This is a genomic window from Streptomyces sp. CB01373 (assembly GCF_002803075.1).
Taxonomy (GTDB): Bacteria; Actinomycetota; Actinomycetes; order Streptomycetales; family Streptomycetaceae; genus Streptomyces.
The window spans coordinates 56109-113779 of sequence record NZ_NNBK01000022.1 but is presented as its reverse complement, the minus strand read 5'-3'; the positions used below and the strand labels follow the sequence as shown (position 1 = coordinate 113779).

Annotated in this window: 46 protein-coding genes and 1 pseudogene (2 of these 47 cut by a window edge); 20 read left to right on the top strand and 27 right to left on the bottom strand. The window is 69.1% G+C overall.

All coding sequences use genetic code 11. The features are described from left to right. Nucleotides 1–2445: the 5' portion of a SpoIIE family protein phosphatase gene (locus tag CG719_RS30730; RefSeq protein WP_100571998.1), read on the bottom strand. The gene continues 315 nt to the left of window position 1, outside the view; the window shows 2445 of its 2760 coding nt (coding positions 1–2445); its start codon is at nucleotides 2443–2445; its stop codon lies off the left edge, out of view. 633 nt (nucleotides 2446–3078) lie between these two features. Here CG719_RS30730 and CG719_RS30725 point away from each other — a divergent pair. Continuing rightward, nucleotides 3079–6009 carry an AfsR/SARP family transcriptional regulator gene (locus CG719_RS30725; RefSeq protein WP_324839094.1) on the top strand — a complete coding sequence of 977 codons (2931 nt, stop codon included), beginning with the start codon at nucleotides 3079–3081 and terminating at the stop codon, nucleotides 6007–6009. Nucleotides 6010–6318: 309 nt separating this feature from the next. Then, entirely contained in the window at nucleotides 6319–6864 is a 546-nt protein-coding gene (locus CG719_RS30720) for a sigma-70 family RNA polymerase sigma factor (protein WP_199836846.1), read from the top strand. A 116-nt stretch (nucleotides 6865–6980) separates the two neighbouring features. Here the strand turns inward: CG719_RS30720 and CG719_RS30715 are convergent, their stop codons facing one another. Next, nucleotides 6981–8432, bottom strand: coding sequence for a hypothetical protein (locus CG719_RS30715; RefSeq protein ID WP_100571996.1), 1452 nt, complete (start codon nucleotides 8430–8432; stop codon nucleotides 6981–6983). 199 nt (nucleotides 8433–8631) lie between these two features. On the opposite strand from CG719_RS30715, the gene CG719_RS30710 reads away from it, so the two are divergent. The 3 genes from CG719_RS30710 (at nucleotide 8632) to CG719_RS30700 (ending at nucleotide 15433) form a co-directional block, all read left to right on the top strand. After that, entirely contained in the window at nucleotides 8632–10539 is a 1908-nt protein-coding gene (locus tag CG719_RS30710) for a hypothetical protein (RefSeq protein WP_159024989.1), read from the top strand. Nucleotides 10540–10667: 128 nt separating this feature from the next. Next, nucleotides 10668–10961: a WXG100 family type VII secretion target gene (locus CG719_RS30705; RefSeq protein WP_100571994.1), complete on the top strand. Its 294-nt coding sequence runs from the start codon at nucleotides 10668–10670 to the stop codon at nucleotides 10959–10961. A gap of 74 nt (nucleotides 10962–11035) precedes the next feature. Next, on the top strand, nucleotides 11036–15433 hold the full coding sequence (locus tag CG719_RS30700; RefSeq protein WP_100571993.1) for an FtsK/SpoIIIE domain-containing protein: 4398 nt from the start codon (nucleotides 11036–11038) through the stop codon (nucleotides 15431–15433). 143 nt (nucleotides 15434–15576) lie between these two features. On the opposite strand, the gene CG719_RS30695 is transcribed toward CG719_RS30700, so the two are convergent. Next, a complete protein-coding gene (locus CG719_RS30695; RefSeq protein WP_100571992.1) occupies nucleotides 15577–16221 on the bottom strand; it encodes a hypothetical protein in 645 nt (214 codons plus the stop codon). 80 nt (nucleotides 16222–16301) lie between these two features. Continuing rightward, nucleotides 16302–16598: a hypothetical protein gene (locus CG719_RS30690; protein WP_100571991.1), complete on the bottom strand. Its 297-nt coding sequence runs from the start codon at nucleotides 16596–16598 to the stop codon at nucleotides 16302–16304. 143 nt (nucleotides 16599–16741) lie between these two features. Here CG719_RS30690 and CG719_RS30685 point away from each other — a divergent pair, with 143 nt between their 5' ends. Continuing rightward, on the top strand, nucleotides 16742–17428 hold the full coding sequence (locus CG719_RS30685) for a hypothetical protein (protein ID WP_100571990.1): 687 nt from the start codon (nucleotides 16742–16744) through the stop codon (nucleotides 17426–17428). A gap of 31 nt (nucleotides 17429–17459) precedes the next feature. Here the strand turns inward: CG719_RS30685 and CG719_RS30680 are convergent. Next, nucleotides 17460–17758: pseudogene (locus tag CG719_RS30680) on the bottom strand (type II toxin-antitoxin system Phd/YefM family antitoxin). A 41-nt stretch (nucleotides 17759–17799) separates the two neighbouring features. Between CG719_RS30680 and CG719_RS30675 the strand changes: the two are divergent. The 3 genes from CG719_RS30675 (at nucleotide 17800) to CG719_RS30665 (ending at nucleotide 23197) form a co-directional block, all read left to right on the top strand. Then, entirely contained in the window at nucleotides 17800–19548 is a 1749-nt protein-coding gene (locus CG719_RS30675) for a PEP-utilizing enzyme (protein WP_100571989.1), read from the top strand. Beyond that, nucleotides 19538–20608 carry a PEP/pyruvate-binding domain-containing protein gene (locus CG719_RS30670; protein ID WP_199836845.1) on the top strand — a complete coding sequence of 357 codons (1071 nt, stop codon included), beginning with the start codon at nucleotides 19538–19540 and terminating at the stop codon, nucleotides 20606–20608. Before CG719_RS30675 ends, CG719_RS30670 begins: the two co-directional genes overlap by 11 nt. A gap of 492 nt (nucleotides 20609–21100) precedes the next feature. Continuing rightward, nucleotides 21101–23197 (top strand): SpoIIE family protein phosphatase, encoded by a 2097-nt coding sequence (locus tag CG719_RS30665; protein ID WP_100571988.1) that lies wholly within the window; start codon nucleotides 21101–21103, stop codon nucleotides 23195–23197. 634 nt (nucleotides 23198–23831) lie between these two features. Here the strand turns inward: CG719_RS30665 and CG719_RS30660 are convergent. From CG719_RS30660 to CG719_RS30630, 6 genes are all read right to left on the bottom strand, one after another. Then, nucleotides 23832–24245: a PIN domain-containing protein gene (locus tag CG719_RS30660; RefSeq protein ID WP_100571987.1), complete on the bottom strand. Its 414-nt coding sequence runs from the start codon at nucleotides 24243–24245 to the stop codon at nucleotides 23832–23834. Next, entirely contained in the window at nucleotides 24227–24511 is a 285-nt protein-coding gene (locus CG719_RS30655) for a hypothetical protein (RefSeq protein WP_100571986.1), read from the bottom strand. The genes CG719_RS30660 and CG719_RS30655 overlap by 19 nt, the downstream gene beginning before the upstream one ends. A gap of 739 nt (nucleotides 24512–25250) precedes the next feature. Beyond that, complete coding sequence (locus CG719_RS30645; RefSeq protein ID WP_100571984.1) at nucleotides 25251–27353, bottom strand: SpoIIE family protein phosphatase; 2103 nt, start codon at nucleotides 27351–27353, stop codon at nucleotides 25251–25253. Nucleotide 27354: 1 nt separating this feature from the next. Next, complete coding sequence (locus CG719_RS30640; RefSeq protein WP_100571983.1) at nucleotides 27355–28506, bottom strand: acyl-CoA dehydrogenase family protein; 1152 nt, start codon at nucleotides 28504–28506, stop codon at nucleotides 27355–27357. A gap of 651 nt (nucleotides 28507–29157) precedes the next feature. Beyond that, nucleotides 29158–30342 carry a tyrosine-type recombinase/integrase gene (locus CG719_RS30635; RefSeq protein ID WP_100571982.1) on the bottom strand — a complete coding sequence of 395 codons (1185 nt, stop codon included), beginning with the start codon at nucleotides 30340–30342 and terminating at the stop codon, nucleotides 29158–29160. Further along, nucleotides 30317–30883, bottom strand: coding sequence for a hypothetical protein (locus CG719_RS30630; RefSeq protein ID WP_159024988.1), 567 nt, complete (start codon nucleotides 30881–30883; stop codon nucleotides 30317–30319). The genes CG719_RS30635 and CG719_RS30630 overlap by 26 nt, the downstream gene beginning before the upstream one ends. A 139-nt stretch (nucleotides 30884–31022) precedes the next feature. On the opposite strand from CG719_RS30630, the gene CG719_RS35565 reads away from it, so the two are divergent. The 3 genes from CG719_RS35565 (at nucleotide 31023) to CG719_RS35560 (ending at nucleotide 32626) form a co-directional block, all read left to right on the top strand. Then, nucleotides 31023–31187 (top strand): helix-turn-helix domain-containing protein, encoded by a 165-nt coding sequence (locus CG719_RS35565; protein WP_159024987.1) that lies wholly within the window; start codon nucleotides 31023–31025, stop codon nucleotides 31185–31187. Nucleotides 31188–31303: 116 nt separating this feature from the next. Further along, nucleotides 31304–32263, top strand: a complete 960-nt coding sequence (locus CG719_RS30620; protein WP_100571979.1) for an AAA family ATPase — start codon at nucleotides 31304–31306, stop codon at nucleotides 32261–32263. A gap of 222 nt (nucleotides 32264–32485) precedes the next feature. Further along, nucleotides 32486–32626 carry a hypothetical protein gene (locus CG719_RS35560; protein WP_159024986.1) on the top strand — a complete coding sequence of 47 codons (141 nt, stop codon included), beginning with the start codon at nucleotides 32486–32488 and terminating at the stop codon, nucleotides 32624–32626. Between the two features lie 169 nt (nucleotides 32627–32795). Here the strand turns inward: CG719_RS35560 and CG719_RS30615 are convergent, their stop codons facing one another. The 5 genes from CG719_RS30615 to CG719_RS30595 form a co-directional block, all read right to left on the bottom strand. Then, nucleotides 32796–34856 carry an ATP-binding protein gene (locus CG719_RS30615; protein ID WP_234375836.1) on the bottom strand — a complete coding sequence of 687 codons (2061 nt, stop codon included), beginning with the start codon at nucleotides 34854–34856 and terminating at the stop codon, nucleotides 32796–32798. A gap of 141 nt (nucleotides 34857–34997) precedes the next feature. Further along, nucleotides 34998–35678 carry a M48 family metallopeptidase gene (locus CG719_RS30610; protein ID WP_234375835.1) on the bottom strand — a complete coding sequence of 227 codons (681 nt, stop codon included), beginning with the start codon at nucleotides 35676–35678 and terminating at the stop codon, nucleotides 34998–35000. 34 nt (nucleotides 35679–35712) lie between these two features. Then, the gene (locus tag CG719_RS30605; RefSeq protein WP_100571976.1) at nucleotides 35713–38805 is read right to left on the bottom strand and encodes a type I restriction endonuclease subunit R; all 3093 of its coding nucleotides are present in this window, start codon (nucleotides 38803–38805) and stop codon (nucleotides 35713–35715) included. After that, a complete protein-coding gene (locus tag CG719_RS30600; RefSeq protein WP_100571975.1) occupies nucleotides 38802–39947 on the bottom strand; it encodes a restriction endonuclease subunit S in 1146 nt (381 codons plus the stop codon). The genes CG719_RS30605 and CG719_RS30600 overlap by 4 nt, the downstream gene beginning before the upstream one ends. A 2-nt stretch (nucleotides 39948–39949) precedes the next feature. Further along, nucleotides 39950–42493 (bottom strand): type I restriction-modification system subunit M, encoded by a 2544-nt coding sequence (locus CG719_RS30595; RefSeq protein WP_234375834.1) that lies wholly within the window; start codon nucleotides 42491–42493, stop codon nucleotides 39950–39952. A 258-nt stretch (nucleotides 42494–42751) separates the two neighbouring features. On the opposite strand from CG719_RS30595, the gene CG719_RS30590 reads away from it, so the two are divergent. Further along, nucleotides 42752–43126, top strand: a complete 375-nt coding sequence (locus CG719_RS30590; protein WP_159024985.1) for a hypothetical protein — start codon at nucleotides 42752–42754, stop codon at nucleotides 43124–43126. A gap of 244 nt (nucleotides 43127–43370) precedes the next feature. Beyond that, nucleotides 43371–43643: a hypothetical protein gene (locus CG719_RS30585; protein ID WP_100571972.1), complete on the top strand. Its 273-nt coding sequence runs from the start codon at nucleotides 43371–43373 to the stop codon at nucleotides 43641–43643. A 19-nt stretch (nucleotides 43644–43662) separates the two neighbouring features. Here the strand turns inward: CG719_RS30585 and CG719_RS30580 are convergent, their stop codons facing one another. The 6 genes from CG719_RS30580 to ychF form a co-directional block, all read right to left on the bottom strand. Continuing rightward, nucleotides 43663–43926, bottom strand: coding sequence for a hypothetical protein (locus CG719_RS30580; protein ID WP_100571971.1), 264 nt, complete (start codon nucleotides 43924–43926; stop codon nucleotides 43663–43665). Nucleotides 43927–44043: 117 nt separating this feature from the next. Beyond that, nucleotides 44044–44265 (bottom strand): DUF7848 domain-containing protein, encoded by a 222-nt coding sequence (locus CG719_RS37610; protein ID WP_100571970.1) that lies wholly within the window; start codon nucleotides 44263–44265, stop codon nucleotides 44044–44046. A 264-nt stretch (nucleotides 44266–44529) separates the two neighbouring features. After that, complete coding sequence (locus CG719_RS30565; protein WP_100571969.1) at nucleotides 44530–45360, bottom strand: helix-turn-helix domain-containing protein; 831 nt, start codon at nucleotides 45358–45360, stop codon at nucleotides 44530–44532. Continuing rightward, nucleotides 45357–45902: a DUF6879 family protein gene (locus CG719_RS30560; RefSeq protein WP_100571968.1), complete on the bottom strand. Its 546-nt coding sequence runs from the start codon at nucleotides 45900–45902 to the stop codon at nucleotides 45357–45359. Before CG719_RS30560 ends, CG719_RS30565 begins: the two co-directional genes overlap by 4 nt. Continuing rightward, nucleotides 45886–46077 (bottom strand): hypothetical protein, encoded by a 192-nt coding sequence (locus CG719_RS30555; protein ID WP_100571967.1) that lies wholly within the window; start codon nucleotides 46075–46077, stop codon nucleotides 45886–45888. The genes CG719_RS30560 and CG719_RS30555 overlap by 17 nt, the downstream gene beginning before the upstream one ends. Before the next feature lie 328 nt (nucleotides 46078–46405). Beyond that, nucleotides 46406–47494, bottom strand: a complete 1089-nt coding sequence (ychF, locus tag CG719_RS30550) for a redox-regulated ATPase YchF (protein ID WP_100571966.1) — start codon at nucleotides 47492–47494, stop codon at nucleotides 46406–46408. Nucleotides 47495–47716: 222 nt separating this feature from the next. Here ychF and CG719_RS30545 point away from each other — a divergent pair, with 222 nt between their 5' ends. Beyond that, nucleotides 47717–48187, top strand: a complete 471-nt coding sequence (locus CG719_RS30545) for a DUF6542 domain-containing protein (protein WP_100571965.1) — start codon at nucleotides 47717–47719, stop codon at nucleotides 48185–48187. Nucleotides 48188–48405: 218 nt separating this feature from the next. Here CG719_RS30545 and ppgK read toward each other — a convergent pair whose 3' ends face one another. Continuing rightward, nucleotides 48406–49152, bottom strand: a complete 747-nt coding sequence (gene ppgK / locus CG719_RS30540; RefSeq protein ID WP_100571964.1) for a polyphosphate--glucose phosphotransferase — start codon at nucleotides 49150–49152, stop codon at nucleotides 48406–48408. A gap of 29 nt (nucleotides 49153–49181) precedes the next feature. Beyond that, complete coding sequence (locus CG719_RS30535; protein WP_100571963.1) at nucleotides 49182–50198, bottom strand: 4-hydroxy-3-methylbut-2-enyl diphosphate reductase; 1017 nt, start codon at nucleotides 50196–50198, stop codon at nucleotides 49182–49184. 90 nt (nucleotides 50199–50288) lie between these two features. On the opposite strand from CG719_RS30535, the gene xseA reads away from it, so the two are divergent. Both xseA and CG719_RS30525 read left to right on the top strand, forming a co-directional pair. Next, on the top strand, nucleotides 50289–51497 hold the full coding sequence (gene xseA, locus CG719_RS30530) for an exodeoxyribonuclease VII large subunit (RefSeq protein WP_100571962.1): 1209 nt from the start codon (nucleotides 50289–50291) through the stop codon (nucleotides 51495–51497). Nucleotides 51498–51506: 9 nt separating this feature from the next. Continuing rightward, nucleotides 51507–51746: an exodeoxyribonuclease VII small subunit gene (locus CG719_RS30525; protein ID WP_100571961.1), complete on the top strand. Its 240-nt coding sequence runs from the start codon at nucleotides 51507–51509 to the stop codon at nucleotides 51744–51746. Nucleotides 51747–51915: 169 nt separating this feature from the next. Here the strand turns inward: CG719_RS30525 and CG719_RS30520 are convergent, their stop codons facing one another. Next, complete coding sequence (locus CG719_RS30520; protein ID WP_100571960.1) at nucleotides 51916–52440, bottom strand: DUF4245 domain-containing protein; 525 nt, start codon at nucleotides 52438–52440, stop codon at nucleotides 51916–51918. A 127-nt stretch (nucleotides 52441–52567) separates the two neighbouring features. Between CG719_RS30520 and glpX the strand changes: the two genes are divergently transcribed. Next, nucleotides 52568–53602 (top strand): class II fructose-bisphosphatase, encoded by a 1035-nt coding sequence (gene glpX / locus CG719_RS30515; protein WP_100571959.1) that lies wholly within the window; start codon nucleotides 52568–52570, stop codon nucleotides 53600–53602. Nucleotides 53603–53732: 130 nt separating this feature from the next. Here glpX and CG719_RS30510 read toward each other — a convergent pair whose 3' ends face one another. Beyond that, nucleotides 53733–54110 carry a WhiB family transcriptional regulator gene (locus CG719_RS30510; RefSeq protein WP_100571958.1) on the bottom strand — a complete coding sequence of 126 codons (378 nt, stop codon included), beginning with the start codon at nucleotides 54108–54110 and terminating at the stop codon, nucleotides 53733–53735. Nucleotides 54111–54250: 140 nt separating this feature from the next. After that, nucleotides 54251–54946 (bottom strand): DUF1707 SHOCT-like domain-containing protein, encoded by a 696-nt coding sequence (locus CG719_RS30505; protein WP_100571957.1) that lies wholly within the window; start codon nucleotides 54944–54946, stop codon nucleotides 54251–54253. 181 nt (nucleotides 54947–55127) lie between these two features. Here CG719_RS30505 and CG719_RS30500 point away from each other — a divergent pair, with 181 nt between their 5' ends. Together CG719_RS30500 and CG719_RS30495 are read left to right on the top strand one after the other, a co-directional pair. Beyond that, nucleotides 55128–56822: a fumarate hydratase gene (locus CG719_RS30500; RefSeq protein ID WP_100571956.1), complete on the top strand. Its 1695-nt coding sequence runs from the start codon at nucleotides 55128–55130 to the stop codon at nucleotides 56820–56822. A gap of 102 nt (nucleotides 56823–56924) precedes the next feature. After that, on the top strand, nucleotides 56925–57671 hold the 5' portion of the coding sequence (locus CG719_RS30495; RefSeq protein WP_100571955.1) for a class II fumarate hydratase. 639 nt of this gene lie beyond the right edge of the window; 747 of the gene's 1386 nt are visible here — the first part of the coding sequence; the start codon lies at nucleotides 56925–56927; its stop codon lies off the right edge, out of view.

Sequence of the window (57671 nt, the reverse complement as noted above, 5' to 3'; positions counted from 1 at the left end):
CAGGTGGGACACGGCGGCCGGGTCGTCGGCGAGATCCCAGCGCGCGATGTGCCGGGCGTCCAGGGCGCGGGTGCGTGCGACGAGCAGGGCGACGTCGTCGCCGCGTCGGGCGGGAAGCAGACCGTCGACCAGCACTCGGCAGGTTTCGCCGGGCGAGCCGCGGGCACCGCGGAGCAGTCGCCGCATGTGCTCGATTCCCGTGCCGATGTCGCGATCCCGGTGCTCGACGAGGCCGTCGGTGTACAGGATCAGCTGGCTTCCCTCGGGCAGTTCCAGGTCCAGGGTCTCGAACGGCAGACCGCCGAGGCCCAGCGGCGGCCCGGCAGGCCCGTCGAGGAAGTCGACCGTACCGTCGGGCAGGACCAGGGCCGGTGCCGGGTGGCCCGCGCGGGCCAGGGTGCAGCGCCTCGATGAGGGGTCGTAGACCGCGTAGAGGCAGCTCGCGCCGACGACCTCACTCGGCTCGACCCCTTCGGGCTCCGGGTCGAGGTCGAGGCGGACCACCAGGTCGTCCAGTCGGGTGAGCACCTCGTCCACCGGCAGATCGAAATCCGAGAAGTTGCGGACGGCCGTGCGCAGGCGGCCCATCGTGGCGGACGCCTGCAGGCCGTGGCCGACCACGTCACCGACGACGAGTGCCACCCGGGCGCCCGACAGCGGGATGACATCGAACCAGTCACCGCCCACGGCCGACTGAGCGGGCAGGTAGTGGCATGCGACATCCACGGCGTTCTGCTCGGGAAGAGTGTGCGGGAGCAGGCGCCGCTGCAGGGCCAGAGCGGTGGTGTGTTCGCGGGTGTAGCGGCGGGCGTTGTCGATGCACACCGCTGCCCGGCTCGCGAGTTCCTCGGCAAGGGAGAGGTCGTCCTCCTCGAAGGGACCGGGCCGCTCGGAGCGGTAGAAGGTCACCACGCCCAGGACGACCCCCCGGGCGCACAGAGGGGCGGCGATGAGCGAGTGCAGTCCCGCCTCACGGATCTGCTCAGCGCGTGCCGGGTCGTGAACCGTCCACGAGTAGGCCGTCTCCAGATCCGGTTCGAGGACCGACTGCCCGGTCGTCAGGCAGTTCCGCAGCACGGGCGGGGTGTATTCGATCCGCGTTCCGGCCGGGTAGAGGTGTGAACCCGGGCGGACGGCACCGAGGGCGATCCTGCGCATCTCCGCACCCGGGTTCGTCGGCTCGTCGCCGGTGAGCACGGACTCGGCGAGGTCGACCGAGACGAAGTCGGCGAAGACCGGGACCGCTGCCTCGGTCAGTTCCTCGGCCGTACGGGTCACGTCCAGGGTCGTGCCTATGCGCTCCGCCGCCCTGCACAGCAGTTCGAGGCGCTGTCGCGCCCGCACGGCCAGGCGCCCGATGCCAGGCTCGCCCACGGCGACGAGCCCGCCCTCCACGGCGCCCCGCCGCTCACCGACGGACGGCGAGGCGTGCGCCGGGGCGGGCCTCGCCGACACGGATACCGGCCTGGGCGTTGTCTCCGCGACCCGAGGGCTCATGGGCTCCAGGCGCATGGGCTCCAGGCACTGGAGCGCGCCATCGGCGCGCAGGGCCTCGACGACGAAACCGGTGAGGGCATCGATGGCGCCTTCCACGGGCCGGCTGCGCAGCGCGGCGGTGCGACCTCCGGCAAGGGGTACCTCGACGACCGCCGCCTGTCCGGCGGAGATGAGTTCCGCCGCCGCCTTCCGCAGGACCTCAAGATCGTAGCGGTGCAGCGGTTCCCCGGCCGTGCTGATGACGTCGCGCGCGAGAAGGTGTGCCGTGGCGCCGCCGGCCGTCCTGCGCTGGGCTCGCAAAAACGCGCGGAGCAGGGATCGCTCGTGTTCCTCTATGTCGTCGAGAAGCAGACGTTCGATGGTGTTGGCCGACTCCTGGACCAGGGTGAGCATCCACGGGTCGCCAAGATCGTTGATACTTGAAATATTGATCACGCCGCGGACTCGCCCGCTGAGCGGATCACGTATGGGCGCTGCCGCGCAGGCGAAATTCCGGTTGATGTCGGCGAAGTGCTCACTTCCACGGATGAAGGCCGGGCGCCGGTCCGCGAGTGCCGTACCAATGCCGTTGGTCCCGACGGCTCCTTCCAGCCAGCCGAATCCTGGTTCGACTCGCAGGGCCTCCAGCGAGCGGCTCAACGCGGGGATGCCCACCCGGCGTTCCAGCACCTGCGCCATGGGGTTGCAGAGGGCTGTGACGACGTCCATCCCCGACAGCCGGGACTGCAGCCGGTCCAGGGCCGGCCCGGCGATGGACAGCACGCTGTCCTCCTGGTTCACACTGTCGAAGTAGGGGATGCTGACGTGGTCCGCCGCGATGCCCCGAAAGCGACAACGCTGCCAGGAGAAGAGCACGGCGCTGCGCACCGCGAGATCCACGGACTCGCCGCTGAGGAATTTGAGACGCGCTTCTTCGAGGCGTCGCGCGTCGTCCCAGTTCACCCTCATATTGCCTCCTCGCCCGTAAGCGAGTCACCCTCGTCAAATATAACGCCCGCCGGGATCCCCGCAATACAGAGTGAAGGACTTTCCATTCGAAGATTCACTCCGCTCCACAGAAAAGGGAAGCGGGGCCGAGCGGGCACCGGAAATGCAGGGAATCAGCTCTCTTGAAGATCGGCCAGGAACTTCATCTTGTGTCCGGCGTCAGCCTTTTGAAGCGCGGGACCGGAAGGACGGCGCGGCACACTTCACCGAGCTGACACGCCGTCAGCTGGATCCGGCACCGGCCCAGCGGTGGGCACGGCGCGCTCCTCGCGGTGCGCCTTCGAGTCGATCTTCCGGCGAATGCGGATCCCTCGCTCCGGAGGCGCCCGACATGGAATCTCGTCGCCGTGGTCCGCGCGACTTTCGGGGGGCGTTCTGCACATCCCCGGCCGGGTCCTCCTGAAACCGCATTTCTTGCCTGCCCGGTCTGTCACGGGTCGACGACAAGTAGTCGCGATATCCGTCACGGGTCGGCGGCGCAGTCGCGATACCGGCGCTGCCGGCCGAAAAGGAACGTACGCTCATTCCTTATCGCCTGGTCCGGACGTCCAGGCGGGTTGTTCATGAGTTACGCATGCCACCATGGGGGGTGTTGTGCCGACGCGTTTCACTGTGCTGGGACCTGTTCGTGCCTGGAACGGGGATTCCGAGCTGGAGCTGGGGCCGCCGAAGCAGCGCGGTCTGCTGGCCCTGCTGCTCATCCAGGCGGGCCATCCGGTGGCCGTCCACGACATCGTCGACGCGCTGTGGGGACAGGCCCCGCCGGACAGCGCCGTCAATGTGGTGCAGCGGCACATCGGGGCACTCCGCCGCCTGCTCGAACCCGAGCTGCCGGCCCGGAGCCCCTCGCGATGGCTGGTGCGGGGTGCGGGCGGCTACCGCCTGGAGGTGGAGCCCGGCTCGCTGGACCTGCTGCGCTTCCGTGCCCTGCGTCAGGAGGCGGCCCGGTCGGCGGGCGCGGACAACCCCGCGCGGGCCACCGAGCTGCTGATCGAGGCCCTGAGGCTGTGGCGGGCGCCGGTGGCCTCGGACATCGCGCCCGAGGTGCGATCCCACCCGGCCTTCACCGCCGTGGACCGCGAGTATCTGTCCGCCGTCAAGGAGGCCGCCGACCTCGCGCTGGAGGCCGGGCCGGAACTCGGCACCGGAGTGCTGGTGGCGCTGCGGCAGGCCGCGGCCCAGCACCCCTTGGACGAGGCGCTGCACGCCAGGCTGATCGTGGTGCTCGCCTCGACCGGGCACCAGGCGGAGGCGCTGGACCTGTTCCGGACCCTGCGCGCCCGGCTCGTGGACGATCTGGGTCTTGAGCCGGGCCCCGAGCTGCGATCCGCCCATCAGCGGGTACTGCGCCAGGCCGTTCCGTCGCACGCGGCGCCGCCCGCCGCGCCCGAGGAGAGCGAAGGTGACCCGGAGGAGGAGCCGGGAGGGACGACCGCCGCGGCGAAGGCGCCGCCGTGGACGGCCGCCACCGTGCCTCCCGCCCAGCTTCCCGCGGATCTGGCCGTCTTCACGGGCAGACGCAGCGAGCTCGCCCAGGTGAAGGCGCTGCTGCCCGCCCCGGAGAAACCCCCCTCCATGGTGGTGATCAGCGCGATCGGCGGGATGGCGGGCATCGGCAAGACCACACTGGCCGTGCACTGGGCGCACCAGGCCGCCGACCGCTTCCCCGACGGGCAGCTCTACGTCGATCTCCGGGGGTTCCACCCGACCGGCTCGATCATGAGCCCCGGCGAGGCGATACGCACCTTCATCGACGCCTTCGGTGTGCCCGCGCACCGGATTCCCGCAGGACAGGACGCGCAGACCGCGCTGTACCGCAGCCTGCTCGCCGACCGGCGGGTGCTGATCGTCCTGGACAACGCGCGGGACACCGAGCACGTCCGGCCCCTGCTGCCCGGGGCGCCCGGCTGCCTGGTCATCGTCACCAGCCGCAACCAGCTCCACGGCCTGGTTGCGGCGGAGGGCGCCCACAGCATGACGCTGGACGTGCTGAGCGAGGCGGACGCGCTGGAGTTCCTGTCGCGCCGGCTGGGTGCCGGACGGATCGCGGACGAGCCCCGCGCCGCCACGGAGATCATCACCCTGTGCGGGCATCTGCCCCTGGCGCTGGCCATAGTCGCCGCCCGCGCCGCGGTGAATCCCTCCTTCTCGCTCGCCGCCGTCGCGGCCGAGCTGCGCGAGAGCCAGGGCAGCCTCGACGCCTTCACCGCCGAGGCCCCGGTGGCGGACGCGCGCTGTGCCTTCTCCTGGTCCTACAACCTGCTCACCCCGGCGGCCGCACGTATGTTCAGGCTGCTCGCCCTGCACCCGGGCCGGGAGTGCTCGCTCGCCGCCGCCGCGAGTCTGGCGGGGCTGCGGCCCGGCCAGGTCCGGCCGGCGCTCGCGGAACTGGTCCGGGCACATCTGATCTCCGAGCCCGCACCCGGCCACTTCAGCTGCCATGAACTGCTGCGCTCCTACGGAGTGGAACTCGGCGAGGACAAGGACACGGCGGAGGAGCTGCACACGGCCCGGCGCCGGATGCTGGACCACTATCTGCACAGCGCACATGCGGCGGACACCGTCCTCGCGCCCAGCCGGGACCGTATCGAGCTGGGCCCCCAGGAGGCCGGTGTGACCACGGTGTCCTTCGCCGACCAGACAGGTGCCGCCGACTGGCTGGACGGCAATCTGTCCGCCATGCTCGCCGCCGTCGAGCAGGACGCCCGACACGGAAGCGGCCGGCACAGCTGGCAGCTGGCCGTGACCCTGGAGCGCTATCTGGACCGCAACGGCCGCTGGCAGGAACAGCTCGCCGCGCAGACGACGGCCGCGGCCACGACCCGGCGCCTGGGCGACATACGCGGTCAGGCCCACGCACACCGGGCGCTCGGCTTTGTCGCCGGGCGGCTGGAGCGCTGGGACGAGTCGGCCGAGAACCTGTCGCGCTCCCTGGAGTTGTTCGGGGACTTCGGTGACGCGGTGGGGCAGGCCCGGGTGCACCGTTACTTCGCCTTCCTGGCCAACCGCCGGCAGGACCAGGAGAAGGCGCTCGACCACTACAGGTCGGCACATGCCCTGTACCGCTCGGCCGGGCACCGCAGCGGGGAGGCCAGCGTCTTCAACGAGATCGGCTGGACGTACATCCTGCTCGGTCAATACGGTGAGGCCCTGGACGAGTGCGGACGGTCCCTCGAAGCCCACCGGGCGATCGGCGACCTCAACGGCGAGGCCGCGGCGTGGGACAGCCTCGGCTATGCCCATCACCATCTGCACGACCACGACCGGGCGCTGGAGTGCTACGAGCACGCGCTGACGCTGTACCGCACCATCCGGGACGCCTTTCTGGAAGCCGACACCCTGGCCCACATCGGCGATGCCCACCATGCGGCCGGGCGTCCCGTGGAAGCGGCGCTCGCCCTGGGCCAGGCGCTGGAGATCCTCGACCGGATCGGACATCCGGACGCCGCACTCGTCCGTGGCAAGCTGACGGACCTCGCCCCGCCCTCCTCGTCCCCCGAGGACGGGGAAGGCCAGGGCGCCTGACGCCGGCCCCGATCGCCGCCCCCCTTTCCCGCGGCCGGACGTCAGTAAACCGTCAGTGTTGCGGAAGTGGCGGCTGCCTACGCTCGCCGTGCGCCGATTCACCGGGGGCCGCGGCGCGTTCGGCACACCTCGGTGTGCCGGCGGTGCGGCGACCTCCGGTTCCGTGGGGACCGGCTTCGTCCTGAGCATTCCTGCCGTGTCGGTGGTTCCTTCCCGGCGATCGTCGCGTATGCCCTCCCGCGTACGAACGAACAGTCCTGATGGGTGAGTACGGCGCACGCAAGGCCCTCCCCCTACAGGAACTGGACCATGAACACGACCTTCGCGGACGCCGCGACCCCCGAACACCAGACGCACCTTCTGCAGAGACTGGTCACCGACCACACCAAGGTGCTGCTCGCCTACGCCGAGAAACTGCTGAACGACCGCCACACGGCGGAGGACGTCGTGCAGGAGACCTTCATCCGGGCCTGGCCCTACGCGGAACGGCTGTACAGCACCCAGGGTTCGGTGCGGGGCTGGCTGCTCACCGTCACACGCAATCTGGTGGTCGACCGGATGCGCAGCGCGGCCTCCCGGCACGAGACGGTGGGCGCGGAAGACCATGACGCGTTCCAGCCCGATCACGCCGACGGGGTACTGACCTCGGTCGAGACGATCACCCTGCTGCGCCGGCTGTCCCATGAGCACCGGGAGGTGCTTCTGCACACCTACCTGTGCGGCAGGACCGTCAAGGAGACAGCGCGCATCCTCGGCATACCGGCGGGCACCGTGAAGTCCCGCCAGCACTACGCCCTCAGCAGTCTGCGCAACAAGGCCGCTGCTGTGCCCCGGGACGGGGCGCTGCCGGCGTGAGCCCGTCCTCACGGCCGGGCCCCCGCCGGCCGTGAACGTGACGCGCCGGGTGCCGGTCACCGGCAGGCGCGCGGCGGGTACCGGCCGCCCGTCGACAGGGGTCATGGGGTTCCTCTTCACGCCGGAACGGTGAGCCGCACGTCCAGCACCGGAATGTCCACATGGCCGTCGGCGTCCGTGTTCCAACGCCAGTGCGCGCCGTCCACCTCGCCGGAGACGAGTCCCGTCCAGCCCGCACCGCCCGGTCCGCACAGCGCGGTCAGCTCCGCGGTCTCCCGCTCCGTGGGGGTGCCCGCCAGGACCACCAGCCCCTTGACCGGGTGCCGTGAGGCGGCGGCACGGGTGGTGCCGCCACCGGTCGCGGGAGCCGCCGCCGGTGCTTCGACCCGGGGGAGCCGTTGCAGAGCTCCCGGCAGGGCGAGCGCGTCGGCGCCGTCCCTGCCGCCGAGGACGGTCACCGGGGTGTCCGGCCTGCTGCGGGCGATCTCCGCCAGCAGGTTCTGCACCACGTCGCGGGCCACGGCCTGATCGCCCGTCACACTGAGGACACCGTCCAGACGGCTGAGGTCCACGAACACCGGTTCGCCGTCGGTGTCGGTCCCCACCCGCACCAGACACGCGGCGGTGACGGCCGCCCATGAGGTCGTGGCTCCGTCGCCGCCGGCGGGGGTCATCCAGCCGACAGCGGCGGCGGTACGGCGCCACCGGGTGCCGTCGATGTTCTGCCAGGGGGCGTCGACCGCGGAGGAGGACGGCAGCCACACCGTGACACCGCCGTCGTCGACGCGCAGCCCGTGCACCGGCGCCTCCGGCCGCCCCCCGCCGGCGGAGAGTTCTCCGAGGGCGCCGTAGGCACGTCGTACGGAGTCGGCGTCTGCCGCGAACCGCCGGCCCGTCGCGCGTCGCAGCATCAGCCGGCGCCGCCGCCTGGCAGGCGCCCCCAGCTTTCGCACCACGCGCATCCCCGCGGCGTACACGGCGCGCGCCTTCTTCCTGCTCACGATGATCGCGGTCACCAGGGCCAGCAGGAGGGCCACGACCGCGGCCACCGCCGCGGCCAGGGGAATGGCGAACACGGTGGATCCGCCGGTGGCCGCTCCGGCGTCGCCCGCCGCGCCGTTCGGGTCCGTGGACGTGTCGTTCGCGTTCCCGGTCTCCCTCGCCAGCTGCACGCCGGGCCCCGAGGCATCCGGTGGCAGCCGCAGGATCCAGCCGGGATGCAGCTGCTCCTCGGGAGCGTTCAGCGCCCCGCCGTCCTTCTGCCGCAGACCGCGGTTGAGGTTAAGGATCTCCCCCGCACGCGAGGCGTCGCCCAGCGTGCCGGCGGCGATCGACTCCAGGGTGGCGAGCTGCCCGCCGGACTGCGCGGGGTCCTGGACCACGAACACCTTGATCAGATCGTCGCCTTCCGCGGCGGCCGCGGACGAGGCCGCGCCCAGTGCGGCCAGGCAGGCCATCACCACGGCCGCGAGGAAGCGCAGCACGGTGTGCGGCGTGCGGTGGGGCGCGGTGGCTCTCGGCCGGTGCCGAGGCACGGCGCCGGTGTCGTCGGTCATGGGGTCCGCCATGTCGTCTGCTACTCCTCCGGGCTGCTGGGAGCGTTCCGCGGGCCGTGCGGGGAAGGCCCTGCCGCTGTCCGCCGACGCGCTCCACCGTCTACACGGAGCCGGGCGGTGAAAGCGTTCGAAGAAGATGTGAACCCTTGGGAAGCCCGAGCCCGTGTATCTGGCGACTGCACCTGAGGGGCACCGCGCACGGGGGATGAACATGGCACGTCGGCACGCGAGTTCCGAGGACTTCCAGATCGTCGGGATGAACGGGGATCCGACGCCTGGCGACCCGGACCTGATCCAGGCCGTCATGCAGCGGTACCGGGACGTCGGAGACGCCGCGGAGAAGGCGCTGAACGTGCTGAAGAGGGACGGCACGATCGCGCAGGGCCGGGGTTCGGCCATGGACAAGCTGAAGGAGAAGATCGGCGACGATCTCCCGAACAAGCTGACCAAGACGATGACCTCCTATCACGACGCGGCCCAGGCCTACAGCGACTACATCCCGCGTCTGCAGGAGGCCCAGGACACCTTCGACCGGGCGGTCGACCAGGCGCGGGCCGCCGCACCGCAGGCGAACCAGGCGCCCAGGGAACTGGGTGCCGAACCCACGGACGAGGAGAAGGCCGAGGCCCGCCGTGTCCAGGACTCCATCGACTCCGGCAAAGGCGAGATGAGCGCGGCCAGGAGCCTGGCCGAGCAGGCCAAGGCGATGCGGCAGAGCGCCCAGCGGGAGTGCGCCGACGTGCTGGACCGGGCGGCGAGGGAGGCGATTCCGGAGCGGAACATCTTCCAGAAGATCGCCGACTTCTTCAGGGACTTCCCCTTCGTCCAGATCCTGCTCGCCGCTCTGATCGCCGTCGTGGCGGTGTTCTTCCCGGTGGTGGGCGCGTTGCTCGGCGGGGCACTCTTCGTCTTCAACCAAGTCGTCGCAAGTCAGACCGGCGGTATCAAAGCGGGTGACTTCGTCGTCGGCCTGCTCGGCATCGTCCCCGGCGGATCCCTGCTGAAGCTGGGGGGCAGGGCGGTGGAAGCCATCGCCCCCGCCGCGGTGGCCGCGATCAAGGGATCCAGCGTGATCACCAAGACCACCGGAACCATCACCAAGGTCACCGAGTCGCTCGCCAACAACAAGGCCATCAGCGGGATCCTCGACACGTCGGTGGGCAAGGCGGCCGCGGAGGCCGGCGGCGGCTTCCTGAAGAGCTCCGCCCTGGAAACAGCCGCCAAGGCGGCGAACCACGACGAGATCACCGCGGCCGGGGTCTTCGCCGGAGCCGCGGCGGGGGCCGTGGCGGGAGCCGTCTTCAAGGGGGGCATCGGCAAAATCGGCTCGGCCAGGGGGAACCCGCCGGTCAAGGACGGCGCCGGCGGCCGTTTCGGGGACACCACCGCTCCGGCACTGGGCGACAGCGTCGGAAAGCGGGCCTCCGACCAGGTCGGCAACTTCGTCGAGGAAGGCGCCACGCTCGGCGCCAAGATCGGTGTCGGGATCGCCCAGGGCGGCGATCCCAACGAGGTCGCGGCCGGTGAGATCGCCAACTCGGCCCCCACGCTGGGCGTGGGACCGGTCGGCAAGGCGGGCCTGGGCCGCGTGGTCGACGGCGTGACGGCCAAGATCCCGATCAAGGGCAACGTCCGGCCCGGCACCACGCCGCCCATCGCCCCGGCGGGCGTGCCGCTGCCCGCGCCACCCACGACGCCGCGACCCTCCGGCGTGAACCCGGCGGACGTGCCACTGCCCACGTCACCCACCAGCGGCGTGACCCCGGCGGACGTGCCACTGCCCGCATCCCCCACGACGCAGCGACCCACGGGCGTGAACCCGGCGGATGTCCCACTGCCCGCCTCACCCACCACCGGCGTGAACCCCGCGGATGTCCCACTGCCCGCATCCCCCACCATCCCACGACCCACCGGCGTAAACCCGGCAGACGTGCCACTGCCCCCATCACCCACCACGCCGGACGGCGGCCAAACGGGCGGGCGTCCCCCGCTCCCGCCGCTCACCATCCCCGACACCCCACCGGCCCGCGGCGCCGATACCTCGTCCTCACCGGACAGCAGCGGGTTCGTCACGGCACCGACCAGTCCCGACCAGCCGACCGGCAACGGCGGCCAGTAGCACCGGGCCGGGCCGCCCTCGGACCGGCCCGACCCGATGCGCCCTCGGCCCTCGGCCCTCGGCCCTCTGCCCTCACAGAACTCCATCCATGAACGGATGGACAAAACCGACCAGCAAGGAGTACTTCCATGCCTTCCTACAACGTCAACTCCGACGAGACCGCCTCGACTTCGCAGGCCCTCCTCAACGACTTCGCGCAGCTGCAGGACAAGCTCGCCGAGGTCAAGGGGAAGATCTCCAACCTGCTGGCCAACGGCTACAGCACGCCCGCCGCCCAGCAGAAGTTCTCCCCGTTCTTCGACGAGTTCGCCAAGGGGTTCGACCAGGTCAACCAGGGCCTGCAGGGGATCGGCCAGTACGTGAAGGCCGTCGGCGACGCGTTCTCGCAGACCGACGACCAGCTCGGCTCCAACCTCGGCTGACCCCGCGGCCCGCTCGGTGTCGAGGCGCAGTGAAGACACCCACCTCCCCACGAGAAGGACGATGAGCAGTGCGATTGACCGTCAGTGTTCGTGACCCTCGGATCGAGGGGGTGTCCACCACCGTCGTCGTCGACACCGAGCCTTCCGCGCAGGCGGGCAGGTTCGCGGCCGAGCTGGCCCGTGCCGTCGGCCATGCGGAGGCCGACGGGGCGGGGGCGCCGGAGCCTGCTCTCTACATCGGCTCCACGCCCGTCGACCCGCAGGCCACCCTCCAGACGGCCGGTGTGCGGGACGGCATGGACCTCGGACTCGGAACCCCCGTTCCCCAGGAGCCCGAGGCCGAGGGCCACAGCGAGGTCCGGGTGGTCTCGGGTCCGGGGGCGGGGACCGTCTTCCGTCTGGTGCCCGGCGACTACGACATCGGCAGCGGTCCGTCCTGCCGGATCAGACTGGCCGGAACGGCACCCACGCTCGCGGCCCGGGTACGGGTCCGGCTCGACGGAAGCGCCGAGCTGCTCAGGGCCGACATGGCACTCGTCGACGGCAGGAGCGCGACGGCCCCCTCCCCGTGGCAGGAGGGCAGCCAGCTCACCGTCGGTGACATCCTGCTGGAGCTGACATCACGTCAGGACTCCCGGGCGCCGCTGACGCCGGCCCAGGACGGGCTGGGCCTGGAGTTCAACCGGCCGCCGCGCTTCCTGCCGCCGGCGGCAGGCGCGAAGTTCCGGCTGCCCGCACCCCCGGCGAAGCCGGACAAGCGGCCCATCCCGTTGCTGCCGATCCTTCTGCTCCCGGCGGGCAGCGCCATGATCGCCATCTTCGTCACCCAGCGCTGGTCCTTCGTCTTCATCGCCCTGCTCTCGCCGATCGCCGCGCTGATCACCCAGTTCGGCGGCCGCAAGCAGGCGATGCTCAAGTACCTGGAGAAAAAAGAGGAGTACGAGCAGACTCTGGTGCGGGTGCGCGCGGACGTCGACCAGGCCGTCATCGAGGAACAGCACAACCTGCGCCTGTCCCTGCCGGACCCCGCGGCCCTGCTGCAGATGGCCGCCCAGCCCTCGGAACGACTGTGGGAACGGCGCTGGCAGGACCCCGACTTCCTGTCCGTACGGGTCGGCACGGCCGATCTTCCCTCCTCGTCGAGCGTCGACGATCCCACGCAGGACGAGCACCGGCGCACCACCGTGCCGCAGCTGAACCAGGTGCCCGTCGCCACATCGCTGCGCCGCGTCGGCGTGGCCGGGATCGCCGGCACGGGAGCGGCCCGGCTGGCCGGGTGGATGACGGCCCAGGCCGCCGCCCTGCACAGCCCCGCCGATCTGCGGATCGTGGTCCTCGCGGGACCGGACGGCGAGCGGGACTGGTCGTGGACGCGCTGGCTGCCGCACACCCAGGCACAGGGGGAGGACGCCTACGCCCTGCTGGGCAGCACCGCCGACTCCCTGGCCCGCCGCATCGGCGAGCTCGGGCAGATCGTCGCCTCCCGTATCGGGGCCGGACCCGATCTGACCCGGGGCGGCGCGAACGGCTACCCGGACATCCTGGTCGTCCTGGAACAGGCCCGCCGCGCACGTTCACTTCCCGGTGTCATCGCCCTGCTGCGCGACGGACCGTCGGTGGGCGTCCACACCCTCTGCATCGACCGCGAGGAACGGCTGCTGCCCGAGGAGTGCGGCGCGGTCGTGGTCACTGAGGCGGGCGCCACCACGGCCTCCAAGGTCCGCACCGGTGCGGGCGCGGCGCTGGAGGGGGTGCGCACCGACTCGCCGGAGGCCGGCTGGTACGAGCACTTCGGGCGCGCCCTGGCTCCGCTGCGCGGCGTCGGCGACAGCGACGAGAGCACCCTGCCCGGCTCGGTACGTCTCCTGGACCTGCTGGACATCGAGCCGCCGACGGCCGAGGCGGTGGTGGCCGGCTGGTCGCTCGGCGGCCGCAGCACCAAGGCCGTCCTGGGCACCGGATACGACGGGCCGTTCGCCGTCGACCTCGTGCGGGACGGCCCGCACGCACTGATCGCGGGGACGACCGGTTCCGGCAAGTCGGAACTGCTGCAGACCCTGGTCGCCACACTGGCGGTGGTCAACCGTCCCGACGAGATGACCTTCGTCCTGGTCGACTACAAGGGCGGCAGCGCCTTCGCCGAGTGCGCCGATCTGCCCCACACCGTCGGCCTGGTCACCGACCTCGACACCCACCTGGTGGAGCGGGCCCTGGTGTCCCTCGGGGCCGAGCTGCGGCGCCGGGAGACACAGCTGGCCCAGGCGGGCGCCAAGGACATCGAGGACTACCTCGACAAGCGGTCCCGCGGCGGCGACGTACTGCCGCCCCTGCCGCGGCTGATGCTGGTCATCGACGAGTTCGCCTCCATGGTGCGGGAACTGCCCGACTTCATCTCGGGCCTGGTCAACATCGCGCAGCGCGGCCGGTCCCTGGGGATCCACCTGGTGCTGGCGACGCAGCGGCCCGGCGGCGCCGTCACTCCGGACATCCGCGCCAACACCAACCTGCGGATCGCCCTGCGCACCACCGACACCACCGAGAGCCGGGACATCATCGACGCGCCCGACTCCGGGGAGATCTCTCCGGCCAACCCGGGCCGCGCCTACGCCCGGCTCGGACCGTCGGCCCTGCTGCCGTTCCAGTCCGGCCGGGTCGGCGGGCGCCGGCCCGGCGGCCACACCGCCGACGGCACACGGACCGTCATCCGGGCGGAGGCGGTGTCCTGGCAGGAGATCGGCGGTCCGCTGCCGCGCGACGGAGCCCGCGGCGGTGCACGTCCCGCACAGACCGAGGCCGTCACCGACCTGGCGGTCCTGACGGGCGCCGTCGCCCAGGCGGCCCGGCTCGCCGGAGTTCCCCAACAGGCCAGTCCGTGGCTGCCGCCGCTGCCCGGCCTCCTCACCCGGACCCCGGAAACCGCGCCCGCGCCCGCCGCCGAGCGCGCTCCGGCGCTGCCGGCCGTGGAGTACGGCATGGTCGACCTGCCGGCGCAGCAGACCCGTGCGCCTCTGGTGTTCGACCTCGACCGCTCCGGCCATCTGCACATCATCGGATCACCCCGCAGCGGGCGCTCCCAGACGCTGCGCACCCTGGCCGCGGCACTCGCCGAGGCGCACGGCGCCGACGACGTGCACCTGTACGGCATCGACTGCGGCAACGGCGCGCTCAACGCGCTGACCGCGCTGCCGCACTGCGGCGCCGTCGTCGACCGCAACCAGACCGAGCGGCTCGGACGGCTCCTTGAGCGGCTCAACTCCGAACTCACCGCCCGGCAGAGCATCCTGGGGACGCGCGGCACCGCCGACCTGACCGAGCTGCGCAAGGCGCAGAACCCCGGCGAGCGACTGCCCCACATCGTGCTGATGGTCGACCGGTTCGAGGTCTTCGAGCGCGAGTTCGCGTCCTACGACAACGGCAGCTACATGGAGCGTCTGGTCCGCCTGCTGCGCGACGGCGCGGGTGTCGGCGTGCATGTCGTCCTGGCCGGCGACCGGGTGCTCGGCGGCAGCCGGTTCTCCGGCACCACCGAGGACAAGATCGTCCTGCGGCTCAACGACCGCCAGGACTACTCCACCGTCGGCATCCCGACCAGGTCCGCCCCCGCCGACCTGCCGCCGGGGCGCGGTATCCGTCCGCAGGACCTCAGCGAGGTGCAGATCGCGGTGCTGAGCGAGGACCTGGCCGGCACCGCGCAGGCCGAGGTCCTCACCGACCTCGGCCGGCGGCTGAGCGAGCGGGAGTCCGCGCTGCCCGCGGAGCGGCTTCCGCTGCGCCTGGACGTCCTCCCCGACCGCATCGGCTACGCCGACGCCCTGGCCCTGCACTCCCACGGCGGGCCGACGCGGCCCCTGGTGGCGGTCGGCGGTGACACCCTCACCTCCCTCAGCCCCGATCTGGCGGACGTGCCGACCTTCGTCATCGCCGGGCCGCCGCGCACCGGCCGCAGCTCCGCGCTGCTGACCGCCGCGCATTCGCTGCTGGCGGCGGGCGCCGGACTGATCGTTCTCGCTCCGCGCCGCTCGCCCCTGCGCCTGCTCCAGGGCCGCCCCGGTGTGGCCGCCGTCATCACCGACGCGGAGGTGCCGGTCAACGAGTTCCGTCAGGCGCTCGGCAATGTGCCGGAGGAGAACGGGGTGATCGTCGTGGACGACGCCGAACTGTTCATGGGCGCCGAGATCGACGCCGATCTGGCCCTGCTCGCCCGGGGCGGGGCCGGGACCGGGTGGGGCGTTCTGGCGGCCGGCAACGCCGAGTCGCTGTCGCTGAGCCTGGCCGGCTGGATGGGGCAGGTCAAACGCAACCGCACCGGCATGCTGCTGTCCCCGCAGGGGCTCAGCGACGGAGAGGTCATCGGGGTGAAGCTGACCCGGGGCGTCGTCGGCCAGGCGCCGCAGCCGGGCCGCGGGCTCCTGCATCTGGGCGACGGAACACTGCGGACGGTGCAGGTGCCGCTCCCGGAAACGGATCTGTGAAGCCGGAGGTGCGCCTTTGACTCCCCCTCGCCGGGTGCACCTCCTTCCCCCGCGGGCACGGAAGAGTGGTCCTGCCCGCGGGACGCGAAGGGCGGCCGGGTGAAGCACCCGGCCGCCCTTCCTTGTTCCGTCGTGGGCGCCGGTCAGGCGGCGACCCCTCCGTCGCCGTCCACCGTGACCTGGACACCGTCGTCCGTCACAAAGCGGAAGGTGCTGGTGATCGCGTCGAACAGGTCGTACGCCTCGCTCTTCAACGGCAGATTGGGGCTGGCGAAGGTGACCACGAGGAAGTCCTCGGTGGTGCCCGGCACCGGCATCATGGTGTGCATCGTGAGCAGCTTGACGTCGATGTCCCCGGTCAGCCGCGTCACTTCGGTACCGGTGACCCGGGCCACCGTGCCCACGTGGGGCACCTTCGCGGAGGCGATGACCCGGTCCTTCGGCGCGGCCCCGGTCGCCGAGGAGACGCCGAGCCGCGCGGACAGCACCGGCAGCGTCAGCTCCTCACCCTGAGGAGTGGTGACGGCGAACACCATCCCGTACGCCATGAAGAGGCCGTCGGGGTACATCGTCGTCGTCCCCACCGCCAGCAGCGCTCCATGGCGGCGTGCGGCCCGGCTCACCTCCCGCCCCTGACGGAACATGTCGTTGATCCGGGCCTTCTCCCGGGGATCCCGGGTCGAGGCCAGCGCCCGCGCACGCACCTGGGCCAAGTCCTCACCGGAGAGGTCCAGTTGGTTCCACAGATCCGGAATGTCAAGCACGAAGCGCTGTGCAGCAGTACTCATCGGTCACCGATCGTCTCGTCCACCATCGAACACACTCCTCACCGCCGCCTTCCCGCCGCGCACACCGAGCCGCCGACGGCTCAGGCTCCTTCGCTTCCGATCTCCAGGTTGGACACGGCGTCGAGGTCGGTCCTCTCGAACGAGTCCAGGATGCTGCCGATCGCGTCCCGGATGCCCTGCACCTGCTTCTGCAACTGGTGCTTGCCGTCCTCCCACTTGTTCTCGAAGTTCTGGGCGGAACCCCGGGACAGCTCCCGGCCGAAGGCCGCATCGAAGTCGAACGTGTGGTGCCCGATGTCGATGAAGTCGTGCACGAAGCCCAGCATCTCCTGGGCCTCCCGGAGTTCACTCCCGGGTATGTTGATGTCCGAAGCCATCTTTGAGTCCCCGTTCCGGTGCGATGAGGATTCACCTGTGTGTACAACACGGGTGCGGGGGGCCGGATCGTTCAACTCCGGCGGTTTTCGGGGCGGTCGCCGGGCGCGTTGAACCTTCTCCGCTTCTGTCTCGTGTTGCAGGCATGACCTCGCTCCTCACCGGCCTGCCGTTCCGCAGCACCACCGCGCGCCGGACCGCCGCCAGTCTCGCCTTCGTCCTGTGCGGCGTCACGGGCATGTCCGCCTGCGGCAAGACCATCCAGATCGGCGACAGCGCCCCGCAGACTGCCTCGGCCCCCGCACCGGCGTCCTCCCCGGCCGCGACGGACGGCCGGAGCGCGGACAACAGCACACTGCAGGTCGTCGACTCCACCGCCCAGGAAGCGGGCCTGAGCGGCAACGGCGGCACCGTCGTCGGGGCCGTCCTCCAGGAGGAGCCCCCGAAGTGGGTCCAGTTGTCGGCGGTGACCTCGGCGCCCCTGTTCTCACCCCACCTGATCAACATCAACCAGGCAGCGCTGTACCGCTTCGACAACGACTCGGCCCAGCCGTCGCGGTCCAACTGCAACGACGACTGCGCCGTGCGGTGGCCCCCCGTGACCATCAAGGAGGGCGGCAACGTCTACCTGGCGGGCGTGGACCAGAAGGACGTCGGCGCGATCCGCCGCCAGGACGGCCAGGTCCAGCTCACCGTCGGCGGCTGGCCGGTCTACCGCTTCGCCGGCGACAGCAGGCCGGGCGATCTGAACGGGCAGGGCGTGGGCGGCACATGGTTCGCGGCGGGCCCCACGGGAGAGAAGGCCGAACAGCGGGCAAACGCCCCGCAGTGAATTCAGTAGTGGTAGCGGGCCGCGACGAGCCTCACTCAGCACCCTCACGGGCCACGTCCGGCAAGCCGGGATCGATCAGCTCTCGCTCCGACACGTTGACGTTGGCCAAGGCGTTCTCGACGCCTTGAGCAGTCGGCGAGCGTTCGCCGGAGAGCGCAGCAAGTACGAGTCCTCGCGCAGGGCTGCGTAGTCCTCGGCCGAGACGAGTACGGCGTTGCCGTGCCTGGAGACGATCTCAATGGCCTCGTGGTTCTCGTTGACCTTCTTGATCAGCGGAAAGAGTGCCTTGCGGGCTTCGCTCGCAGTCTTAGTGGCGCCGAGCCGCCGCACAGCGGAGGCTTGACCCGTGAGGGTCTTCCCGAGGAGGTCCGATGAACCTGGTCGTCCCGGTCGACGAGTACGTCACCGACGAGTGGTATCCGGGGTTCACGCCCGCCTTCGGGCACACGCCGTTCGTCATCGAGCCGTTCCGGACCTTCTCCAAGCAGGACGAGAAGCGCTTCTGGTTCCTCGACTTCCACTGCCCCCGCGGGCTCACCCCACTGGCGACGACCTGGCTGGAGGACGGCTACTCGTGGGGTACGCAACTCGCCGCCGAGCAGATGCCGCTGCCCCGCAGCCGCGGTCTCACGACACGGATCGCCGGCACCCACTTCTACGCCGCGGCGATTCCGGTCGAGAGCCGGTACGAGGCCGAGACGCGGACCGAACGGATGCGGAGCCACCTGCCCGGATTCCTGCGGGACTTCGACGATCTCTGGAACCGGCGCGTGGCCGAGATCAACGCGGGCTGGCGGCACTTCCAGCGGATCGACGTCGAGCGGTCCTCACTGAGGGAGCTGGGCGTGATGCTCGCCGAGGCACGTCGCTACGCCCAGCGGGCATTCGAGATCCACTTCGAGATGATGTACCCGCTGCTCGCCAACCACCTCGGCTTCGCCGGGATGTGCGCGGAGCTCGGGATGGACCCCCGCCAGGTCGGCACGTTCCTGCAGGGCTACGACACCAAGATCATGGAGACCGACCGTGAGCTCGGCAGGCTCACCGCGGCGGCCCGTGACGCGGGGCTGGAGCCGGTCTTCGCCGCCACCGAGCCGAAGCGGCTGGCGGCCACGCTGGCCGCTGCCGGCGGTGCGGCGACGACCTGGACGAGTCGGCTCCGCGACTTCCTCGACGTGTACGGCCACCGCATCGAGGGCACCTGCGACGTCGCGCTGCCGAGCTGGATCGAGGATCCCGCACCCGTACTGGCGATGATCAGGACCCTGCTGCGGAAGGGCGACGGCCATGACTTCGAGGCCGCGCTGCGCCAGACGCAGGCCGACCGGGAGACCGCGATCGACGCGGCGCGCTCGCGGCTGACCAGGCGGGAGCAGGAGATCTTCGACGCCGGCCTCGCCTCGGTCCAGGCCGCCAATTTCCCCTGGTGGCAGGACGACCACAACCACTACATCGACCTGCGGGTCTCGCTGCCGATGCGCCGGGCGGCACTGGGCATCGCGGAGAAGATCGGCGCCGACCGTCCCGACGACACGCTCTTCCTGTTCTGTACGGAGCTGAGCGCCGTGGCCTCGGGCGAGCGTGCGTACGACGAGTTCCGCTCGCTCGTAGAGGTACGCCGCCAGTACTTCGACCACTGGCGCGAGCGCCGCAGGAGCATGCCCAAGGTGCTCGGTACCATCCCCGAGGCCCTCGAGGACCCGATCCTGGCCGAGCTCTTCGGCCTCGACCAGCGCTTCCTGCGCGTGGTCACGCACGCCGGTCAGGGGGCCGAGAGGACCGTGCTCACCGGCATCCCCGCGGCGAAGGGGCAGGCGAAGGGCGTCGCCCGCGTACTCGCCGACACCGACGCCCTGCACCGCCTGCAGCCCGGCGAGGTGCTGGTGTGCGAGTCGACCTCGCCCAACTGGACGCCGGTGTTCGCCGCGATCACGGCCTGCGTCTGCGACAGCGGCGGCATGCTGTCACACGCCGCGATCGTCGGCCGCGAGTACGGCGTACCGACGGTCACCGCCTGCGGTATGGCGACCACGCTGGTCGAGGACGGCGACGAGGTCGAGGTGGACGGCGAACGGGGCGTCGTCACCGTCGTCCGAGCGGGAGCGGCAGTTGAGGACTGACCTGGTCACCTGGCTGGACACGGCCGATCCCGGCGCCGTCACGTCGGCCGCCGGGCCGAAAATGGGGTCCCTGGCCGAACTCGGCCGCGCCGGGTTCAGCGTGCCGCGTGCCTTCGCCGTCACCACGGCCGCCTACGCCTTGCACGTCGGTACGACCGGCCTGGACGTGCTGGCGGACCAGGTGCTGGCCGGCGTCCGCGATCCGCACCGGCGGCCGGAGCTGGAAACCGCCTCGGCCCGGATCCGAAAGGCCTTCGAAGAGGCCGACGTCGTCGAACCGGTCGCCACGCCGGTCGCCGAGTGCTACGCCGAACTGTGCCACCGGTCGTCGCGCCCGCGGGTGCTGGTCGCGGTCCGCTCGTCGGCGACCGGTGAGGACTCCGCGACGATGAGCTTCGCCGGCGTCTTCGACAGCTACCTCGGCGTGTCGGGCGCCGGGCCGGTGGTCGAAGCGGTGCGTTCGTGCTGGGCGAGCCTGTTCACCGAGCGGGCGATCTCCTACCGGCTGGAGCACGGCCTCAGCCATCGCGAGACCCCGATGGGCGTGGGCGTCGTCGAGTTGGTGGACGCGCGCTCGTCCGGCGTCGCCTTCTCGGCACACCCGCTCACCGGCAAGCGCGACCGGATGGTGATCGAAGCCAACTGGGGCTGGGGCGAAGCCGTCGTCCAGGGTCTGGTCACCCCCGACTGTGTCGAGGTGGACAAGGACGACCGCCGTGTCCTGCGCCACGAGGTCGCGACCAAGGAGTTCGTCTCGGCCTTCGACGATCGAGCGGGTCGCGTCGTCGGGATGCCGATGCCCGAGCGGCTGCGGAGTCGGTCCGTGCTCGACGGGGAGCAGATCGGCGGTGTCGTGGACGCCGTACTCGAGATCGAACGGCACTACGGCCACCCCGTCGATGTCGAATGGGTGATCGATAGGGACCGGCGCCCCGGCGGACGGGTCACCATCGTCCAGGCCCGGCCGATCACCTTCCGACCGCAGAGCGGGACCGTCGCCGCCTGGGATCCGGTCGCCTATGCGGCCAAGTACGCCTTCGGCGGAGGGGCCGACCGCTGACCCCGCGGTTGTCGCGGTCCGGGCCGTTCGACCCGGCTGCCGATCCCCGCCGGCGCGGTCCCGGCCCGCGGGACGGCGGACCGCGGGAGCCGGCGGCTGCGCGCGGAGCAGGCCGCGCCGTACACCGTCGGGGCGGATACCCTGACGTTGATGAGCACGGTGCACGGCGTGCCAGGAGCAGACGGCGATCCGCCCGAGGCGGACCGGATCCTCGCCGAGGTCAAGGGCACACGACCTGGACGCGCTCGACTCGGTCAAGTGGACCGAGGCCAACGGTTTCGTCACCTCGGGCGACGCACCGTGCATCGACGCCTCGGTGACAGGCGTCCGCAAGTCCCGGCAGCGCGCCCACCAGGACGTCTTCGACGCGGTCGGCACCTTGCCGAGCGGGCCGTGTCCATCGACGACATGTCCCACGACGTCTGCGGCGCCCGCCCGGTGGTACCCCCGCCATGAGCAGGGAGAATCCCCTCAAGAGCGAGATGAGCCGAGATGACGCGACACCGCTCCGACGAGGACACCGAGCTGGCGGAACTGGCGTTCGCCCAGTCTCCCTGCACCGTGGCGGTCTTCGACACCGACCTGCGGGCGGTGAGCGCCAACGCCGAGATGCAGCGCGCGGTCTCCCTCCCGGAGGACCGGATACCCGGGCTGCGGCTCACCGACATGCTGCACGCCGCCGGCGAGCGGACCGAGCAGGCCATGCGCGAGGTCCTGGAAACCGGGGAACGGCGGCACGTGGAAAACCGCGTGCGGGTCCCGGGCGACCCCCGTGAACACGCCTGGTCGGTCAGTCTCGCCCCGCTGAGAGACCGGACCGGCCGGGTGCGCGGGGTCGTCCTCTCCGCACACGACACCACCGAGCACCACCAGGCCCGGGAACGGCTCCTCCTGGTCAACGAGGCCGGCAGCCGTATCGGCAGCACCCTGGACATCGCACGTACCGCACAGGAACTGGTCGACACGGCCGTCCCCCGGTTCGCCGACTACGCGGCCGTCGATCTGCTCACCTTCATCGACCACGGCGACGAACCGCCCCCCGGCCTGCTGACCGGCCCGGTCACCATGCGGCGAACCGCGTCGGGATCCGCCCCCGGCACACTCTGGGAGGGCATGCTCCAACCCGGTGACCTGGCCGACTATCCGGCGTTCTCACCGGCGGCCCAGCCCATGGCGACCGGCCTGACCGGCGTGTACGAGACGAACGAGTCCGCCATCGACCGGTGGGCGGTCCACGACCCCGCCAGGGCGGCCCGGATCCGCCTGTCGGGAGCCCACTCCGTGATGGTGGTACCGCTGCGCGCCCGGGGCGTCACCCTCGGCGTCGCCCGCTTCGCCCGCAGCCACCGCCCGGAGCGCTTCGAACAGGACGATGTCCTCCTGGCCGAGGAGATCACCGCCCGGGCGGCCGTCTGCGTCGACAACGCACGCCGCTACACCCGCGAGAGGGTCACCGCGGTGACGCTGCAACGCACCCTGCTGCCGGTGAGACTGCCCGACCAGACCGCGCTCGACGTCGCCTCGCGCTACCTGCCCGCCGCCGGTAGCGTCGGCGTGGGCGGCGACTGGTTCGACGTGATCCCGCTCTCCGGCGCCCGGGTGGCCATGGTCGTCGGCGACGTCGTGGGCCACGGCGTACAGGCCGCGGCGACCATGGGCCGACTGCGCACGGCGATACGCGCCCTGGCCGACATCGACCTGCCGCCCGACGAACTGCTCACCCACCTCGACGACCTCGTCATCCGTACCGCCGCCGAAGCCGACAGCGCCGCGAGCACCGACGCCGCCACGGGTGCCGCCGCCGAGGCCGCCGGAGGCCTCGGCACCACCTGTCTGTACGCGGTCTACGACCCCGTCACCCTCCGCTGCTGCCTCGCCCGGGCCGGCCATCCGCCGCCCGCGTTGGTGGGGCCGGACGGCACCGCCGACCTCCTCGACCTCCCGGCCGGCCTCCCCCTGGGCCTGGGCGGCCTGCCCTTCGAGGCCGCGGAGATCGAACTTCCCGAGGGCAGCCTTCTCGCCCTCTACACCAAGGGCCTCATCGAAGCCCGCGGCCGCGACCCCGACGAAGGGCTCACGAGCCTGCGCCGGGCACTCAGCCGGCCCGCCCGGGCCCTGGACGCCGTCTGCGACGCCGTGCTCACAGCGACCCGCCCCGACCGGACCGAGGCCGACATCGCCCTGCTCGTGGCCCGTACCCGCGCCATCGGGGAGTCCGACGTCGCCACCTGGACCTTTCCCTCCGACCCCGAGGTCGTCGGCCAGGCCCGCGCCCACACCACCGACCAGCTGACGGACTGGGGACTGGACGAGGCCGTCTTCACCTCGGAGCTGGTCGTCAGCGAACTCGTCACCAACGCCATACGCTACGGCCGGCCCCCCGTCCAACTGCGCCTCATCCACGACCGCAACCTCATCTGCGAGGTCTCCGACGCCGGCAGCTCCTCCCCACACCTGCGCCGCGCCCGTGACTACGACGAGGGCGGCCGCGGACTGATGCTCGTAGCCCAACTAACCCAGGACTGGGGGACCCGCCAGACCCCCCAGGGCAAGACCATCTGGGCCGACATATCCCTTGAGCCGACCTGACGACCCGACGACCGGGGCGTCAAAGCGACGAGCCCCCTCCTCGGAGTCCTTTACCGTCTTCGAGTTGATGTCCAATTGCTCTTGATAGTCGCAGCGGCAAACCGCGCCTTCTCGGCACTACTTAGGAACAGGTCAGTCTTCCATACCTTCTTGATCCGTTCCCGAAGCTGAGGCTCGGCGGCAGCACCGCGAGCAGCGATCCCGGTGGAGGCGAGCGAGTTTGGCGAGCTGCCGAAACGTGACGTCAATCCGATCGCAATTGAGGTCTTCGAGGTCCGCTTGCGACAACTCATCGAAATGAGCCCTCAGAATTGATCGCAACACGGTGTAAAGAGCCCGACCGTACTCATCGACCGGTTCAGCCTGACTCGGAAAGGTGACATCAGCCACTCAGACCGAGAACTCGGCTACACGTTGAAGCGGAACGCCTGCGGTCCGAACCTGACCTGCGGCGGAGCCCAGCCCAGGGCGCCGACCAGCGCTTTCACCGTTTGGTTACGTTGGCCACCGACGGGCGTTTACGAGCATCCTGCGGACTGTTTGCGGACTCGCGGGTCCTCCCCCGCTCGGGAAACGCATGGCACCGGGACCGGCTCGTCGATGAGACTGCGCAGGTGAGCCGGACAAAGGGAAATCACACCGCCACGAGCCGGACGCGATCGCCGCATAGCTTGACCATGTCGTCGATATCGGAGGTCAACATGACCACGGGGCGGTGCTGCCGCAACGCAGCCTCGGCGACCGCAGCATCAATCGCATACTTGTGACCGTGCAAACCGGCATCCATCAGCAGCTTCGAGGCTGCCCTCGCCTCCTCGTCGCCCACCGGGACTACGCGCAGTCCGGAGAGCACCCAGTTCAGGCGGGACTTGTTCGTACGGACATGGACGACCTCGATAATGGTGAGCGCACTGATCACGACCTCCATGCCTCGCGAGCGTGCCTCAGCAACCAGAGCCACCACCTGCTCGTCGTCGGCGAGGAGCTTCGAGAGCCCCTCACTGTCGAGGACCAGCGTCCCCTCGTGACTCAGCCTGCGGCGGGCCACTCGGCCTCCTCGGCGAACACCTCGTCGAAGACCTGCCGCGCCCGCTGACGAGCCTGCTCGGAGACCGGCCCCTTGCGGTTCTCGTAGTCCGCCAGATACTCGTCCAGCACCTGGCCGCGCAACTCACGCTCGACCGCCGCGGCGATGAACGCAGAGAACTCCCGCTTGCCCACCCGCGCACGGATCGCCTCCGCGGTCCCCTCCGGAAGCGACAGGCTCACCCGCGTCGCCGGCCCTTCTCCGATGCTGTACGTCGTCTCAGCCATAACCCAAGTGTGTCAAACGAGTAGGAAAAGCGCTACGGTCCGCCCCGCCGAGCGCAATGTCCGGCATCCCGCGGGCGCCCCCGAACCAGCCGTCGCATGACCAGCTCGGCTTGACGAAAGACATAGAGGCACCACCCGGGAGCCACCCGGGAAAGGCCGGGGAAGAATCGCCCACCGCCACCGGCGGGCCGGCAGAGCCGCCACCTGATGCCCGGCACCCTGCCGCCCGGCAGTGAAGGCCTCTCGAAGCTCTGCCGCAAAGAACGTGCCGTCGTGGCCTTGGTCCAAGCGGCAGCAGAAGAAGGCGTTCGCGTGGCCACAAGCGCCCTGACCACCCTTGAGGCCGACTACGAGCGCATTCCTGAGGACCTGACACTCCTGTGCGGCCCTTCCGCAGAGGTCGTCAAGGCCTGAAACACCAGACACAGACGCACCAGCCTGACCCGCAGCCAACGCCGCAGCGCCTCGCGGGGCTGAAACTCCGCACGGACAGACACCTCGGACCCGACCCGCCCAACAGGCGGGCCGAGCCTGCCTTGACGAGTCGCTACACGTTGCAGCGGAACATGGAAGACAGAGCTGCGAACTGCGGAAACGCCGGTTTCGAGGGCCCGTCCCAGCACGGGAGCCGCATCCCAGTACGGCGGAGCGGATCGCCGTCGGCACGACGGGGTGCTCGTTTCGGCCCAGGCGGCGGGAGCGGAAGCGGGCAGTACGGGCAGTACGGGCAGTACGGAGGCTACGGTGGCGGCTCCGTCTCAGCGGTGGAGGAGTTGTCTGCGGTCCCGGCGCCGGTGCGGGGTCGGACGGTGAGAGCGAGGACGGCCAGGTCGTCGCGGAGCCGGTCCTTCCAGCGGATGCAGGCGTCCTTCAGAAGTTCCTCGGCAAGGCGGTCGGCGGGGCGGTCACCGAGCCCCGGGGGGAGGCCGTCGAGCAGGGCGGCGAGGTCCTCCGGATCGCGGGCGCGGTAGGAGCCGGAACCCTCGGTAAACCCATCGGTGTACAGGATCATGCTGTCGCCGGGGCCCAGGTCTATGTCCTCCACGGGGTGGTCAAGGGTGTCGAGCACCCCGAGCACGGGTCCTGCCGCCCCCATCGGACAGGTGGTCCCGTCGCCCCGTCGCAGCAGGGGGGCGGGGTGTCCAGCGCGGACGACGCGCAAACGCGCAGGCAAGGGGCCGGGGTCGAGGACGGTGTACACCAGAGTGCAGAAGGGAGTGTCGGCGCGCTTGAGCGCATGGTGGAGCAGAGCCAGGACGTGGCCGGGGTGGGGGTCCTGCCAGGCGGCGGCCCACAGGGTGTGGCGAACAAGGCCGGTGACCGCGGCAGCGGCGGGCCCCTTGCCACAGACGTCGCCCAGGGTGAGGACCCAGCGCCCGCCGGATACGGGGAAGACATCGTAGAAGTCGCCGCCGATCTGCAGGCTGTCATTGTGGGGGCGGTAGCGGGCGGCGATGTCGAAGCCGGGTATCCGCGGCAGCCGTGGGGGCAGCAGGGGACGCTGGAGGTCTTCGGCAGTGGCGTGCAGGCGCCGCAGGAGGAGATCCTGGCGGATGCCGGCGGAGATCCGGTCGGCGATACCGACGAGGGCGTCCAGGGTGGCCCCGGGCAGCGGGTGGCGAGCGAACAGGGCCATGACACCCATCAGTTCGCCGTCGGCGACCAAGGGGTAGCCGGCGAAGGCGGCCATGCCTTCGCGGCGCGTCCACTCCCGGTCGCTGACCTGCAGGTCGCCGGTCTTGGCGAGGTGGGGGCGGCACTCGGCCGCGATCATGCCGATCTCGTGTTCGCCGACGCGGACACGGGAGAGGTCGTCGTTCGGGCAGGGGCACGGGCCCGCACCCGCCTCCAGGCGGAGGACATCGCGAGGGGGATCGAGGGTCCAAATGTGGGCGGAGGCGGCGTCGAGCCGGTCGACGACGGCCTGGGTCACGCGCTGGAGCCGCTCAGCCAGGGGGCAGCCGGCGGTCATGGCGGCGGCGACGTCGCTGCTGAGCAGGGCGTGGCTGGTGTGCATTGCCAGCTCACTGCGGGCGGCGGTCTCCGCAGAGACGTCCTCCAGCAGCAGCAGGGTCTGCCTGTGGCCCTCGTGGTTGGTTACCTGCTGCGGGCTCAGGCGCAGGACCTGGCGGTGGTCGCCGTCGGCGCGTTCGAACAGCTCGGACGGGCCGATGCCGTGGGCAGCGGCTGCCAGGTGGCGGGACAGGCGCCGCCGGGCGATGGCGGGGAAGTAGTCCACCAGAAAGACGTGAAGCGCGTCGTCGGAGGTGAGGGCGAGCAGGTCGGCGGCCTTGCGGTTCCAGGCCGTGATGCGCCCGTCCCCGTCCAGGGCGAGAGCGCCGATCAGCGCCTGGTGGAGCAGGGGGCCGAACAGGTGCTCGCCGGGCTGGCGGCTGACCTCGTGCGTGGAGGCCAGCTGGCGCTGGGCGGCGGCCTGAGCTGCCCGGTAGTGGTGTTGACGGGTGAGCTGCTCCAGCATGCCGCGGACGGTCTCGGGCAGCCGGTGCGCGTCGCCGAGCGGCACCCGGCGGACCTGGTAGGGCGAGTACAGGAGGGGCAACGGGGCCATGTCGTCGTGGTCGGTCAGGACGATGACGGCCCAGTCGGCCGCGCGGGCCTCGAGGGCGGTGGTGAGGCCGACGGGGTCGGTCACCCGGGGCCCGACCACCAAGAGGGTCGGTCGCGGAACGTCGGCCTCCTGTGCCTGGTGGAGTGCGGCCCTGGCGCAGGAGGTGTCCGCCAGCGAGATCACCTCCGCCTGGTCGGCGAAACTCCGGCGCACAGTAGCGTCGGAGGTCTCGTCGGTCCCGACCAGCACGATCCGGCATGGTACGGCGGACATCTCAGCCCTCCAGGAGAGGTTGCTCCAGCAGAGCCCTGCCGGTCCACACGCGCAGGACGTCGGTGAGCGGCGCCATGACGTGGGCGGCGCGGGCGTCGCGCAGGTGGCGGTGCAGGGCCCCTTCGTCGGCGTAGCCGATACCGCCCACCAGTGTGAGGGCGTCGTTGACGACCGCCTGCGCCGTCTCGGCGACCTCCGCCTTGGCCGAGAAGAGCCCGAGCAGGGCCCCGGGGCCGCCGACGTCCGCTTCGGCAGCCGCGTGGTAGATCAGGCGCCGGGTGCTCTCCACACGGGCCCACATGGCTCCCAGCCGGTGCTGCACCAAGGACTGGGAGGACAGGGTGAGGCCGCTGTGCGCGTGGCGGCGGCGCAGCAGGTGGCTTCTGGCTTCCTGCAGGGCGGCGGCCGCCACGCCGAGGTAGGTGCCGGCCATGGCGATCAGGAAGTAGGGCGCGATGACACTGAAGACGTACCAGATCTCGTCTCCCTCCTCACCGAGGAGGTCGGCGCGCGGGACTCGTAGGTCCTGCAGTTGGACGGATCGTGAGGAGTTGCCGCGCATGCCCAGACCGTGCCAGTCCGGTCCCCAGGTCAGGCCGGGGGTGGCGCCGTCCAGGACGACGCAGGAGAACCGGCCGGAGGGCGCGGCGGGGTCGGCGGCGACGGTGGAGACCACATAGGAGTCGGCCTGTCCGCCGTTGGTCACAAAGCTTTTGGTGCCGGTGATTCGCAGATGCCCGGGGCCTTGGCCCTCCATGCGGGTCTGCGGCAGCCAGAACTCTCCACCGGTGCCGGGCTCGGACAGGGCCAGGGTAGTCAGGTGCTCGCCGGCCGCGATGGGTTCCAGGTAGGCGCGGGCGTGGTGCGGAGTGGCCTTTGCGGCGATGACGGCCGAGGCCACCAGATGCATGCCGAAGCAGATCGAGGTAGAGGCACAGGCCCGCCCAGTGGCCTCGCCGACCTGGGCGACCGCGAGCAGTGCCTGGCCCATCCCGCCGAAACGCTCGGGGATCACCAGGCCGCCCATCCGTCGTTGCAGGGCGGCGACGCCTTCCGCGGGCCAGCGCCCCTCGGCGTCCACGGCGGCCGCCTGCCCGGCCAGGGTCTCGTCGGCCACCCGGCGCGCGACTGCCACCGCCTCGCCCAGTTCCATGCGTGCCACTCTGCACCTGCCTTCGGCATCCGCCCTGCCGCCGTCCCTGTGGCCCCTGCAGGCCCGGCGAGCTTCCGGATTGATCGACTTCTCGCAGAGAACATCACTGCCATGGCGCGAGAGGGCATCTCCTACTCAAAGCCCCGCATCTCCCAGTCATGATCTGCGCACCACAGCGGGCATTTGCGGAGCGACAACCCTGCCGCGGCCCGCGCCCCTCCACAACGATGGTGCTGGCGGCGCGGCAGCCGGGGCCGCGTCGTCGTGCCGGACGGCGGTGGTGCAGTTGTCAACGAGGTGACTCGCTGCACGGCGCATATTTTCAGGGTACCGGCGGCGGGCAGGGCGCAGCGGCCCCGCGGGACCTCGACTTCGATGAGCCCGGCCGCGGTGATTAAACGCCGACTACCGAAGCGGCGTAGCACGTTACCTCAGCGATGACCGAAGTCTGCACGCTGCAGACTCCGTTCGAAATCGCAAGGGCCGCCCGACCCACTCCGCCGCAGGTCAGACGGCACTCCGCAAGATCGACTAGACGTTGAAGCGGAACGTTCATGGGATTCCCTCCTGCCCAGTGTTCCCAAGGGTTTCCGCCCCTCGAAGAGGCACAGGGTCAGCACCAAGTCAGCACCGTGTCGCCGAGTCAGCACGTCATGCCGCCACGGCAACGGCGCGTACCGGCGACGGCCGAAGCGCCTGCTGCATCACGTCCCGGCACCGGTCCCACGCCTCCGGCACCAGGTGCCCGTACGTGTCGACGGTCGTCTTGATGTTCCGGTGACCGAGCCAGCGGCTCACTTCGTGGATCGGAACGCCGTTCGCGAGCGCCGTCGAGGCGAAGAAGTGGCGCAGCGAGTGAGGGGTGTACTTCGGCTTCTTGTCCGGGGTGACCACGCCCGCCGCCGCGCACGCCTTCCGCCAGTGGTAGCCGTACGTCGACGCCGTGGGCATCTTCCCCTTGCCCCGCTCACGCGGTGCGAACAGCGCCTCTACGCCGTCGACCTCGACCGTGCCCCAGCGCTTCAGGTGGTTGCCGATCTCCTGGTCAAGGAACGTCGGCGTGGGCACGTCCCGGTACTCGTCCGCCGTACGGTGCTTGAGCGGCACGAAGCGGGTCACGCAGTCACCCTGATTCGCCTTGGCGCTGATCTGCCGGCGCAGCCGCAGGAAGCCCTCTCGCTGGCAGTCGGAGGTCAGCCCGAGAGCCTCGCTGATACGCAGCCCAGCACCCGCCTGGAGCCACACCGTGAGCCGGTACTGATCGGACATGGCGGCGGCGATGGCGTACACCTCCGCGAGCGTCGGTATCTCGTCCGGGTCGACGGCGGCGCCTGCCGTCTTGATCGGCGGCACCCCGTCGCACGGGCTCTCGTATATGCGCCGTTCCTTGACGGCCGTCGCCATCATGGCGCGCAGGATGTTCATGCGGTCGTTGACTGTCGATGCCGCCAATCCGCCGTTCACCATGGCCGTCTGAAGCTTCTTCACATCCGGGATGGTGACGCCGGCGAGGGTGCGGGCACCGAGCGCGGGAACCAGGTGGTTCGAGATGAAGCCCTGGTAGTTCCGTCGGGTCGACTCGTTCACCTGGTGCTGCGCGAGCCACTCTTCCGCCCACTTGCGCATGGAGATCTGCCCGAGCTGGTGGTCGATGTAGACCCCGGCCCGCTTGTCGTTCTCCGCCTTGACGCCGAAGCTCTCGGCCTCCCGCTTCGTGGGGAACGACTTCTCCCGCTGACGCCCCGTCCGCCCACCGGGCTCGCGGTACCGGACTGTCCACAGGTGCGCGCACCGGGTCTTGTTCCGGCAGTCACACTTCTTCAGTACCTGCGCCACTCTTCATCCCCCTGAGCACCTCGTCGGCCTTCTCCGTCAGCTGTCCGCCCGCCTTGCCCTCGACCTTGGTCAGGAAGCCGCGCTTCCGTGCAGCGCGCAGGTGCCCCTTGAGCGTGGCCTGCTTGATGTTCGTAATCTCCTCAAGCGCCTGGATCGGGGCCCGCTCGCCGATCTCGACGACCCGCACATAGACCGCCGAGAGCATGGCCAGGTACCTATCGGTGACCCCTCTGGGCCCGTCGGCGAGCCACCCACGCAGGAGTCCTGCTTCCTCCTCCACGGCCTGGTCAATACCGGCCGGAGCTGCGTCGAGCATCTCCACGAACGGTCTGGTGTCGATCTGCCGGAGCACCGTGCTGGACAGGCCGCGGGCGATCTCCTGCGGGTCGCCGTCTTCGTGAGGCTCGATCCGAATCTCCTGCGGCCCACCGCCCACGGAGTCGGCTGGCCGCCACATCGTCACCTTCCATGAGCCGATACGCCGGTGAATCTCGATGCCCGCACGCGACGGCGGACCGTCAGGGCTACGTGTGATCTCCATGCGAGGAACGTACGAGCCCATTCAGCCCCAGTCAAGTCTAGATGTGACGCATCCGGCTTTGACAGAACCAGACGCATTGCTCAGGATGATGCCGGTACGACGAACCGAAGGAGATCCGCCTTTGCACCACAACCGCCTGATGACCGTTGACGAACTGGCTGAGTACCTGGGCAAGAAGCCCGCCTGGATCTACAACAACCACCGGATACTCGGCCTCCCGTCCCGGAAGGTCGGCGGCAGCCTGCGCTTCCGCATGTCCGAGGTCGACCGCTGGCTCGACCGGGAGTGCCCGGCCTCGGCCTGACCTGCGGTCCTCTCACCCGTACCCGACCGAATGGAGGTCACATGATCCCGCCACCCGGCGGGAGACAGCGGCGCACACCTGTGCCGCTCCGCTCAAAGGAAGGACGGCCACGCACGGTGGGAGCCATCAAGGACAAGGGGCGGCAGCTCCACGAGATCGAGCGGGTCCCGTACGAGGACGCGTTCCTGATCGGCGACCTCCTCACCACCCGGACAACATTGCTGGCGGGCGAGCCCAAGGCGGGCAAGACACTGCTCAGCGCGGGCATGGGCATAGCCCTGCTCAACGGCGAGCCGACGTTCCTCGGCCTGCCGGTACATCGAAGCATCGACCACATCGTCTACGGCCTGACCGACGACGGCGCGGCGGAGGAATTGAAGGAGCGGCTGGACGGTGCCGTACCGGACGACTCTGTGACCATCTTCCCCGTCCGGGACGCGGGGGACTCCGGCTACTGGAAGGGCATCTACGAAGACCTCGCGGACATCAGGCCGGGCCTGTTCGTCCTGGACAACATGCTCGGCGCGCTCGCACCGGGTGAGGACATCTCATCCCCGGTGACAGCGCAACGGTTCGGGCACAGCTTGCGTCCGATCACGGACATGGGCATCCCCGTTCTGGTGGTGACGCACACCCCGAAGGGAACGGCGGAGGGAATGAGCGTCGCATCCTCGCCCATCGGCGGACGGGCGATCGCGGCCGGCGCTCGCGGCATCATCACCTTGAGGAACTCCGGCAAGCGCGGGCGGCGCATCGAAGTCAAGATGAATCGCGCCCGGGAAGACCTCAACCTCGACGTCACCGTGCACCGGGCCAGCGCGACCAGCGAGGTCCCCGTCTGGGAGCGGGCGAGGCCCCAGATCAAGGCCGTCGACATGCCGAAGGCGAAGCCCTGGGACGAAGTGCTCGCAGCGCGGATCATCGAGGAGCAGCCGGAGGAGACGAACTACAGGCCGCTCGCCCAGCGGTACGCCCCGACGGTCGGCAAGAGCGTGGAGACCATTCGCCCCAAGCTCAGGGATGCCCTGGAGTACGTCGACGGGCGCTGGACCCGGAGGCGCTCCGAGCCCGCCTGATCCGTGGTGGTGGTGATGCAGCCCCCTTACAGGAAGTGTCACCACCACCAGCTACCTCGCTCCGCTCGGCAAGCCTCGCTCCTCCTTCTACTTACATAAGTACGTCAGGATCTCTGGACACTGGCGGCCTGTGGCCGACCAGCACGCAGGCCACTGGGGGACTACGAAAGCCCGAGGCCTCGAAGCCCGCCAGGCAAAGGCAGCGGCTCCCCGAAGGAGCTGTTGAACGAGCAAAACGACTTACGCAAGTACGCGATTGCGTCCAGCGGCGAAGCCGTAAGCCTGTGCAGCGGCGAAGAGCAAGTACGTGAAGCCGTGAAGAAGCCCAACCAGGAAGCGGCCTATCGGCCGTTCTTCACGTAGACGACTTACGAGGCTCGACTTGCGTACTTGCTCTCACCGCTGCCTTCCTCGGGGCCGCGGATGCGGCCCACTCGTCAGGAGTCGGTGAGGCTCACGTCCAGTTTCTGACGCCGTTGCTCCCTACCCATGCCGTTCCGCCGTTGCCCTTCACCGCCGTAGGGATGGGGCCTCACGAGGTGGCGGCAGCTCCGATCGTTCCGCTGTCCCCCGCCCTGGCCGCGGGCACCGTACCGTCGCCCACCAGATCCATGACCGCGTCAGTGTGTTCCCTGATCAGATAGTCCATGGCGTGCTCGGTCGACGACTGATACTCAAGCTGCTCGCTGTAGAAGCGAAGCCGCTCCTGCGCGTCCTCGATGATCTCGCCCCAGGTGCGTACCCAGATCCGGTACGTGGGCTGGTTGACAGCACATCCAGGCATCCGGTCCTGCTGGTGGGCAAGTTGGCGAAGACCGTCGTCCATGGCATTGCCGACGAGCCAGAAGTCCCAGGTCACCTTGGGGTCCCGGAACCGGTCGTCGTTCATAACCGCTTGCGCATAGCTGTTGATCTGCGTGAACTCGGACATGCCGAGGGTGACACTCGACCTCTTGAGTTCGATCACGAGGTGGTGACGCTCCCCTTTCCGCTGCCGGGCAGCACGGGACAGCATCAGGTCGACGATCCCCCGACTCCCGTCCTCCCTCAGAACGGGGGCCGGTGCAGGTGTGTCCCGATCGAGAAGACGACAGTGCTGTCTCAGTACCTCGTTCAGACTGCGGTCGCTGACGTGCAGTCCGTACTCCTCGCCGAAGATCCAGCACTCGTTCTCCAGGATCCGGTGCAGCTCCGTGCGTTCCTTGACCCGCCCCTTGGCCACGGGGTCGAAGACGAGGTGCTCCAGGGCAGACAGGAAATCGAGGCGTCCGGTTGTCGCGGTCGACGCCTTGATCAGGGCGGACAGTGGCGTACGATCCAGCAGCCGACTGAGTTCCGTCTGCTCCTGCTTGGAAAGCGCGAATAGCTCCTCGGCGATGCGCAGCACTTCGCCCGGTTCGTGGGTCAAGACGGAGCGCAGAAGCGCGAAGGACACCTTCTGGGCCCTCTTGCTCGCCGGCAAGTGCCGGACGACCGCGGTCGCCACGGCGTCAAAGGTCTCGCGCTCCGCGCGCTCCTGGTCGTTGGCGGGCTCGCCTGCATACGGGTAGAAGCCTTCCGCACGCCACGAGTCGACGAGCTCACGACGGCGCTCATCGGCTCGGGAACGGAAGTGCTCACGCATACGCTCTCGGGCTTCGGCCAGCACCTCGGCAGCGGGCCCCTCCGGTGTCCAATCGGCGAAGGCGAGGTCGCCGACCGAATCATCCTCGAACCCCGACCAGGACAGGTACGCCGTGAAGTGGAAGCCCGGAGCCTGGATCTCCGGCTTCAGCTGCGCCAAGGACATACCTCGGCCGTCGCAGAGGAACAAAGCCCGGGAGTACGGACGCGACCATTCGATGATCTTCAACTGGGCCGACGGGTGAGAACTGTCCGGCGGAGCCGCCACCTCGTACGTCTCGACGTGAACCTGCTCAGACGCCGGGTCCAGCCGCGTCCCGTCGTAGGTGATGCAGATGTCCGGGTACGCCTCCAAATGGAGCGCGAAGGCGGCAGTCAGCGCCGTACGGGCGGCGTCCTCGGTCAGCTTCTGGAGGTCTTCCCCACCGAACGCCTCGAAGATCGTCCCCGTCACGTCGGCCGTCGGCTCGGGATCGCTGACGTCGAACTCGTCCATGGAGCCGCGATCGGACTCGATGACCACACGACGGCGGATCCCCTGCATTCCGCTCACGCTGGTCCAGCGCACCTCGCTGCCGAGCGCGAAGGCCCGGACTCGGCCTCGCCCGTTCTTCCCGTGCAGCACGCGCTTCTTGACCTCGCTGACCTGCGTGCGCTTCTTCCAGGACGTACCGATCTGCTCGAAGTAGTCGCCGCACTTCTCCGCCGCGATACCAGTGCCGTCGTCGATCACGGCGACCCGGTCGACTCCACCGAAGTCGTTGCGCTCAAGCACGACGGTGACAGTCTCGGCGTCCGCGTCGAGAGAGTTCCAGATCAGCTCCTCGACGGCTCCGACGGGATGGCGCAGGCGTGCCAGCTCCTCGACGTGCCCCCGCCCTACGGTCAACCGAAGCTTCGCCATGGGGTCAGCACCTTCCGCGTCATCGTCATCTGATGGGACTGAGGGGAAGCTGGACGCCTCCCCCATTTTTAACTCGCATAGCTGATAAACGTCACTCGATATTTTCGAGCAACGGAAATGCGTCCACTGTCCCTACGGGCTTCAGGGCAGACATGGGGCTGTTGCCGTGGAGAAGGCCGCGTCGGACACAAGTAGTCCTCGCTGCACTCAACGCCCCGTCCATAGCTCGTCAGAGAGCGGTGCGTCATTCAGGCGATCACGGCGACTACGCCAGTCCGGCAGGAAGCCATCCATCAGCTGGGCGAAGCGCTGGCCGTGTCCCCGTTCGAGATAATGGACCATCTCGTGAACGACGACGTACTCAAGGCACTCTGGATGCTTCTTGGCCAGTTCGGAGTTGAACCACAGGCGGCGGGTCTCCCGGTTGCAGGAGCCCCACTTGGTCTTCATCCGGCGGATACCCCACCACGGCACCGAAATCCCGAGCTTGGTCTCCCAGCGCTCGATGAGCGCAGGGATCGCCTGACGGAGTTGCTCACGACACCACCGGTCGAGCAGGTCGCGACGGCGCTCCTCACTCGTCCCGCTCGGCACGTAGAGCACCATTCGGTCGCCGTCGAGTTCTACATGCGGGCGTCCGGGCCGCTCGATGACCTTCAGGCGTCGTCGCACACCCCACACGTAGTGGGACTCTCCGCTGACCATCTGGCGCACTGACTGACGCTCCGCCGAGCGCAGTTGATCCTGCTGACGCTTGATCCACGGCAACCGCTGGATGACGGCCAGGCGAACCTGATCGTCATCCAGCTGCTGAGGCGCGGCCACCCGAACGCGCCCTATGGGGGGGTACACACCGATGTGCAGGTTCTTGATGTCCTTGTAGACCACGTGGACGTCAATGCCCCGGACCGCGAGACGGGCGCTAGTGGTACTCATGCCTTGCCTTCACCAGTTCAAGGAGCTCATCAAGCCGACCGAAATCGTCGGGCAGCGCTCGCTTCAGCGCGTTCCGAACCTTCCGCTCCCTTAACGGGTTACCCACCCATGCATGCGGCTTCGAGTGGAGCACCGCGGTGTCGACCTCGACAGCCAGTCGCTCATCAGGGAGGAAGAAGTCGACCAAGGCCCGCTTCGCCCCGTTGTTGGCCCAGGCGGGGTACTTGTACGTGTCGTCGGACTCTCCCCTACCGAGCTGCGCGGCAGTCTCCAGCAGTTTGGCGAGGTAGTCCTGGTACTCGATCGCGCCCTGGCGCCGCTTCTCGATTATGGCGTCGAGCAGCTCCGACATCTTGTCGAAGTACTTCGGATTCGTCGCATGCTCTTCAATGATCAGCTTGCGCATGTTGTTGGCGACCGTCTCGGCGACGGCTTCAGGGCTGCTCTTGATTCCCTTCGGCAGCTTGTCGAGGGCCCCGGCTCCCAGTTCGACGATGAGTTGAACGAGGCCGGTGTCCTCGAAGTCGGACACGGTCTCGGACGCGTCCGCCTGGATGTAGGTGTCCAGAAGGAACCGCATACCGGCCTCGTACTGCTTGAAGTCAACGTCCTCGCCGGCTCCGAGCTTCACCTCGTCGCGGACATCCGTGTAATGCCGGATCTCAGCGCGGATGTCCTCGGCCTCCTGGCTGGTGTATCCGGCGGCTTCCATGTCGTTGGCCAGGTTGGCGAAGGCCCGCGTGACCGCGGCAACGGCCTTGTAGAGCTCGACACGCTTGGGCTCGTTGGCCTTGAGCTGCTCGGCGTTGCCGGGATCAGCCGCACAGAAGTACTGCTGGTACTGGAGCGTGTTCCGGGGCTGCGCAACCACCTCGCAGAGCGCACGGATTCGTTCCAGCGCTTCGTCGAGAGCCTCTCGCCCCTTCTCGATCCGGTCAGTCAGCAGGCCCTCGATGTCTTGTGGTTCGTACCCGTCGAGTGCCCCGGACGTGTAGTCGGTGATGGCGTCCTGTAGGGAGTTGAACAGGTCGCGGTAGTCGACGATGCAGCCGAACTCCTTGTCGTCTCCGTCGAGTCGGTTGACCCGGCAGATCGCCTGGAACAGGCCGTGATCGCTCATCTTCTTGTCGATGTAGAGGTACGTGGCGCTCGGCGCATCGAACCCGGTCAGAAGCTTGTCGACCACGATGAGCAGGCGCATCCGGCCAGGCTCCTCGACAAACTGTCGCTTGACCTCTTTCTCGAACTCGTCAACCTTCGTCATGGCAGCGTCTTCGGACTCTCCGAAGTGGTCGGCGAGCATCCTTCGATAGATGTCGTACTGACGCAGCTTCTCCGTCTGGCCTGCGCCGGAGTCCTCCTTGGAGATATCTCCGGGACTCGGGGCGTAACTTGTGACGATGGCGCACTTCCCTCGGAAGCCCGCGTTGCAGAACAGCTCGTAGAACTTGCATGCCTGGTAGATGCTCTCGCCCACGAGCATGGCGTTACCGCGCCCGTCCATCAGGCGGGGCTTGGTCTCCATGTCGAGCAGGATGTCCTGCACGATCTGCTTCGCCCGAGGCTCGGAGGAGACGACCTTCTGCATCGTGCCCCAGCGCTTCTTCAGCTCCGCCTTCGACAGGTCGGTCATGCCCCGGGTCTTGGCCTCGAACCACCTGTCCACCTGCGCTGGCGATGTCAAGTGCTGGTCGATGGAGCGGGCTTCGTAGCAGAGGTCGAGCACGACGCCGTCCTCGACGGCCTCGTCGAACTTGTAGGCGTGGATGAACGACCCAAATTTCTCCATACTGGTGGCCTTGTCCGCCTTGAGCAGCGGTGTCCCCGTGAACCCGATGAACATGGCGCCCGGCAGCAGGTCCTTCATCGCGTCGTGCATCTTGCCGGACTGAGTGCGGTGGGCCTCGTCGACGAAGACGAAGAGGTTGCCCTTGGCCTTGAAGCCCTTGGGGATCCTGGCCTTGAGCTCCTTGATGAACTCGTTGTCGGCCTTGGATCCGTCCTTACCATCCGCCGAGCTACCGAACTTGTGCACGAGAGAGCAGATGAGCCACTCGGCAGACTTGTTCAGAGTGCCGAGGAGGTCCACGCCACTACTGGTGCGATAGATCTGCTCGTTGACGCCGTTGAAGACCTTCTCGATCTGCTCGTCCAGCTCGGTGCGATCGGTGATCAGCAGGACTCGGGCGTCGTCTTGGTGCTCCCGGATCCACTTCGCCAGCCACACCATCGTGAGCGACTTCCCCGAACCCTGGGTGTGCCAGATGATGCCGCCCTCGCGACGACCGATACGTTCCTGCGCGGCCTTGACGCCGAAGTACTGGTTGTGACGGCACGCCTTACGGACACCGGAGTCGAAGACGGTGAAGTCATGGATCAACTCAAGCAGTCGCTCCTTACCGCACATCTGGAGCAACGCACGGTCCAACGGTTCCTCGACGGGGGAGGGCTCCTTCCACTGCAACCAGTACTTCTCAGGCGTGTCGATGACGCCGTAGCGCAGGCCCTCCACGTCGTTGCCGGCGAGCACGAGCTGGACGGTGGAGAAGAACGACCGGATGAACCCGGTCTTCTGATTCCCGATGGTCTGCCGGATGCCCTCGCTCACGGCGATCCGAGAGCGCTTGAGTTCCAGAGTTACCAGGGCCAGGCCGTTGATGTAGAGCACGATGTCGGGTCGCTTCGTCTGCTTCCCGACAATCGTCACCTCTTCGACGACTACGAAGTCATTGGCCTGCGAGTCGCTCCAGTCAATGAGCCAGACCGTCTCGTACTGCTCGCCGGCTCCCGGCTTGACCTTGACCCCGTAGCGGAGCAACTCATAGACGGCGCGGTTCGCCTCGTACAGATCACGACCGCTACCGAGCGCGGCGGCCTTCTTCAGCTGGTCGATCGCCTTGTTAACGAGAGCTCGTTCGTAGCCGCGGGCGCAGAGGTTCTGCTCCAGCAGTTCAACCTCGATGTTCGAGTTACCTGCGCGGCGCTCCCAGCTACCGAGATAGCGGTAGTGCAACTGCTCTTTGAACAGCCGCACGACCCGGTTCTGAGCCTCGCGCTCGATTTGCCCGACATCGCTCATTCCGCTGCCCCCCCATCGCCGGTCAGGCGCTTGCGTCCAGTGAGGAGCTGCTGCATCATTCCGGCCTTGATCGAAGAAGCCTGATCCAGCTGCCGTCGCAGCCCTTCCAGCTCGCAGTCAACAGCGGACAAGACGTCGGCAATCGCCTTCTGCTCAGCACGATCCGTCGGCACGGTGATCTCGAAGGAATGCGCGTCGTTCCGGTTGAAGGTGGGCACTCCGGACCCGCTAGCGAAGCGTTCTAGGCCGAGATACGCCAGGAAGTAGAAGGCGAACTTCGCGTCTACTCGCGCGAAACTCGTCACCCAGAGCGAAGTGTTGTGGGGCCAGTAGTCGCCCTCAACAAAATGCACCTTGCCGATCGTCCCAGAGCGCCCAGTAACGACACCAGGTCCTTTAGCCATGGCTTTCGCGTGGTGCCGAGCAATCCCGTTGGAGTACACGACGGGGTATGGGCCGTTCACAACCCGGGAGGTCGGCAGGTCGAAGCCTCGCTGCAGGGGCAGGAAGTCTTTGAGCGGGCCAGTGCTCCATTCCCCGGAGTGACCGGGAAGCCGGTTCTGGCCCATGAGGAGCTGCTGCATAAGCCCTTGCTTGACTGCCCGCTTCTTAGCAATCAAGCGCTCCAGGGCGGCAATCAGCCGATCCGCATCGTCTAGGACCTGGCCGATCGCCTCCTGCTCGGACGGTGACGGAACCACGAGATTGAACTCGGCGATTTCAGCACGGTTGATCTTAGGAATTCCACTGCGGGCCGAAACACTAGTCGCGAAGTCCGTGAACTTCTTCCCGAGCATCGTATGCAGAATAAATGAGCCACTGACTCCTGGTTTAGGGGTGAGCGGGTACATGTCCGCACTGCATAGAGCCCGGAACTTGCACAGGTGCGCCTTCTGCAGGTAGGGACGGATCTTGCTGTACACCACGTCCCCTGGCTCGACAATGTACTTTCCGCTGATCGCCCCCTGATCCGCAGCCGACGACTTCGCCAGGAGACGCCCCGAGCGCGGAGCAATATGGTCTGGGGCAATCAGAGGAAGATTCCGGTATCGCTCGTTACGAGGGTCGACCTGCCCATTACGGATGGAGACCAGGTCTAGGAGCCGCACGCGATTCCAGGCCGTGGGGACGTCGTCCGGCATACTCACTTGACCCCCATGGCAGCAAGGTGATCAGCCACGATGGACTCGATGCGCTGCAGCTCCGCAGTGAGCTCGGCGACGGGTACGCCATAGCGCTCGCCAAGCTCCTGGATTCGGGCCACAAGTGCCAGTGTCAGCGCCTCAACCTCAGAGCTGACGCGTTCCATGACTGTCGCCCCCCACTTACTATCCAGGACGAGCGTCCATACCTCGCACTCCGAGAGGTCTTCGTACTTCTTCAGCGTCATGAGCGCGAGCGCCGCCGATGCCTCCTTGGCTGCCTTCTTGGCCACCGCCTCCTCGTTGTACAGCTTGATCAGATGCGACAGGGCTGCCACCTCGTCAGCGTCCGTACCCTCGTGTCGCGCCTTCTTTAGGCGGGTCGAAGCGAGTGCCTTGTTGATCTTTTCGTCGTCCATCGCTTCCGCCAGGAGCCCGCCCTCAACGGCATGCTCCTCGACGTACTCTTCGACCAGGCGACTCGCTTCCTGCGATACCGACATGAGCTCGTCGACCTCAGCGCGTTCCTGGGCGAAGTAACGCTCAACGATCAGATTCGGCGGGAGGAGATCCATCTTGTACTTCTCGGCACTGCGGCCCGTACCCACCACGAGGTCGGGGATCTCGGAGAGCTTTCGGTCCTTGTCCACCACGATCTTGCGCGGCTTAGCGGATTCGAGCCAGCCGTCGTTCATGACCATGAAGACGTCATCGTGCATGACGTCGTGCCAGTACGTCATGAGCTGTTCGTAGACGTCGTACTCGTCCAGCAAAGGAACTGGTTTGAATCGGGCCAGTAGGTCGTCGCCGAGAACGGCGATCAGGTCATTTGGCCGAGTGGTCTCGTCGATCCCTTCGAGCCTCTTGCGATGGGCGGCGAACCACTTCGTAGTAATATCCCGGGCCTCTTGCATGAACTTCTGGAACTCGGGCGAATCAAGGATCGCCTGTTGAACCTGGCTGACGTCAATGGTCAGGTCACTGTAGCCAGGACGGTTCAGCCGGAACAGCTGGTCTCGCAAGTGCGGGAAGGCATCCCAGTAGCCGCTGAGCGCGTCGAGATCGCGGTTCGGGATGCCGCCGTGCAGGTGCGCGTGGAGATCCTGGATGTCCTCAGGCTCGGAGGAGTCGATGTAGCGAGTGATGTTGAGGTTGTATTCGTTCTTCGGATCGGCGATCTCCGCCAGCGGAACCATGCGCGAGTAGCGGTCGATCGTGGTCTGTCGCGTGAAGACGTCGACAATCTTGTGGATGTCCTGGCTGCGGAGGCGGTTCTTGTTGCCGTCCTTGATGAAGCCCTTGGAGGCGTCGATCATGAAGACGCCGGTACGGCCGACGGCGTTCTCCTTGTCCAGAACGATGATGCAGGCCGGGATGCCAGTCCCGTAGAAGAGGTTCGCGGGCAGGCCGATGATGCCCTTGATGAACCCCTGCTTCAGCAGGCGCTGGCGGATGTCGGCTTCGGCGTTACCGCGGAAGAGCACTCCGTGCGGGAGGATGACCGCCGCCTTGCCCGTGCTCTTAAGTGACTTGAGGATGTGCAGCAGGAACGCGTAGTCGCCGTTCTTCTCCGGCGGCCGACCGTACTCGAAGCGGCCGTACTCCTGCTCCAGCCCGTTGCTCCAGGACTTGATCGAGAACGGCGGGTTGGCCACGGCGAAGTCGAACGTCTGGAGTGCGTTCCCGTTGGTGAACTGAGGGCTCGTGATCGTGTCGCCCTTGAGGATCTCTGCGTCTTCGTTCCCGTGCAGGATCATGTTCATCTTGGACAACGCCCACGTGGCGTTGTCCTTCTCCTGGCCGTAGATCGTGATGCCTCGCGGAGCCTCGGCAGCGACCTTCAGAAGCAGCGAGCCTGAGCCACAGGTCGGGTCGTAGACCGTCTGGTCCTGGCGAGTGTCCTTGGTGATACCGATCACCTTGGCCAGAACCCGCGAAACCTCCGCGGGCGTGTAGAACTGCCCCTTGCTCTTGCCGGACTCCGTGGCGAAGTGGCGCATCAGGTACTCGTAGGCGTCACCAAGAAGGTCGTCACCCTCCGCGCGCGAGCCGCGGAAGTCCAGGTCACTGAAGATCGTGACCAGCTTGGAGAGCCGGTCCTGGATCTCCTTGCCCTTGCCGAGCTTCTCCTCATCGTTGAAGTCGGCAAGGTCGATGACGTTGCGCAGGTCGTTCGCCTCGGCGAGACGACTGACGATCTTGTTGAAGCGGTCGCCGATCTCCTTGTCCCCCTTGGCGGCGACCATGTCGTCGAAGGAGCCGCCGGGCGGGACGTCGATGAGACTGTCGGGGTCGGCCTTGGCCTTGTCGGAGACGTACTTCACGAAGAGCAGCGTGAGGATGTAGTCCTTGTACTGGCCGGCGTCCATCCCGCCGCGCAGCTCGTCGCAGCTCTTCCAGAGCGAGCTGTAGAGGTCTGTCTTCTTAAGGGCCAAGGCTCTTCTTCCCGGTATGTCATGGCGGTCGCGCGGGCCGCCAACCCTGATGCCTGCGGCGTGACGCACGTCGCGCGGCCGTTTCCAGCCGTCGATGCGAGTTCCACGCAAGCGGCAGCCGAGTCCACGCGGGAAGCGTAGTAGAGAAAGCGGCAGAGCTGTCCTCTATGGGAAGAGAGGCACCTCGCGGCCGACGCCAAGCAGAGCCGTCCGGCGGGCGGGCCACAGAGCGAAGACGGCAATCCGCTGCGGCGGCCAGAGGATGCACCTTCGCGAAGACTCGAAGACGTACGAGCGCCACGGAACCTGATCGGACGATGTCGTGTGATTGCCTGACAGGAGAGGGACGGGTCCGGTAGATCTGTGCGCGTGACTGACTCCACGCCCAGCGATCCCATCCCCGAGGACGGCGAGCCCACCTCTTTCGCCAAGGCGAAGGGCTGGGTCAGCAAGCACAAGCCGAAGATCCTCGCCGTGGCCGGCACGGTCGGCAGCGCGGCCCTGGCCGTCGCCGTCCTGGCCGCTAGGCATGCCCAGGAACAGAACGTCGCCGAGGAGCCCCAGGACACCGGGTCGGCCGCCGACTCTACAGAGGAGAAGGAGCAGCGGAACCCGCCCGCCAAGCACAACGTCGCCCCGCACAAGAGACGGCTCGCAGACGGCCGCGAGATCGACGTGTCGGGTTACGAGCGGGGCGGCTCCTCGGAAGACGAGGACGAGGACCCCGGCGAAGCCGCGGCCTGAGCGCTTCTCATTCCTGTGCAGTGCCAACGGATGCCCTGTAGAACGGTCGGATCGCCGCTGACCTGCGGCTTCTATCGCCGCCGGAGGGAGCGCCACAGCTGCCCCGTCGCCCCTGGAACCGTGGCAGAACCCGAGCTGCTAAGACGCGGCGGCCGACGACGGGCCCCTTCGGGGGTCGTACCCCCACTCCCGCTCTCATCCTCTGGCTCTTCACGCCGCCCGCCGCCGTCCGTACGATCCGCGCATGATCAAGCTGACGTGGGCCCTGGTGGCCGAGCACGTGGACGAGTGGACCGGGGACGACGCGGCGCAGGGCGCGGCCGTACTCGAAGCCAGGGTGGGGGCCTCGGTCGAGGCGAGCGGCATGAAGCCGGAGGCCGTGCAGCATTGGCGTACGGACTTCCTGACCCCCGTGGTCACGTCGCTGCGCACGGAAGGCGCGGCAGCTCTCGCCAGGGGGGAATCATGGAGCCGGGCGGCCGGGCCGTTCATGGCCTGCGCATCCCCGCTCAGCTGAACACAGCCCGTCTCGTGAGCTAGGCAGGCTGACCGGCTCGCCGAGTGGCGCGGAGCCTTGGAGCCGCGATGAAGCTCAGGGCTCCAGCTGTGCGCCTTGCGGCGCGTTCCTCCTTCTCCCGGAGCATCGCCTGGTAGGCCGCCTCCACCTGTTCCGTCGGGAAGCCGAACCTGTTGAGCACCCACCAGACATCCTCGGCCGTCGGTTCCGGGGCATTGGCCAGCTGTTGCTCGATCCACTCCTCCTTGGTCTTCATCTTCTTCGGCTCGGAACGCTTCGCCATGGGTTTCGTCCTGTTCGATCTATACGGAGGCCCGTGTCTGTGTCGCGTGCTGGGGGCCGTCGGCGTCGCCTCCAGCGCGTCTGACGGCAACTGAAGCAAGGAACGCTCGGGTCGCCGTCACCCCGCCCGCACCACCAGAGCGAACGACGTGCACACCCGCCTGAATCCCTCGTGGCCGGTGCGTCCCGTGTGCCCCATGCACTCGATGTCCACGGCCGCCCCGACCTCGGAAGGCGTCGCCGCCCAGTCGCAGCGGAGGCACTCAGCCTCGAACGTCACATCGGTGTCTGGGTGCTGGGTGATCCGATGCGTGACGTACCGCAGCACGGCGCGGGGCATTACTCGCCCCCGTGCGCGTCCCGCAGGTGTGCGCGCAGGGTCACGTTCATGTCGGACACCTTGGAGTAGTCCCAGACCGACCCGGCGTTGGCCCGTTGTACCGCGAGGCCGAGGCAGTCCCGGCAGCCCGGGACGGGTTCCGGCCGTGCCGGCGGTAGGGAAGAAGCCACCGGCTCCGGCAGCGTCGACGGTTCTCCGTGCATCTCGTACGCCTCCCCGCATCTCGTCGAGAAGGCCATCGTGAGTCGGTCCGTCGGGTCGCAGCTAGGGCGTTTCCCGTTCGCGCAAGAACGCGTCCCGGATGCCCTCGACCAGGTCGCGCATTGCGTCCCCGGCGAGAGACACGGAGGCGAAGCGGTCGAACTTCTCGACGTACAGGGAGACGTCCCGTGGGTCGGTGACGACCACCTCGGCGTGTGTCGTCTCGACCGTCACCACGCGGTCGTCCCGGATGACGAAGGAGTGGCCGGGCACGTCGCGCTGCGGAGCGTCGAGAGGAACCACGCGTACGTCCACGTTCGGTAGGCGGGACACCGACACGATGCGATCCAGCTGGCCCGCCATCATCGCGGGCGGGAGGAGACGCCAGCGCAGGACGGGTTCCGTCACCACGAAGTGGAGCACTTTTCCGGTGTCGTACAGGACGCGTTGCCGCTCGATCCGGGCAGAGACCGTACGGGAGAGCTGCTCGTCCGTGAGGCCCTTCGGCTCCAGCACAACCCGGATGTACTCGGGCGTCTGGAGCAGACCGGGAACCAGGGACGGCTGGAAGAGGCGCAGGAGCGTCATCGAGGACTCCAGCGCCCTGATCTGCTCCTGCTTCTTGTGATAGCCCATGCGCCGGAAGAGTCGCCATGCAGTCGCCTCGGTGGCCTGTGCACGGGCTACAGCGAGGTACTCGGCCTTGATCTCCGGGGACACGTCCAAGGCCGTGAGGATGCGTTCCACGTCCGCCGTCGCCGGGGCGACACGGCCGTTCTCGATCTTCGACAGTTTGGCAGTCGACATGACGGCGCTGCGGGCGACGGCCTTGGCCTCCTTGCCGGACGCCTGCCGCAGCGCCCGCAGCGCGGCGCCCAGTTCTGCCTGATTCACGCTGCTCCGTGCTTCTCCCACCACTCGGTGAAGGGCATCGACATGGCCAGGGCGACCCTTCGATACGTCGCGTACTCGAACTCCTCGCCGGTGGGCAACGCCCCCTGTGCCGGGACGAAGGTCGGCCCGGTGAACGCCCCGTTCTCGTCGTAGTTGAGCACGACGGGCTCGCGGCCATCGAAGAGCCAGAAGTCGGGCACACCTTCCAGCGGATTCGGGCGGTCGGTCGTGTCGAGGATGTGGAACTCCTCGCCCGCCGTCATGTTCGTCTGGTAGCCCCAGCCCAGCTCATAGCGGAGGTACAGCGTGAGCGGACGGGACAGGACGTGGACGCGCACCATGCGCTTTCCACCCTCCGTCGCCTTGCGCACGGTCTCCAACCAGCCCGCGTTGTAGTCCGCGGGCTTGGGCTCCCCCGCGAGGAAGGCGCGGAAGGCGTCGGGGTTTCCCGAGTTGCTGTAGTCGTCGAGGGTCTCCAGCCGGAACGCCTCCTCCTGGAAGGTGGAGAAGCGGGCAGCCAGGTCGTTAGATGCGCTGATCACGGATTGCCTTCCGGATGAGGTCCATCGGGATTTCCACCAGTGCTTCGTCCTCCGGCACGTCGAGGCCGTGTCCACTCGGCACGCCTCCCTGCACGATCAGGGTTCCCTTGTCGGTCGCGTACAGGGTGGGACAGTCCCCGTTCTCACAGGTCGCGGCCAGCTTCGTCAGCCTCATACGGTGCCCCCTCGTTCCCGTGCTCCGGTGTCCCGTTCATCGTTCCCAGTCGGCGGCCTGCGCAACAAGAGGTTCGGGTTTCCAGAACCGGAAACCGGTCCGCCGTCGCTCCGTCCGGGCAATCCCTTCGGCTGCCTTCCCGTCCCCCTCCGGAGCTCCAGGTCAGAGCCTCCGTAAGCCGCAGCCTGGGTCAGCACCAAGTCAGCACACGACCCGGAAACGGCCTGAATGCGCAGGAAAAAAGGAAGGGGCCAGACCCGAAGATCTGGCCCCTGACCTGGGGATTCATGCCCTGCCCAGCCACGTCAGCCGATCAAGGAATCAGCCGCTACACGTTGAAGCGGAACTCCACCACGTCCCCGTCGCGCATCACGTAGTCCTTGCCCTCCATGCGGGCCTTGCCCTTGGCGCGGGCCTCGGTGACCGAGCCGGACTCCAGGAGGTCCTCGAAGGAGATGACCTCCGCCTTGATGAAGCCCTTCTGGAAGTCGGTGTGGATGACACCGGCGGCCTCGGGGGCGGTGGCGCCCTTCTTGATGGTCCAGGCGCGGGACTCCTTGGGACCGGCCGTCAGGTAGGTCTGGAGGCCGAGCGTGCGGAAGCCGACGTGGGCGAGAGTGGCGAGGCCGGGCTCGTCCTGACCGACGGACTGGAGAAGCTCCAGAGCCTCGTCCTCGTCCAGCTCGGCGAGGTCGGCCTCCAGCTTGGCGTTGAGGAAGATCGCCTCGGCGGGGGCGACCAGCGCGCGCTGCTCGTTCTTGAAGTCCTCGTCGACCAGCTCGTCCTCGTCGACGTTGAAGACGTACAGGAAGGGCTTGGTGGTGAGCAGGTGCAGGTCGTGCAGGAGCTCGGCGCGCTCGCTGCCCTGGACGATGCCGTGCGCGAAGAGCGTGTCGCCCTTCTCCAGGATCTCCTGGGCCTCCTCGACCGCCTTGACCTTGGGAGCGATGTCCTTCTTGATCCGCGACTCCTTCTGGAGCCGGGGCAGGACCTTCTCGATGGTCTGGAGGTCGGCGAGGATCAGCTCGGTGTTGATCGTCTCGATGTCGTCCTTCGGCGAGACCTTGCCGTCGACGTGGACGACGTTCTCGTCCTTGAAGGCGCGGATGACCTGGCAGATCGCGTCCGACTCGCGGATGTTCGCGAGGAACTTGTTGCCGAGGCCCTCGCCCTCGCTGGCGCCGCGCACGATGCCGGCGATGTCGACGAAGTCGACGGTGGCCGGGAGGATCCGCTCCGACTTGAAGATCGAGGCGAGCTGGGCGAGACGACCGTCCGGCACGCCCACCACACCGACGTTCGGCTCGATCGTGGCGAACGGGTAGTTGGCCGCGAGCACGTCGTTCTTGGTCAGGGCGTTGAACAGGGTCGACTTGCCGACGTTCGGCAGACCGACGATTCCGATCGTGAGCGACACGTTGCGACTTCCCGTACGTGAGGAGACTGTGGGCCAGGCGGCCGATCCACCAGTCTACGGCGTGTCGTACCCGGTCCCCCGCGACGGTTCGAACGCTTGGCCAGGCTGCGACACCCGGCGTGTCTGGCGGGCTATTCGCCACATAAGCAGACCTAGGTTGGTCCAGTGGAGCAGCACAGGACGCGACACCAGCAGCACGGACCGCGACGAGACAGGCCGCCGGTGCCCCCGGCACGGCGGCCTCCCGCGGCACGGCGTCCGGCCGTTCCCGCGGCGGCCCCGGCGCCCGAGCCGCAGCGCCCGTCCGGTCCGCGGCTGACCGGTCTGGGCGCCGGGCTGTTCTGCGGGGCCGTCATGTTCCTGCTGGGCGGTCTCGACCTGCTCCTCGGCGGCGGCTCCACCGTCTACGGGGTGCTGTTCCTGCCGGTGTGCGCGCTGACCGCGCTGTGGGTGCGCAAGGGCGACCTGCTGACCGCGCCCGTCGTGGTGCCGATCGGGTTCGCCGTGGGTCTGCTGCCGGTGATCGACGGGGACGCGGGGTTCCTCGGCAAGCTGATGAGCCTGGTGGCCGCGCTCGCCACCCAGGCCCCCTGGCTGTACGCGGGCACGCTGATCGCGGGCGTGACGGCGCTGGCGCGGCGGGTGGTCCGGGCGGCACGGAGACGGGCGATGCGCAAGCACATGGCGGGCTGAGGCAGCGGGTGCGCCGTCCGTACGGGGCAGGTATCGGTACCCCGCACGGGCACGCCGGGTGCCGCCCGGGAGCGCGTCCGGCGGCCTGCGCCCGGACGCGCGATCCTACGTCGGCCCGCACCGAGGCGGCGTCGCCGGCGGGGGCCGCCGCCCGCACTCCGCCCTGACACGCCGGGTCTGCCCCGGGGGCCCGGGCGGACGCGGCGGCCCCAGTCGTCTCAGCCGTGTTCCGCCGCGTGCATCGCCGCGCCGACGATTCCCGCGTCGTTCTGCAGCTGGGCGGGGACGATCTCCGCCTTGATGCCCTCGATGAGGGGCAGGAACTTCTCGGACTTCCGGCTGACGCCGCCGCCGACGATGAACAGCTCGGGGCTGAAGAGCATCTCGACATGGGCGAGGTACTTGCGGACCCGGCGCGCCCAGCGCTCCCAGCTCAGGTCGTGGTCCTCCTTGGCCTTGCTGGACGCCCGCTTCTCCGCCTCGTGGCCGTTCAGCTCCAGATGCCCGAGCTCGGTGTTGGGGACGAGGGCGCCGTCGACGAAGACGGCGCTGCCGATGCCGGTGCCGAAGGTCAGCAGCACCACCGTGCCCTTGCGGCCGCGGCCGGCGCCGAAGTGCATCTCGGCGACACCCGCCGCGTCCGCGTCGTTGACCACCGTCACCGGCAGACCGCCCAGCCGGCCGCCGAACAACGCGCGCGCGTCGGTGTCGACCCAGCTCTTGTCGACGTTGGCCGCCGTACGGACCGTGGCGCCGCCAGTGACGACGCCCGGGAACGTCAGCCCGACCGGTCCGGTCCAGCCGAAGTGGTCGACCACCTCTTTGACCCCGTCGGCGACGGTGCCGGGGGTCGCCGGGTGCGGAGTCAGCACCTTGTGCCGCTCCTGGGCCAGGGCTCCCCTGTCCAGGTCCACAGGGGCGCCCTTGATGCCGGAGCCGCCGATGTCCACGCCGAAGATCTGCATGGCCCCACGTTACGGCGTACGACGGACCGTCACTGCCGGGTCGTACCGGACCCCTGGCGCTCGGCGACCAGCGCGGCCGCCTCCTCGCGCAGGTCCCGGCGGAGTTCCTTGGGCAGGGAGAAGATGATGGACTCCTCGGCCGCCTTGACGATCTCCACGTCCTCGAAGCCGCGCTGCCCCAGCCATTCGAGCACCTGCTCGACCAGGACCTCCGGCACGGAGGCACCCGAGGTCAGGCCGACCGTGGAGACGCCCTCCAGCCAGCTCTCGTCGATCTCGTCGGCGAAGTCGACGAGGTACGCCTGGCGTGCGCCCGCGAGCTTGGCGACCTCCACCAGCCGCTTCGAGTTGGACGAGTTGCGGGAGCCGACGACGATCACCAGGTCGGCGTCGGCGCCCATCTGCTTCACGGCGAGCTGACGGTTCTGCGTGGCGTAGCAGATGTCGTCGCTGGGCGGCGAGATCAACTGCGGGAACTTGTCCTGGAGCGCGTCGACGGTCTCCATAGTCTCGTCGACCGACAGCGTGGTCTGCGACAGCCACACGACCCGGGAGGGGTCGCGGACCTCGACGTTCGCGACGTCCTCGGGACCGTCGACGAGCTGGATGTGCTCGGGGGCCTCGCCGGTGGTGCCGATGACCTCCTCGTGGCCCTCGTGCCCGATCAGGAGGATGTCGTAGTCCTCCTTGGCGAAGCGGACGGCCTCCTTGTGGACCTTGGTCACCAGGGGGCAGGTGGCGTCGATGGTGGCCAGGCGGCCCCGCTCGGCCTCCTCGTGGACGGTGGGAGCCACGCCGTGCGCCGAGAACATCACGATGTTCCCCGGCGGCACCTCCTCCGTTTGCTCTACGAAGACGGCACCCTTCTTCTCCAGGGTCTGCACGACGTACTTGTTGTGGACGATCTCGTGCCGGACATAGATCGGAGCCCCGTACTGCTCCAGGGCTTTCTCGACGGCGATCACGGCGCGGTCCACACCCGCGCAGTAGCCCCGGGGGGCGGCGAGCAGAACACGGCGGCCAGACGAAGCAGTCATGCCCCCCATCGTAAGGCCGCCGCCGCGGCTCGAAGATCGCCCCATGGGAGGTGGGCGAGGGGGTGGGGGTTGTCGGTGGTGGCGGTTACTCTCGCGGTCATGGCCCTTTCCACGTCCCCAGAAGCTCCCCTGCCCGTCGGTGAGGTGTCGCGGTTGATCGGGGGGTGGATCGAGCGGCTCGGCGCGGTGTGGGTCGAGGGGCAGATCACGCAGTTGTCGCGGCGCCCGGGTGCGGGCGTGGTGTTCCTGACGCTGCGCGATCCGTCGCACGACATCTCCGTCAGCGTGACCTGCTACCGCCAGGTGTTCGACGCGATCGCGGACGTGGTCGGCGAGGGCGCGCGGGTGGTGGTGCACGCCAAACCGGAGTGGTACGCGCCGCGCGGGCAGCTCTCGCTGCGGGCCGCCGAGATAAGGCCGGTGGGCGTCGGTGAGCTGCTGGCCCGGCTGGAGCAGCTCAAGAAGACCCTGGCGGCCGAGGGACTGTTCGCGGCCGGGCGGAAGAAGCCCCTGCCCTTCCTGCCGCAGCTCGTCGGGCTGGTCTGCGGCCGGGCGTCCGCCGCGGAGCGGGACGTGCTGGAGAACGCCCGGCACCGCTGGCCCGCGGTCCGTTTCGAGGTGCGCAACGTCCCCGTACAGGGCGTGCACGCCGTCCCGCAGGTCGTGCAGGCCGTCAAGGAGCTGGACTCGATCGACGACGTGGACGTGATCATCGTGGCGCGCGGCGGCGGCAGCGTGGAGGACCTGCTGCCGTTCTCCGACGAGCAGCTCGTGCGGGCGGTCGCCTCCTGCCGTACGCCCGTGGTGTCGGCGATCGGGCACGAGCCGGACACGCCGCTGCTCGACTACGTCGCCGACCTGCGCGCCTCCACCCCGACCGACGCCGCGAAGAAGGTCGTACCGGACGTCGGCGAGGAGTACGAGCGGGTACGGCAGCTGCGGGACCGGGCCCGCAGGTGCGTGCGGGCGCTCGTCGAGCGGGAGGAGCGGGGGCTCGCCCACGCGCTCGCCCGGCCCTGCATGGAGGACCCGCACCGCATGATCGACGAGCGCGAGGACCACATCGCGTCGGTCCTCGACCGCGGCCGGCGCACCCTGCGGCATCTGCTGGACCGCGCGGACTCGGAGCTGACGCACACGCACGCGCGCGTGGTGGCCCTCTCCCCCGCCGCGACCCTCCGGCGCGGTTACGCGGTGCTCCAGAAGGCGGACGGGCACGTGGTCCGCGACCCGGAAGAGGTGACGGCGGACGAGGCCCTGCGGGCCCGGGTCGCCGAGGGCGAGTTCACGGTTCGTGTCGACACATAGGGTGGGCGGATGACCAGCAAGACGGATGAGGCGCTCGGCTACGAGCAGGCACGGGACGAGCTGATCGAGGTCGTCCGGCGCCTGGAGGCGGGCGGTACGAGTCTGGAGGAGTCCCTCGCCCTGTGGGAGCGCGGCGAGGAACTGGCCAAGGTGTGCCGCCACTGGCTGGAGGGCGCACGGGCCCGGCTGGACGCGGCCCTCGCGGAGGAGACGGAGGGGGAGGGGCCCAAGGACGGCTCCCCCCGGTAGGGCAGGGTTCGCGGCCGGGTCCGGGAAGCCCACGGACCGGGCCCGCGCTCGGGTCCAGGTGTCCCACAGAACCCGCCGTCAAGGCGGGGGAACGGAACCCGCTGGTCAGGGCGCCGAAGCCACCTCCGGGGCAGGCCGCTCATGGGCACCCCGCGGCCGCGGCAGGCCGTCAGGAGGTCTTCAGGGCTCGGGCCATCGCCGTCAGCCGGTCGAAGGGCGCCGTGCCTGCGACCACCGTCGTGGAGCCCTTGGTGCCCTCCAGGACGAGCGCGTCGTAGCGGCCGCCGGTGTAACGCGTCCACGTACGGCCGTCGATCTCCTCGGTCACCTTCGTGACGTGCCCGCCGACACTGGCCGCGTCGATGAAGTCCTTGCGGTTCTCCGCGGACTGCTCGACCGCCACGTACTGACCGTCGGGATCCTGGAAACCCAGGTGCCAGTGCTCCTTCTCATGGGCCCGGAAACGGACCGAGGTGGCCTTCCAGGTGTCGGGCAGGCCCTCGGGGGCCGCCACCGGGTACGACGCCGCCCGGCGTGCGGTGGTCAACTCGATGCTGTAGTCGACCCGCTGGCTGTCGGGAGCCTTGGTGTCGTGCGGGACGAAGAGGTAGATCACCGCCGCCGCGATCCCGATCAGGCCCAGGGAGAGGATCATGTCCCGGACCGTCTTCTGCTTGCCGTTCGAACCTGCCACGCCCCCTATCGTCGCAGGTGCTCAGCCCGCTCATCCGTGGGGTCCCCTGCTCATTCTGTCCGTCCGGAGATAGAGTCGTGGCCAACACCCTCATCCGGCCGTCGTCGTATCAGAAAGGTGCGCTCCGATGACCGAGCATCATCATCTGCCCTCAGAGCTCGAGGTGCCCTCCGAGGCGCCCGACCGCAACATCGCCCTTGAACTCGTCCGGGTGACCGAGGCCGCGGCGATGGCCGCGGGCCGCTGGGTCGGGCGCGGTGACAAGAACGGCGCCGACGGCGCCGCCGTGCGCGCCATGCGCTCCCTCGTCTCCACCGTGTCGATGAACGGCGTCGTCGTCATCGGCGAGGGCGAGAAGGACGAGGCCCCGATGCTCTTCAACGGAGAGCACGTCGGCGACGGCACCGGGCCCGAGGTCGACATCGCCGTCGACCCGATCGACGGCACCACCCTGACCGCCAAGGGCATGCCGAACGCGATCGCGGTCCTCGCCGCCGCCGAGCGCGGCGCGATGTTCGACCCGTCCGCCGTGTTCTACATGGACAAGCTGGTCACCGGGCCGGAGGCGGCCGACTTCGTCGACATCAACGCTCCGGTGTCCGTGAACATCAAGCGCGTGGCCAAGGCCAAGCGGTCCACGCCGGAGGACGTCACGGTCGTCATCCTGGACCGGCCGCGGCACGAGAGCATGATCAGGGAGATCCGGGAGACGGGCGCCCGCATCAAGCTGATCTCCGACGGCGACGTGGCCGGCTCGATCCTGGCGCTGCGCGACGGCACCGGCATCGACCTGCTGCTCGGCATCGGCGGCACGCCCGAGGGCATCATCTCGGCCTGCGCCGTGAAGTGCCTGGGCGGCACGATCCAGGGCAAGCTGTGGCCGAAGGACGACGAGGAGCGGCAGCGGGCGCTCGACGCGGGGCACGACCTGGACCGCGTGCTGACCACGGACGACCTGGTCTCCGGCGAGAACGTCTTCTTCGTCGCCACCGGCATCACCGACGGCGAGCTGATGCGCGGCGTGCGCTACCGCGCCGAGACGGCGACGACCGACTCGATCGTGATGCGCTCCAAGTCCGGCACGGTCCGCCGGATCGACTCCGAGCACCGGCTGAGCAAGCTGCGGGCGTACAGCGCGATCGACTTCGACCACGCGAAGTAGCACCGCGCGAAGTAGCACGGCCGCGGGTCCGTCGCGGCGGTCACGGCGATGGGGCGCTCCCCGTGCGGAGGGGGCGCCCCATGCGCGTACCGCCCCAAAGGGCGTACGGAGGATCCGCGGGCGTACGGGCCTACCCCGCGGCCGCTATGCGGCCGGTGGCGCGGGCCGCCTTCTTCAGTTCCACGTCGCGGCGGCGGCGCCGGGCCAGGACCACGCGGCGCTCGGCGGCGGTGAGGCCGCCCCAGACGCCGTAGGGCTCGGGCTGCAGCAGCGCGTGCTCACGGCACTCGACCATGACGGGGCAGCGCGCGCAGACGCGCTTGGCCGCCTCCTCGCGGGACAGCCGCGCGGCGGTGGGTTCCTTGGAGGGTGCGAAGAACAGGCCCGCCTCGTCACGTCGGCACACCGCCTCGGTGTGCCACGGCGCGTCCTGATCCCTGTCACGCGCCGGCGCCCGCTGGGCCGGAACGGCAGCTACCTGCAGCGACGAATGCGGCGGTTGCAGCACGGTCTTCTCCTGACGACGGCTTCGCGAGCGGGAGGGTCCAAGAGACGATGCAGCAAGGCCTACCCGCTGTACGCGCGCCTATGCACTGAGTTCCCAACCGCCCGACCGCGACCGCCGGCGTCCGCGAACGACCGCTGTTGTCACATGTGCTTGCGCAGATGCTTGTCCACCTTGCGGTGGACCCGGTCGAGGATGTCCGCGACGAGCTTGCCCCGCCTCGGCCGCGCCTCGACGTTGCCCAGCACGGCCCAGCCGTCGACGTAGACGACGGGCGCCTCCGAATCGGCCGAGTCCAGCGTGATCACCTCGAAGTTGCCGAGGACGCCGCCGCCGGTGCCGCGCAGCGACACGTTCTCCGGGACGCGGACCTGCACGTCGCCGAAGACCGAGACGGCCTTGATCACGACCTGCTGGTACTCGAAGACCGCCTCGCTGAGGTCGATCTCCACGCTGCCGAAGACCGCGTACGCGTGCACCCGGCGCCCGGGGCGCCAGCGGCCGCGGCGGCTGGCCTGGCTGAACACCGCCACCACGTTCTCGTCGGCGACGGGGGGTATCGCGCCGGCCATCGGCCGGTTCGGCGCCGGGGTGTACGCGGCGGCCACAGGGCCCTGATGGGCGGCGGGCAGGTCCTGGATGAAGACCTCCAGCTCGCCGACCGTCTTGGCGTTCAGCACCCCCTCGACGCGCTCGGCGTGCTCGTCGGCGTTCAGACGGCCCTCGGCGAGGGCCTCGCGCAGGATGTCGGCGATACGGTCACGGTCGGCGTCCGAGGCACGCAGTTCGGCGACAGGGGCGGCGGCCGTACGCGGTTCGGTCTGCTTCTGAAGGTCCACGGCAGCAGGGTACCGAAACGCGATAGATCGCGACTAGGGGTGTGGACGACGGGCGCGCCGCGCATCGCGCCGGTCCGCGCTGAGCCGGACCTCACAGGTTCACCGTCGGTGGCAGGTTCTACGCTGGTGAGCGCCCGCCGGAGCCGGCGGGCGCCGTCTGCCGAGTGAGGAATGGGCTGACATGCCGCGTACTTCCCCCCCTGCCCGCCCTGCGTTCGCGTACACCGATCTTCTCCCCCAGGGTGAGGACACCACCCCGTACCGGCTGGTGACGTCCGAGGGCGTCTCCACCGTCGAGGGACCCGACGGGCGTACGTTCCTCAAGGTCGAGCCGGAGGCGCTGCGCGAGCTGGCCGCGGAGGCCGTCCACGACATCCAGCACTACCTGCGCCCGGCCCACCTCGCCCAGCTCCGCCGCATCATCGACGACCCGGAGGCCAGCGCGAACGACAAGTTCGTCGCCCTGGACCTGCTGAAGAACGCGAACATCGCGGCGGCCGGCGTGCTGCCCATGTGCCAGGACACGGGCACGGCGATCGTCATGGGCAAGCGCGGCCAGAACGTGCTGACGGCGGGCGAGGACGAGAAGGCCCTGTCCCGGGGCATCTACGACGCCTACACGAAGCTGAACCTGCGCTACTCGCAGATGGCCCCGCTCACCATGTGGGAGGAGAAGAACACCGGCTCCAACCTCCCCGCGCAGATCGAGCTGTACGCGACGGACGGCGGCGCGTACAAGTTCCTGTTCATGGCCAAGGGCGGCGGCTCGGCCAACAAGTCCTTCCTGTACCAGGAGACGAAGGCCGTCCTGAACGAGGCCTCCATGATGAAGTTCCTGGAGGAGAAGATCCGTTCGCTGGGCACCGCCGCCTGCCCGCCGTACCACCTGGCGATCGTGGTCGGCGGCACGAGCGCGGAGTACGCCCTGAAGACGGCGAAGTACGCCTCCGCGCACTACCTGGACAACCTGCCGACCGAGGGCTCGCCGCTCGGTCACGGCTTCCGGGACGAGGAGCTGGAGCAGAAGGTCTTCGAGCTGACGCAGAGGATCGGGATCGGCGCGCAGTTCGGCGGCAAGTACTTCTGCCACGACGTGCGCGTGGTCCGGCTGCCGCGGCACGGCGCGTCCTGCCCGGTCGCGATCGCGGTGTCCTGCTCGGCGGACCGGCAGGCCCTGGCGAAGATCACCCCCGAGGGCGTGTTCCTGGAGCAGCTGGAGAAGGACCCGGCGCGGTTCCTGCCGGAGACGACGGACGAGCACCTGGACGAGTCGTCGGACGTGGTCCGCATCGACCTCAACCAGCCGATGGAGTCGATCCTCGCCGAGCTGGCCAAGTATCCGGTCAAGACCCGGCTGTCGCTGACCGGCCCGCTGGTCGTGGCCCGGGACATCGCCCACGCGAAGATCAAGGAGCGGCTCGACGCGGGCGAGGAGATGCCGCAGTACCTCAAGGACCACCCGGTGTACTACGCGGGCCCGGCCAAGACGCCCGAGGGCTACGCCTCCGGCTCCTTCGGCCCGACCACGGCCGGCCGCATGGACTCCTACGTCGAGCAGTTCCAGGCGGCGGGCGGCTCCAAGGTGATGCTGGCCAAGGGCAACCGCAGCAAGCAGGTCACGGACGCGTGCGGCACCCACGGCGGCTTCTACCTCGGCTCGATCGGCGGTCCGGCGGCCCGGCTGGCCCAGGACTGCATCAAGAAGGTCGAGGTCGTGGAGTACGAGGAGCTCGGCATGGAGGCCGTCTGGAGGATCGAGGTCGAGGACTTCCCGGCGTTCATCGTCGTGGACGACAAGGGCAACGACTTCTTCCAGAACCCGGCCCCCCAGCCGACGTTCACGTCGATCCCGGTCCGGGGCCCCGGTCTGGCCTGAGCCGGTCCCCGCACACCCCCTGGAGCCCCCGGCAGCCGCCGGGGGCTCCCCCGTCCGGCCCACCGCCGGAACATCCCCACCGCCGCCCGCGCTGTACGCGGTATGAGCGAATACCGCACCGAGCACGACTCCATGGGCGAAGTCCAGGTCCCCGTCCACGCCAAGTGGCGTGCCCAGACGCAGCGGGCGGTGGAGAACTTCCCCGTCTCCGGGCAGCGGCTCGAGCGCGCGCACATCGAGGCGCTGGCCCGGATCAAGGGCGCCGCGGCCACGGTGAACGCGCGGCTCGGGGTGCTGGACGAGGACGTCGCCGAGGCGATCCGGGAGGCGGCGGCCGAGGTCGCCGAGGGCACGTGGGACGAGCACTTCCCGGTCGACGTCTTCCAGACCGGTTCCGGGACCTCGTCCAACATGAACACCAACGAGGTCGTCGCCACCCTCGCCGGCGAGCGGCTGGGCCGGGACGTGCACCCCAACGACCACGTCAACGCCTCGCAGTCCTCCAACGACGTCTTCCCGTCGTCGATCCACATCGCCGCCACCGCCGCCGTCACCCGCGACCTGGTGCCCGCCCTCGACCACCTCGCGAGCGCCCTCACCCGCAAGGCCGAGGAGTTCGCCGACGTGGTGAAGTCCGGGCGGACGCACCTGATGGACGCCACGCCCGTGACCCTCGGCCAGGAGTTCGCCGGGTACGCCGCCCAGGTCCGGTACGGCGTCGAGCGTCTGAACGCCTCCCTGCCCCGGCTGGCCGAGCTGCCGCTCGGCGGGACCGCCGTCGGCACCGGCATCAACACCCCGCCCGGTTTCTCCGCCGCCGTGATCGGGGAGGTCGCCCGCGCGACCGGG

Excerpts from the sequence above, each read along its gene's own strand:
- CG719_RS30690 (WP_100571991.1), bottom strand. The coding sequence starts at position 16,598 with ATGGCTTCGGACATCAACATACCCGGGAGTGAACTCCGGGAGGCCCAG.
- CG719_RS30675 (WP_100571989.1), top strand. The coding sequence starts at position 17,800 with ATGAACCTGGTCGTCCCGGTCGACGAGTACGTCACCGACGAGTGGTAT.
- ppgK (WP_100571964.1), bottom strand. The coding sequence starts at position 49,152 with ATGCAGATCTTCGGCGTGGACATCGGCGGCTCCGGCATCAAGGGCGCC.
- CG719_RS30655 (WP_100571986.1), bottom strand. The coding sequence starts at position 24,511 with ATGGCTGAGACGACGTACAGCATCGGAGAAGGGCCGGCGACGCGGGTG.
- CG719_RS30685 (WP_100571990.1), top strand. The coding sequence starts at position 16,742 with ATGACCTCGCTCCTCACCGGCCTGCCGTTCCGCAGCACCACCGCGCGC.
- CG719_RS30645 (WP_100571984.1), bottom strand. The coding sequence starts at position 27,353 with ATGTCCGCCGTACCATGCCGGATCGTGCTGGTCGGGACCGACGAGACC.
- CG719_RS30525 (WP_100571961.1), top strand. The coding sequence starts at position 51,507 with ATGACCAGCAAGACGGATGAGGCGCTCGGCTACGAGCAGGCACGGGAC.
- CG719_RS30580 (WP_100571971.1), bottom strand. The coding sequence starts at position 43,926 with ATGGCGAAGCGTTCCGAGCCGAAGAAGATGAAGACCAAGGAGGAGTGG.
- CG719_RS30585 (WP_100571972.1), top strand. The coding sequence starts at position 43,371 with ATGATCAAGCTGACGTGGGCCCTGGTGGCCGAGCACGTGGACGAGTGG.
- CG719_RS30605 (WP_100571976.1), bottom strand. The coding sequence starts at position 38,805 with ATGAGCGATGTCGGGCAAATCGAGCGCGAGGCTCAGAACCGGGTCGTG.
- CG719_RS30665 (WP_100571988.1), top strand. The coding sequence starts at position 21,101 with ATGACGCGACACCGCTCCGACGAGGACACCGAGCTGGCGGAACTGGCG.
- CG719_RS30535 (WP_100571963.1), bottom strand. The coding sequence starts at position 50,198 with ATGGGGGGCATGACTGCTTCGTCTGGCCGCCGTGTTCTGCTCGCCGCC.
- xseA (WP_100571962.1), top strand. The coding sequence starts at position 50,289 with ATGGCCCTTTCCACGTCCCCAGAAGCTCCCCTGCCCGTCGGTGAGGTG.
- CG719_RS30720 (WP_199836846.1), top strand. The coding sequence starts at position 6,319 with ATGAACACGACCTTCGCGGACGCCGCGACCCCCGAACACCAGACGCAC.
- CG719_RS30555 (WP_100571967.1), bottom strand. The coding sequence starts at position 46,077 with ATGAGGCTGACGAAGCTGGCCGCGACCTGTGAGAACGGGGACTGTCCC.
- CG719_RS30710 (WP_159024989.1), top strand. The coding sequence starts at position 8,632 with ATGGCACGTCGGCACGCGAGTTCCGAGGACTTCCAGATCGTCGGGATG.
- CG719_RS30630 (WP_159024988.1), bottom strand. The coding sequence starts at position 30,883 with ATGGAGATCACACGTAGCCCTGACGGTCCGCCGTCGCGTGCGGGCATC.
- glpX (WP_100571959.1), top strand. The coding sequence starts at position 52,568 with ATGACCGAGCATCATCATCTGCCCTCAGAGCTCGAGGTGCCCTCCGAG.
- CG719_RS35565 (WP_159024987.1), top strand. The coding sequence starts at position 31,023 with ATGACCGTTGACGAACTGGCTGAGTACCTGGGCAAGAAGCCCGCCTGG.
- CG719_RS30715 (WP_100571996.1), bottom strand. The coding sequence starts at position 8,432 with ATGGCGGACCCCATGACCGACGACACCGGCGCCGTGCCTCGGCACCGG.
- CG719_RS30500 (WP_100571956.1), top strand. The coding sequence starts at position 55,128 with ATGCCGCGTACTTCCCCCCCTGCCCGCCCTGCGTTCGCGTACACCGAT.
- CG719_RS30695 (WP_100571992.1), bottom strand. The coding sequence starts at position 16,221 with ATGAGTACTGCTGCACAGCGCTTCGTGCTTGACATTCCGGATCTGTGG.
- CG719_RS30600 (WP_100571975.1), bottom strand. The coding sequence starts at position 39,947 with ATGCCGGACGACGTCCCCACGGCCTGGAATCGCGTGCGGCTCCTAGAC.
- CG719_RS37610 (WP_100571970.1), bottom strand. The coding sequence starts at position 44,265 with ATGCCCCGCGCCGTGCTGCGGTACGTCACGCATCGGATCACCCAGCAC.
- CG719_RS30705 (WP_100571994.1), top strand. The coding sequence starts at position 10,668 with ATGCCTTCCTACAACGTCAACTCCGACGAGACCGCCTCGACTTCGCAG.
- CG719_RS30640 (WP_100571983.1), bottom strand. The coding sequence starts at position 28,506 with ATGGAACTGGGCGAGGCGGTGGCAGTCGCGCGCCGGGTGGCCGACGAG.
- CG719_RS30615 (WP_234375836.1), bottom strand. The coding sequence starts at position 34,856 with ATGGGGGAGGCGTCCAGCTTCCCCTCAGTCCCATCAGATGACGATGAC.